A 57,671-nucleotide genomic window follows, 5' to 3' on the forward strand; every position below is an offset into this window, starting at 1 on the left:
TCGTGCTGATGGCTGCCGGTTACCAATACGGTTTGGCCAACCAGGGGGTGGAAGGGATAAGTGACCCTTGCTTCGAACGTCAGAAACCCGGCACCATGAACCCGGCTTGGACGGTGGCGGCCGGACTTGGGCGACCATCGCGACGCTCCTGCAAACGGCAAAGATGAATGCCGTCGATCCGCAAGCTTGGTTGACCCAGACGCTTGAGCGCCTTGCGAATGGATGGACCAGCAGTGAAATCGACGCGCTCATGCCATGGAACTACGCCGCCTGAACGGCCCCGGCTTGTCGCTTACCCTCCAACGCGTCGACCAGCAGATTGGTGAAAACGCCGGGGGCTCCATTGCCACCTTCATACGAATACTGCTTTTCCGACGAGGCGGTCAGAAGTGTCATCCCCTCATCGATTTCGGCAGTGCCTGTGTCGGCCTGATAATTCCCGAGGATGCCGCCGTGGCAACTGTCCAAGATGATGATCTTGTTCTTCGCTTTTGACTTCCGGGCAAAATTCACGACGTCTACGAGTGGGACGCCATCGCTTCCGTCTTGGCAATCGCTAGAACAGAGATAGCCACCAGCACTGTCAATGAGGCCGTGGCCAGCGAAATAGAGTAGGGCGATATCGGGATCGTCATCGAATAATGCCTCGATCGATGACCGAAGCTCCCGACGTGATGCCGAGGCGTATTGGTCTTCACCCAACAGCAATTTTGGTGTTTGAAAATTGATATCGTTGTTGGCGTGCCGACCTAAAACTCCGGCAACTGATCGGGCGTCGTTTACGCACCCCTGCAGCGGGGTAAAGACATCGTAATGGTCGATGCGACGATCAATGCTTTCCTTCGTTCCATGATCTCACAGACCATCGATGAAGGCGCTGATGTTGTCGTCGCTCCACGCGACTGTTGTTATCCCAGCAATGGTCGAGCTATCAGCCGAATATGCCCAGATACCCCGAAGTGGCTTCTGCTCTTCCTTGGCGCACTGGATTTCCCATTTCTGGCCGCTCGACTGGGCCGAATTTTTGCTCACGAGAACAATCACGCCGTGGGACCTCTTGATCCGAGCGCGCACGCGGTCCTTCCAATCCTTGTCGTATGGTTCTTTGACAGACATATCGATAAACTCAAAAGGTGCTCGGGGGTGCAAACTCTGCCCCTTGAGGAAGTCGCGCTGACGCTCATCTTCGATCGCAAACGCAATGAACAGTACCTTCTTCTCAGCCATGAGACCGTCTCCCTCATTCAAAGTTTCTATATTTAGTTGTACTCACTGCCGCTGGTTTTTCCAACCAAATTCCTGTTGCCCCGATTTATGTCCCTCTCGATCTCGAGAAACTCACATCGCTTCCTGCTCGAACAACCTTGGAGTCGAAGATATTTCGCGGAAGCCCAATGGCCGAAGGAGTCCGGCAAAGTCGGCCCCAAAATCAAACCTAAAGCGGGAATATTGGCAGAAGGCCGTGTCTTCATCTAAATTCGAAATGACTCCCCCACAGTGGCCAAGTGTAAAGACCGGACCTGTGCCGTGCTGTTAAATCCGAATTCAAAGCGATCCTTAAGAACCCGCTAAATGAATGATTGCTTGCTCGAAGAACAAAAAGCTGGCTGGGAATGGATGCCGTAGCTAAACCGCTGGGATCAATGGCGAACTTTAAGCCTGCTGTGGCACCTGCTGCATGCCGAGCCTGGGCATTGGCCGATTTCTCTCAGCGCCTCCATGGAGACTTTGGATAGTCGATTTGCGTTTGCGTTGGCTTCCATTTCCGATCCACCCACACGAGCCTGGACAATCGCTTTAGAGATGACGGAGATTCCTACGGCGGAATCTGATTAGCCGGCCGCTCCTAGGGTTGGATAGAGCTACGTCATTCTCCAGGCAGGAGCGTTGCTTCGATCATTTGTGAGCCTTGGGTCGCGACCATCCGCATTTGCAGCATCGCCGTGACAAGGAGACTGAGCTTGTCCCAATAGATGCCGGGCGGCGTCTCAACAAAATGACGACCAACAACGAAATTTGCGTCCTTCTGGTTGCGCGACCCCAATTCGAGTGATTTGCTGCGCAAACACCTCAGAATCGACGTTTGACGAACGCGGATACGATGACTGAAACAAGTTTGATCTTTGATGACGGCGTTAGAGACAGGGCTCGTACCCATGTCTTCATAATTGGGGTGGGTCGTTACGAGTTCGGAGCGGGGCCGAGCGAAAGCGACATCGCGGGTGGCCTTGCTCAATTGACCTCGCCACCAATCTCGGCTCGCGCAGTTGCCGATTGGTTCCAGAACGAATTCCGCAACTCCGCATGCCCTCTCGGAACCGTGACCATTCTCCTCTCAGAGGCAGTTAAAGCTCCGGTCGCAAGGCAGGATGGTAGCCTCGTGGACGTGCCGGAGGCGACGCTCGCGAACATCAAGGCTGCGATGCTCTTATGGCATCCAATCATTCAGTGTCATCCAGACAATATGATCGTCTTCTATTTTTGCGGACACGGCATTTCACTAGGTCAGAAAGCGGCACTTCTTCTCAATGATTTCGGCCACCCCGCCACTCCATATGACGCCGCCATCGAGCTTGATGAATTGACGGGCACGTTGAAAAACGCCATTGCTGTAAAGCAGCTGTTTCTTATCGACTGCTGCCGGTCGAAGGCCGATAACATCTATTCGAACGAAACGCGCGTCGGCTCACGGGTGCTGTCGATGGTTTCGAACGGCAACCACAACGGGGTTCGCCGTCGTCAGTGCGTAATCTTTCCGACGATTGACGGCGAACAAGCGTTCGGTGTCTCGGGCCAGGTCAGCGTTTTTACGACATGCTTCCTGGACGCCGTGCGGTTTGCGGCGTTTGACGACAAAACAGGGCGGTGGGTCAGCACAAGCCTGCTGATTTTGAATGCGATCGACGAGTTAGTGACCTATCGCCTTCCTACCGAAAAGCGCAATAAGGCGGTCCCTACCTCCTTGGACGCGATGGGGTTTGAGTTCAACGAGATTGAGGCTCCCACCAGGACCCGCTCGATTGTAACAATCGACGATCGTGCAACGTGGTCAGAGGCCCGGTTGACGGCGATTGACGTAGGCGGAACAAACAAGCCAGGTCAGACCTTCGATGTGCCGAATAATCATACCTATCGTTGCTGTACGATGGAGCTAGAGTTTGGCGAGTGGGAATTTTCGGGGAAACTTGCGGTTGAGCCTCCCAGCCTTTCGGTCATGAGGCGTTATTTGACGAGGCCGATGATATTCGTCAGGCTTGGAGTTCAATGATGACAGAGCTGATCCTCACCGTTGAGAGCACCCAGCTGGGCGGCGTCGCCCCATCGGGAGCAATCGTTACACTCACTGCGCTCGATTCAGTGCCCGACCAGGTGGACCCCCGCTGGGCCAAGACAGCCGTTGTCGATATCACCTTGAAGGGCCGACCTTCACCCCATCGCTTCGAGATCCCGGTCGACGGATGGTACGGGATCTCAGTTCGATATCCCGGCGGTGTGGAGCAGCGCGATCAACAGATTGTCGGCTCTACGAAGCTCGAGATTGTCGTGGGAGAGCCAAACCGTTTGGCCGGCCCGGATTTAGTGCCCGAATCTACATTCAGAAGCACCCGCTACACGGCATCTAATGGCCGTGGGCGTGGGCCGACGCGTGTCAGCAGAACCTCATCATCTTATTTTCTCCCTCTTCTCAAGCCAACATTTAGGGCTATGGACGACCCTGCGGTGTTGCTCCCGACCCGAGTCGCCAGAAACGAAGTCGTTCGCAGCGTATCTGAAGAAACGTCTCAGATTTTGCTCCCGGATTATTCAGATCTGTTAGCTGTTTATCAATCTCTCCGCGGAGGCAATGACGAAACCAATAGATATCAGCGATGGCTGCTGTCGCTCGGTGATGCGTCAGCAGAGATGATTTCCGTGCCCTGGGCATGGGAAGGGTTGAGTCGCGAGGATCGTTCAGCGTCCATCCTGTTGCGACAAGAAGCCGTCCGAGAAAAGGGGACGTCGCGAACGAGACTCGAGGTCCGCGACCCGAAATGGGCGGGACTTCTTCGGTACGTTTCTTTGGGGCGGATCGACGATGCGGCATTGGTGGCCGCCCAAATCCTGAATAACTACGCCATCGCGCAGCATTACGATGAATGGGAGGAAATCCCGGCGTTGGCGTTACAAGGAAAGGTAAAAGGCCCACTTGTTGCCACTCTGGGCGCAATAATTCTGGTTTCTACAGCGGAATATACATCTGCGCGACGTTGGGACGCGTGGCTTGAGAACCTAGCTAACTGGTTCCCGGGCATACCTGACGGCGCAGCAGTGCTGGGATATCGTTCGCTGCAGCGCGGTGATTTCGAAGGCGCAGCAAGGTGGTTGAAAATTTCGGTAGAGAGGGGACTTCCGTTCTTCTCGGCAACCTTTAGACTGCTATCTGTTGCATTCTCTCAACTAGAAGACGATGACTCTATTCGAGTGATCTCGAAGGCCGTTTCCTCCGTAGATCCCACACAGCCTTTCACCGTTCTTCGGCTTCGATAGGAAGTACAACATGGTTTTTCGGCTTACAATGTTTCCCGCCTTGGACGGAGACTGCCTTTTCTTAACTTGGGGTGAGGGAGGCGGACAAAAACATCTGATCATGGACCTTGGACGCGCGGGCACTTGGAAAAAGGTACGTCCAACGCTCGCCTCTATTGGCGAGGTAGAGCTTTTTGCCATCTCCCATGTCGACGCCGATCACATTGCCGGTGCCATTCCGATGTTGAAAGACGCCACTCCAGCGTTCACGCCTAAGCGGGTCTGGTTTAATGCGTTTCAGCAACTAGAAGGTGCCAACGCTCGCCTCGGCGATCTGGAGGAATTCGGTGCAAGACAAGGGGAGAAGCTTTCCCGCGGCATCGAAAATTTCAAATGGCCCCGGAATGCTGAGTTCGCCAGCAAAATCGTCTCAATCGATAGCCCAGAGGCAAAAGACTGGATTGAATTCGACGGCGGACTGAAGATTTTTTTGATTTCGCCTGATGATCAGTCGCTAGCAGATTTCATCGAGCAGTGGGAAGACGAGCTTGCGAAGGCCAAGATAAGGGTGTTTGATCCGGACGATGACGAAGATCCGGTGGGACCGCTTTTCGAACCCTTTGCGGGCTTGCCGGATGTCACGGCTTTAGCCAAAGCTCAATTTTCTCCGGACACCGCACCTGCTAATCGGACTTCGATTGCGTTCATCGCCGAATTTGGCGGCAAGCGGATCCTGTTCGCGGGCGACTCACACTCGGATGTGCTGGAAAGACGCATCGCCCCGTTGGCCGCAAAGGAAGGGGGGCGTTTGAAGGTCGACCTTTTGAAGGTCGCCCATCACGGCTCCAAAGCAAATACCTCTCCGAAATTTTTCAGCATGATTGACTGCCAGAGGTTCGCGTTCTCGACGGATGGATCGCGCGAACATGGTCACCCCAACTTGGAAACAGTGGCGCGCATCCTCTTCAACGATCCTGAACGGCCGAAACATTTGTATTTCAACTATGAACGGCCTACGTCTTCGATGTGGAAAAGCTCACTATTGGCGGGGAAATGGGGCTATACCGCTCACTTTCCGCAGGGAGACATAGCTGACGGCACGCTCCTCATCGACCTTTAGACGGCGCGACAAGCACGCGGTCATCCCTATAGCGGTCGCACGCTTGGCTAAAAGAACTGTTGTTTTCAGCAAAAACTCTAGCCAGAATTGTAATGGATTTGTTTGGCCGCTACACGGCCACTTTCGAAAGTGAATGCCTCCAGGCCGACCTGAATCGCTGATGACTGCAGCTGGTCAGTGTCGTACGGGGGGAGGCAGAAGATAAGACGATGGCTGATTCAAAGCGAGATACGAGATATGGGCAACCAACGGTGTTTGTACCAGACAGCAGCTGGCTATATCTCGTCGAGGTTATTCAGAGCCGCTTTCCAAATACGCTGATCTCTTTAACCTTTCAATTTGAGCGGGGCCAAGGAAAGCTCGAAGCGGAAGTCGGCTCGGAAAAAGCGAAGGCCGCGCTCGATCAGCTTTTCCGGGAGCACCCATTTGTCGTCTCGCTCGAGTCGTCAATCATCGTCGCCGCCCCTTTTCGATCTGCCCATCAATCGGATCCTACGGACGCTGCCTTCGAGTCGTTTGGGATAAATGCCTCGTCGGCGGGTACCGTTACCGTTGAGCGATTTCCAAGCATCGAAGTCACAGGTGATTTGAAGGTTGGGCAAGCGGTCGTTGCCGTCGTTCGACTAAACGAGGAGGTCGATAGGCTCACGGATGGCGACGCGTCGAGCATCGAGGACGTCCCCGCCGATTGGAGAGTGATCGAAGTCGAGGTTGCGCTTGATGCGGAGCACCTGGAATTCGAAGAAGACGACATGCGCGAAAAGATCGTCATCAGGCGGGATCAGAAATGTAAGCCTGCTTATTTTTATGGGCACGTCGCGGCGAGCGCTGCAAACGCAAAAGGCATACAGATTAACGCTCATTTCTTCTATGAGGGTCGGAAATGTGGCTTTGCGAAACACGTTGTTTCGATTGTGGAAAGCGCTCCCGAAACGGAGCCAGGCGGGAGTAATAGTGAAAGTTCGGCGGCTGCGCTGGGAGCAGTATCCACCCAGCCGGGTCATGGAACGTCGTCGTCACCGGCTAGGTTCAGGGCCGGATTGGACCCTTCGGACTTGGTCATCTCGATAGATAAAGATGATTTTGGGCCTGAGGGGCGGTATCGCTGGTTGAGTTACTCCGGAGCTGTCGGTGGCACGCAAAGAAGGAGGGAGATAGGGTCCATCGATCTAGGCACGTCCGGGCACAATTATGCGCTAGATTTGCTAAGTCGCTCGCGCAATCTCTCGACGGGGGCCCATGCCAGAGCAATCAGAGGTATTGGACAACAGATTTGGGAAGCCGCGCCGCGGCAGTTCAAAGAACACTACCTGTCACTCGTATCAAGTCACGGTGCAAATTTTCCAATCCAGCTTTTCTCTGACGAGGTCAATGTACCTTGGGAAATGATGTGGCCCTCAGATCCTTCGAGTGACCAGGATTTCGATCACCTGTTCATGGGTCATCCTATCGCTCGGTGGCCAGGCTCGTCGAGTCCGATTACCAACTCATTCAAAACTGGAATGATTGCGAGTTTCGTGCCGACTTACGTCAGTCGCCCTCTACCGGCGGCGCAAGCCGAGGGGCTTTGGCTTAAGACTGAGCTTGGCGCGGTCGCACACGAGGCCTCCTACGACCGATTTCTAGATTTTCTCGAGAACCCGCCTGCAAATAGGCACGTACAGATCGTACACTTCGCTGGACATGGTTCTTCCGCCGCTCCCGATAGCCCGGCCAGCATTGAGATGGACGCTCTCAAATCGATTACGGTTGACGAGGTTCGGCAGGGAGCAATCAAGCTCGGAAAGCGAGACCACTCGCTCTTTATCCTGAACGCGTGTGAAGTCGGAACTAGCACGAATGAATTGGGTTTGGCGGACGGCTGGGCTATGGCGCTGATTGGTAATAAGTTTGGAGGCGTGCTCGCGCCGCTTTGGCCAATCGACGACAAAGACTCGAGCCTGATGATCCAAAAAACGCTCGGATGCTTTCTGAAGAGCGGTGAGACTCTCGCTGAATCGCTTCGGCAAGCCAGGGTGTCAGCGAGAACACTTTCTCCGACGCCGTTTTGCTACGTACTCTACGGAGACGTTATGGCGAGAGCCGAAAGTGCGACCGCCTCTACGTCGTGATGGTTGCGATAGGACTCTCAACAAGTGCGGCGACCGGTGCCGCAGCCTTGATGGCTCGATAGATATTGGTGTTTCCTTCGGGGACCTTGATGGAAACGATCAGTGAAAACCGGACGCTTCTCTGATATCGACCACTCTGACGAATATCGCTCCACCACCCTTTTATCGGTGCGACAGAAATCCCCTGCCTGTCAGCCAAACGGTAAGCAGGTCCCCTCCATATATCCTGGATCAAGTTCCCTGCTGTGGCCAGACGTCTCCCCGTAATCCAGCCGTCATCAGCGCCGCTTGCTGTCTCGTCGTCTTCACCGAGCTGGTTGAGACGTAGCTGGGCTCGTGCGTCAGTCTCGCCAAACCGACGCACATCGAATTTGAGACGGTGCGACTGATATCGGTCGTAACGGTTGCGGGCGATTGCATGAGGATCGGGTTCGACGAAGTACGATAAAGTGCATTTCATTTCCACTTCCGTCTGGTTAAGTCGGCGAAGGTCCGCAGTTGGCCAAGGCGGGATAAAGTATTTCATCTCCTTCAGTTTAACGTTGTTACCGTCTCCGAGTTCGTATGGCTGAAGCTCATCCTCGATGATCATAGTGGTTGCGTTTTCAGTGCTCGCAAACAGTCGCTGTTCGTTCGGTACACCCCATCCATATCGTCCGAGTAGTGCGCTCCAAGAGTCAGTCGTAGAGCCGGATTGCTCCAGTATCGTGCGCTGCCGCAGCATGGCAGGTGTCCATTCTGAGCTGTGCACGATCAGACCGCGGACGGTTTCGGGTCTAAGTTTCGGATAACGCGCCATAACCTTCGCCGCCAAGCCCGCCGCGGCAGCCGTTGCGGCGCTTGTTTGGCCTGTCATAGCCAGTGGATTCGAAGGTACCGACCGGGACGTCGTCAGAACAAGGTTCCGGGGCGACACCTTTGAAAAAACCCCACCAGCGTCAATCTCGAAATTTCCACCCTCCATAACGATGTCCGGTTTCTTGACGACCCGAGTTTCCCACTCTTGTGAGGTTCTCGACGTCGGCGAAAGATCCCCAACGGGTGCGACCAGGGAAGCGCGTCCATTTCCCATCATGGTCATGGCACCTACTGACAGGGCGTTGAGAGCTTGGGCAGGCGATTGCACGCCGTATTGTCGATTTCTTTCGATATAATCGGCGATTTGATATGGCTCATCTTCGGAATGGTCGACGTTGCCGACAGCCACGCAGAAGAGGCGTCCTCGCCTACCGTCCTTGTAAGCCAGCAGGTCTAGCGCAGCGGATGTTGAAGATGGACGGCCGTCCGATGGCTCGTCAGGCGCGGTTTGAGCGAGACAGAAAACGCGAGGAGCCTTACTACCCTCAGCCAGAGCGACAGCTTTCTGGATCGCCTCATGTGCAGGAAGATCAATGCCACCGAGCGGTGCTGCAACTACAACAGACTCCAGCGACGTCTCTAAATTTATTTGAGATCTGCCATTAGGATCGATCTTGTCGAGGTCGCCGAAAAGTGCAACCCCCGCCATTTTCGTGCCATGGCCAGCATGGTCGGTGACGGACCAGTCGTCGCTGACGCTGTAGCACCGAGCGCGGGGCAAAGAGCTTGATAAGAGAATGTTGCTAGAGTTCACGCCAGTGTCCAGGATAGTGACGCGTGGCGCTCCAGCTTTCGCCGGAACGACCTTGGCAGCGAGTGCACCTGCTATCGACCGATCCCGGTTATGACTGACTTCCACATAGTCGGACAGAAATGATGAGGCACCTCGCAACTCGACGACAGCCCCGCTTATCCTTACTAGTTCTTGCATATCCTCTGGCGTTGCACGAATGTTACGGACGGCCGTTTCAACGAAGCGCGTGGCGCTATCCTCAATCTCGATCTCAAAATGCTCAGCAGTCTTGTGTAAGGCATCCTCATATTCGAGCCGGGTCCAAACCTCCCACTCCGTTTCGCCCCTCTTTCGCGGGAAACGCTCTGCACTGTCGGTCCAAAAGTCGCGTAGTGTTGCGGGCCGGATCGATGCTGCGCTCTCAAAGAGCTTGAAATTACGTGGTCTGTTGCCCGCACCGTCGTCGTCGAACAAGTTTTCAAATTCGTCGTCGTCGTTCGACCAATTCTGATACTTCTCAATTGCTCCAAGTAGAGACTTGGCACTGCTGCGCGAGATAAAAAAGCTTGCGGTTTCTGATCGAATAGGTTCGTTTTCGGGAAACGAACCGGCTGATGATTGGAAATTAAGGAGCCTCAAGCCTCTGGTCGTGGAACGAGCGCCAGGACTTACAAAGAGCGGCATCTCTGCCCGGCTGTCCATGGCAATGACCATGCCACGCTGTTTTTCGTCTATCTTCAGTCGAGCTTGCTCTCTCGTCAGCTCTGGAAGGCGCGAGACGGCTTGCTGAAGATCTCCGCGGAGTTTTTGTCCATGAGCCTGCCTGTCAGGCACTCGCTCAGGCTCCTTAGAACTCCCGCCTCCGTATGCTCGGAATTCTTCAGAAGCGACACCAAGATTTCGGAGATGTAAGTGGGGGTATAAGGCCATGACAACCATCGATTCTCTATACAACAAAGAGATGCGACAGCAGTGTTCATGTCAACTCAAAGTGCGTCGTTATGCAGAGCTTTCCGGTCGCGCAATGCTCGTTTCAAGATCTCAGAGTTCATGTCTCCGTTATGATCCAAAACTGAGTCGCGCGCCGCGTCGTCTGCCACGGATACTAGGTCCGCTTGGCTCAATCCGATCATCTCACTTTCAAGCAGTTCCCACTCGACGACGGACAGGTCAAACTGACCTAAGTGGTTGGTGATTACCTGGCGTCCTTCATCAGGAGTGGGCTTCAAATAGGAGAAAGCTGCGTGGAAGCGCCTGAAGATGGCTGGGTCTAACAGTGTCCGATGATTGGTCGCGGCGATGATGACGCTTCCGGATTTATCGTCTTCCAGAAACTGGAGAAACGAGTTGAGCATACGCCTTGCTTCACCAATATCATTGTCGGCATCTCGGCGAGAAGCGAGTGCGTCGACTTCATCGAAAAAGTAGACGCCTCGGGTGGTGCGCATGGCGTCGAATACCAAGCGCATCTTTGCGGCGGTCTCGCCCATGAATTTCGTGATGACACCGTCGAGAAGGATCGTGAACAACGGTAGGCCAAGATCCCCCGCTATCGCGGCAGCCGTCATACCTTTACCAGTGCCAGGCGGCCCTGAAAAAAGGAACTTACGACGGGGGGAAAGACCCTTTGCGTCAAGTAAGTGGCGAGCCTTGTGTTCTCGGACAACGCCGTGGATACGTCGGCCGAGATCAGCATTGAGAACGAGGTCCGAAAGCTTGGTCTCTGGATAGATAGCCCGTACCAAGCCAGCAAGTTCGCCCCGGGGGGATATCATGGGAACCGGCTCTAAACGCCGCTTTTCAAGGCTATCGCGGCGAATGTTCTCGACCATCCCCCGGATCTCGCCAGCAACTTTTATTTTTCCAGATTTACCTGCGTCATCTGCAATGTTCTCTGCTATCGCCAGAAACCGCTCGCTGTCTCCTGCGATGTGACTCTGTATCATTTCGATCACATGCTTTGCAGCGGTCATGGTTTTCTCCTAGCGGCTTTCACCTGCACCCCATCTAAGGCAAATTCAAGTGCCGCTTTGATCTGCGTCGCCGAGTTCAAGAAATCTTGCAATAAACGCAACGCTACATCATGGTCGCCTTGTACGCGCTCAGGCGTTGGTTTCCGAATAAATGAGTACGCCGCTCTCATCATTACTGGTGAGAACGCACCGGCACGCATTGAGCGGCTCAGTGAAGACGGATGTACCCCCATCATCTTCGCTGCCTCAGCGGCTGAAATGTTGAGTTCGTTTCGTCGCTGTTCGATGGCCTCACACAGTGAGGCCACTGGCAATCTTTTTGGTCTACCTCTCATATTGCATAAATTGCATAAATTAGAAAAAATGCAACTGGTTTTGTGAGGCGGTGGCCGGATCTTCAGGGGTCCTAGCGGCTGCCGCCTGTGGGCTACGAAAAGGGAAATCTATCAGCCGCTTCGCCCATCTAACCAACAGTACAGCGGTTCGTATCCTTTCAAGGCGCACAACAACTTCTGCCGCTCCCGTAGCATAAGATGGTTTTCGAGTTCTACGGTAATAAATGAAGCGGCTATTTTCATGGAGGTGCCTCAATGCCGTTTAGCGACCCCTCAGCCGCTTTGGAAGCCTGAAAACCTGCCTTGCGCCATCAATGCGGCGGGCGCTTCGCTTTGGTCATGAGAAGTTGGCAAATATCGTTTTGCCATGGACGAGCAGGCATTCAAACTCTGGGGGCTTGTCAAAGTGGCTAGGTAAAATTCGAGGACATTTCAGGTCATATCCACCCGGCCGACAGCAGATAAGTTGTCTATCAGACGGCCTGAGAGCATGCTGATTTCGACGCTGGGACGTCAAGGCGATGCCGAAGCCATGCGACAAAGCAGAGGCCATCAGAAAGCCCAGGGCGCAGTTTGCACCGCCACCCTGTGACCTTCTACGTGCGACCCACATCCCATGCTTCAGCCAGCGGAAGCTGCATAATTGTTGATCGCTACCGTCCAGGCGTTGGGTCCGGAGACAATGGGTACACCGGCAAGTGATCCCGCCAAGCCAATTATTTTCGCATGCTGAAACCTTTGAGAACGGTGCGCTCGGCTCTCTTCCGTCCCTGATAGCTGACGCATATCGGGAGAAGAATTATGACCAGACCTCGCCATTCATACCGCCAGTTTGCGTCTCGCCTAAGAGGTAAAGAGCCGCTTACCGGCACTTTCATCAAAACGCCGACAGGGCATGCGACTGAGATCCTTGGCCTTCTCGGGTTTGATTTCGTAGTTTTCGATATGGAACACGCGGGGATCGGCGTCGGGGCTCTCGACCAGATGCTCGTTTCGGCGCGCGCGGCGGAGGTGGCCTCGATTGTCCGCATTGCCGAGGCTAGCTCGTCAAAAATTTTGACGGCGCTTGACCTCGGCGCGAATGGCATTCTTGTGCCTCATATCCGCACGGCCGAAGAGGCTTCAAGGATCGTCGCCGCATGCCGCTACACGGGTGGAGTACGCGGTTTTGCCAACACGACGAGGGCGGGCGACTACGGCTTGGTGGGCTACGAAGCTCATATGAGCCAACAGGATAACGAGGTCGTCTGTCTTGCGATGATCGAAGACTTGGAGGCCATCGGGGTCATCGATGACATCGTTTCTGTTCACGGGCTTGACGGCATTTTCATCGGACGCGGAGATCTCACTGCTGCGCTCGGCGGGAAGGCTATCGACGATCCCACTACAACAGATGTGGTGATCACCATCGCCCATGCGGCCAAGCGACGGGGTATGCCCGTCATCACGATTTGCCTGGACGGAGCCGACGCGGGGTCCATGACCGACCTCGGCGTAACCGCAGTCATGATCAGCTCGGATCAGGGCTTCCTGATCAAAGGCGCACGCGCCGCCCTCGATTCACTTGATGCTTTCATGAAAGGATAGCCGATGTACATCGATACAGACCGGATCAACCTGACCCAGCAGTTGCACTGCTTGCTGGTGGATTACTGGCACGATGTCGATACCAACTGGGGAGAAAACGCTCCCGACTATTACACCCAGGAAGGCCTTTTCGAGGGGCCGGCCGCATCGTATGTCGGCCGTGATAAAATTCGGGCTTTCTACGCCTGGAGGAAGACTCGCGGCGCCCGAACCGTCGTGCACTCCGTACAAAATTTCCAAGCTTTTTTTGATGGCGGCCCCGACAAGGCGAATTGCCACTGGATCCTCATGCTCTACGCAGCCGATGGAAAGCCGGTGCTGCCGACGCACCCGCCCATTCAAATCGCCTATATGACCGACCAGCTGGTGAAGACGGAAGAGGGCTGGAAAGTCACCTATCGGAAGTTCGACATATGGTTTGAAGGCGGCACGCCTGCGACCAATCCGGTTCTCGACGACAAGTGACGCTTTCCTCTACAGAGTGACTGCGTATTCCCGGCGTACCGAGGCGTCCAGGCGCGGGCGGTGGCTGATGAATTCAAGCGCATGTTCGATATTGAGCCGCGTTTCCATCAGAGGGTCAAGGATAGATCGCTTGACCTCTCTTTTGGACACCGACGCGGTGAAAAAACTGACGGACATTACCGCCGCAACCCCACCGTCTTCCAGAATAGGCACACCGAACGTCGTCATCCGTGCCGGCTCCGTACGCGGATCCCGAACCGCGTATCCGAGCGCTCGAACCCGCTCGAGATGCTTGCGGAAAACTGTTTCCTCGGTTGGACCAAATGCGTCTCCCAGCCGGCTGCGCATGAGCTCGATGTGACCCTCGCGTTCATCGTCGCCGCAGAAGGCCATATAGGCCCGGCCCATCGCCGATTTAAACAGGTCCGGCCGCATGCCCAAAACCGTGTTGGTGTGAACAACCGGGCTGATCGTTCCGGTCCAGTATAGGATTTCGATCGCGTCGCCATCGATCATTCCAAGTCCTATGGGCCATTTGATCTGCCTTGTCAGTCCGATCGACAGAGGCCGGGCGATCTCGATAACCCGCGATATGCCGCTGTAACCGGCGGATAGGTCGGCGACGTTTTGGGTGACGCGGTATCCACCGCACATGTTGTCGCGCACGACGTAACCTTCATGCATGAGGGTCTCAAGCAGCCGGACGATCGTCGGCCTCGGTATTCCCGTCTCCCCATGAATTGCGTTCACAGTGGCAATCGACCTGGAATTCACGACCTTGAGAACATGCAGAGCGCGGCAGACCGCATTGACCGGCGGATATGATCGATCGAGCGGATTAGTATGACCGCGTCTCGAATTCGTTCGGCAATGTGTGACAGTCGATGAACTGCGGGAAATGATGTCGGCAAGCTCTTCTATCTCGGCATGGGTGGCAATGACATCCATAGTTTTTCCTCCCCGCAGCTATTCCCGTCGCGCCTCAAATGCGGGATTGAAGCGATCCTCTTGGCGATCTTACAACTCTGTCCCATCCAAAGAGAAATGAGAAGAGCCCCGGCTGGATCAATTTCGATAGCAGAAATCCGGCGGGAAGCGGGTGTCTCCAGGATTGCCGCCCCATCATGATCGACAATGGTGAAGACTACCAGAAACCAATGTTTGCCAAGAGCATGGAGAAAAACCGAAATGACCGGTATCTCACGAAGAGCAGCCTCAAAGTTTGTGTTCCCGAACGAAGCGCCGCAGGTTGTCAGCGAAGACGGACGAGCCAGAACCTGGATTGTTCGCGGTGGAAATTTCGCCATCTGCGTTTCGGAAGTAGGGGAAGGCGCGGCACTGCCGCGAAGTGACAATCCCGAGGAGTACATGGTCATCCTCCCGCCTCAATCGGCATCGGTCACCATCGTGGCCGGTGGCGAAGCGATCAAGGCCGAACCGGATTCCTTGACCATCGTGCCACCGGGCGCAAGCCAGATCACTGCCCGCAGTTCAGGCAAAATCGTCCGGATTTTCTCCAAGGCCGCGACGGACATCATGGCGCTGGCGGCAAACGGCAGTGTCTATGCCGATGGAGCGCCGGAGCTGGCGCCTGTCGATCTCTGGCCGGAACCGAACGGTGGTTACAGGCTCCGGCATTATCCTCTGGCCCAACACCTCGATCCGAACGGCGACCGGATCCAGCCGCGATGCTTCCGGTCCACTAACATGATGGTTAACCTGTTCGGCAGCTTCTTCACACGCCGGGAAACGAATTCGCTCAGCCCGCATTGGCACGATGATTTCGAGCAGGCCTCGCTCTGCCTTGACGGCCGCTGGGTCCACCACATCCGATACAACTGGGGTGCAGATCTTGCGGGCTGGATACCTGACGATCATTCGGAGATCGATACTCCCTCGGTCATCATCATCCCGGCATGGGCTATCCATACCAGCCGTGATGTCGGGGAAGATGGGCCGGAAAGCTCGCTTTTCGACATCTTTTGCCCGCCTCGAATGGATTTTGCCTCAAAACCGGGTTTTGTTCTGAACGAGGCCGATTATCCGCTTCCCGTGCTGGAAAGCGAGCAGCGCACCAAGACGGGTGGTACGCTGCTCGGTTGGCAGAAGGCAAATTAGTCGGCCAGCGACCGATGGTTTAGAAGCTGACGCGATCGGCACCCTTGAGGGCGAGTATTTCGCGCGCTTCATCGGGGGATGCCACTTCGAAACCGATCGATTCCACCAACTGCCGGGCAAGGCGGACCTGCTCGGCATTCGACCTCGCCAACCGGCCCGGCCCGATCCAAAGCGAGTCTTCCAGTCCGACCCTGAGATTGCCTCCCAAGAGGATGGACTGGAGGGCGATCGCCATCTGGTGGCGGCCGGCGCCCAGCACGGACCAGCGATAGCTGTCGCCGAACAGCCTGTCGGCAGTCCGCTTCATATGCATCACGTCCTCCGGATGCGCTCCAATTCCCCCAAGCAGGCCGAAAACGCTCTGGATAAAGAACGGTGGCTTTACCAGGCCGCGATCGACGAAATGTGCGCAGGTATAGAGATGCCCGATATCGTAACATTCGATCTCGAACCGCGTGCCGTTCTCAGCGCATGTTGTGAGTATTCTTTCTATATCCGCGAAGGTGTTCTTGAAAACGCGGTCGCGTGATCCTTCCAGATAAGGTCTTTCCCAGTCATGCGCCAACGCGTTGAAGCGCGCCAGCATTGGATAAAGTCCGAAGTTCATCGAGCCCATATTCAAGGAGGCGACTTCCGGCTTGAAGGTCGCGACCGGTAGCAGGCGTTGCTCGATCGTCATCGTCGAGGACCCGCCGGTGGTGATGTTGAGCACGGCACCCGACCTTTGCTTGATGACCGGAAGAATTTGAGAAAACAGTTCCGCCGATTGATCCGGCTCGCCGGTTGCCGGATTTCTGGCATGAAGGTGGATGATTGCCGCTCCCGCATCGGCGGCCTCGATGGCGGCGTCGGCTATCTCCTGGGGAGTAACCGGCAGATGGGGTGACATCGACGGTGTGTGGATTGAGCCGGTGACGGCGCAGGTAATGATGACCTTGCGTTGTTTGTTCATTCGACAGCCTCTGGAATCACGTTCCGCATCAAGTATCTTGGCGCAACGAGATGAGAGGCCAAACGCTTGATCGTTTCGCGCGCTAACCATATGAATTTCGGGTGCCGAAACAGGCTCGATATCTTGTCGAGCGAAGCTCCACGCCGTTGCGGATGGGGTCAAGCAGCTCACGTTAGAGCTTCCCGGAGTGTCTTTCGAACAGTAGCTTAATTTCGAAGGCCGAAATCCAATAAGTGGCGGATTGGTGAATTTCGGACAACGGCTACGATTGTCATGACAAATCATCGGTAGGGCGCTTTTTGCGACCTCACCTTATCAATTGAGACAAGAGGCTCCATGACGGAAGTTGTTATCGTAACGGGCGCCAGCAGCGGCATTGGGGCGTCGACAGCCCGGCTGCTAGGTGCCGCGAAAGCCAATGTCGTTGTTAATTACAACACGTCAAAAAAACTGGCCGACGAGGTCGTTGCCGAGGTCAAGGCCCTTGGGGGCAATGCGATCGCGGTCGGCGCCAATATGGGTTTGGAAGCGGATATCGTACGGTTGTTTGAGGAAACCGACAAGGCATTCGGCCCCCTGACGGGTCTCGTCAACAATGCCGGCGTAAACGGACCACGACACCGTTCGGCGGACAACTACGACTTCCAGGAAGCGATGGACATTTTCGCGGTCAACACGGTCGGCGTGCTCATCGCCTGCCGGGAAGCAGTCAAACGTATGTCGACCAAGCATGGCGGCAAGGGTGGCAGCATCGTGAATATCTCGTCCATTGGAGCCCTGACGGGCTCGCCAGGCCGCTTCATCCACTACGCCGGCTCCAAGGCTGCCGTCGATACGATGACCAAGGGACTTGCAGTGGAGGTCGCGCGCGATGGTATCAGGATCAATGCTCTCAGGCCGGGCATGATTGACACTCCCATTCACGCCAAGGCCGGGCAAGCCGACCGGGTGAAGGAATTCGCTGCCAACAATCCCTTGGGGCGTGCCGGTTTGCCCGAGGAAGTCGCCGAGGCGATCGTCTGGCTGCTTTCGCAAAAGGCCTCGCTGGTCACGGGCGCCATCTTGGATGTCATGGGCGCACAGCGCTAGGTTGCGTATCGTCACGCGGCGGCGGCATTTCAATCGACTGCAGCGGGACTTGTTTCGTCTGCGGGAACGCTGCGGAAACCGTCGAAAACCCGTTGGATACAGGCCAACTGCGGCTCGGCTGCGGAAATTGAGGAAATCTAAGTGACATTGTTCGGAACTTTGCGCACCTCGCGCAATCTCGTCATCGGTATCGGCCAGCGCCATGCCCTTGCTGGTTACGCTGCGGCCCTTGGCCGTAGAGCTCTTGTCGTTACCGATGAACGACTTGGCGCCGACCCGGAATTCATCCGCCTTGTCGACTCGCTGAAACAGGCCGGTCTCGGTACGAAGGTTTTTGACGGCACGATCGCCGAACTTCCGGTGGAATGCATCGCCAAGGCTGTCGAGGCGGGGAGGGCGGTCGGCGCCGATCTCGTGATCGGCATCGGCGGCGGGAGCTGCCTGGATGCCGCGAAAGTGGCCGCGCTCCTTCTGAGCCATGGCGGCAAGGCATCAGACTATTACGGTGAGTTCAAGGTTCCCGCGCCGGTCCTGCCGCTCATTCTGATGCCGACCACGTCCGGCACCGGCTCGGAAGTCACTCCTGTCGCCGTCGTCACCGATCCCGACCGGGCGGTGAAGATCGGCATCGCAAGCCCGCATATCATCAGCCATACTGCGATCTGCGATCCGGAACTCACCTGGTCGTGCCCGCCCGGCCTGACCGCCGTTTCCGGTGCCGATGCGCTGACGCATGCGATCGAGGCCTTCACGACGCTTCGACGCCACCCGACGGGTGAGATCGTCCACGAACATGTCTTCCTCGGCAAGAACGCATTGAGCGATAACTATGCGCTGCTGGCAATTTCTCACATCGTTTCCGGCTTGAAGCGTGCCTATGACGACGGCAGCGATATTGAAGCTCGCGAACGGCTGATGCTCGGCGCCACCGCTGCTGGCCTCGCTTTCGGGACGGCCGGAACTGCTGCCGCCCATGCGGTGCAATATCCGATCGGCGCGATGACCCATACACCGCACGGCGCCGGCGTCGCCGTGATGATGCCCTATGTGATGGAGTTCAACCGCGCCCATTGCGAGCCGGAACTCGTTGAAATCGGGCATGCGATGGGCCTCGATCTTAAGGGCATGACGAGCTTCGAGCAGGCAAGCGCCACGATCGACGCGGTCGATGCGCTTTTTGCCTCGGTCGGTATCCCGAAGACGATTGCCGATCTGGGTGTCGTTGCCTCGCAACTGCCGCTAGTCGCCGAACAGGCGATGGGCAGTGCGCGCCTCATCAAGAACAACCCGCGCCCGATCGAACTCGACACTATGGCGATCTTGGTCAATGCCGCCTTTTCAGGCGATCGGGCGAGCCTGCGTGCCGCCTCCACCACCCGCTGACGAACGGAAGACCAGCCAGATGACTATTATGCAGAAGATCACCTCCGCCCTCAGCTTCAACATCAATTCAGTCCCGACCGATCTCTTCATCGGTGGCAAATGGCGCAACGGCTCCACCGGCAAGCGCATCAACGTACTTGATCCCTCGACAGGCACGCCGATTGTCGCGGTCGCGGATGCGAGCATAGACGATGCGATGGAGGCGGTGAACGCCGCCCACAAGGCCGCCCCGGCCTGGGCCGCGACCCCGCCGCGCAAACGTTCCGAAATCCTGCGCCGCTGTTTCGAATTGATGATAGAGCATAAGGATATGCTCGCCGAACTGATCAGCCTCGAAAACGGCAAGGCGCTGAGCGACGCTCAGGGCGAGGTAGCCTATGCCGCCGAATTCTTCCGCTGGTTTTCGGAAGAGGCCGTTCGATTGAACGGCGAGATCTATACGGCGCCGTCGGGCGCCAACAGGATCGTTGTCCAGCATCAGCCGATCGGCATCGCGGTTCTGGTGACCCCCTGGAACTTTCCGGCCGCGATGGCGACGCGCAAGATCGGCCCGGCACTTGCCGCCGGCTGCACCTGCGTGCTGAAGCCCGCCACCGAAACACCGCTGACTGCCTACGCGCTCGCTGCCCTATATGCCGAGGCCGGCGTTCCGGATGGTGTGATCAACGTCATCACCACCAGCCGCTCAGGCGTTGTCGTCAGCGCCATGCTGCATGATCCGCGGGTGCGCAAACTGTCCTTCACCGGCTCGACCGAGGTCGGCCGCAAGCTGTTGCACGAGGCGGCCGATACGATCATTTCCTGCTCAATGGAGCTCGGCGGCAACGCCCCGTTCATCGTGTTCGACGATGCCGATCTGGATGCGGCGATTGAAGGCGCCATGGTCGCCAAGATGCGCAACGGCGGCGAGGCCTGCACCGCCGCCAACCGTTTCTACGTCCAAACAGGTATCGCCGCCGCCTTCTCGAGGAAACTTGCTGAACGGATGGGCGCGATGAAGGTTGGCCCAGGTTATGACAAGGCGACCCAATGCGGCCCGCTGATCAACCAGAGCGCCGTCGACCGCATCACCGGCCTGGTCGACGACGCGGTCAGCCGTGGCGCAAATGTGTTGACGGGCGGCCAGCCTCTGCAGCAGGACGGGTTTTATTTCCCGCCAACGGTGATCAGCAACGTCGCGAAGGATGCGACGATAACCGGCGAGGAAATCTTCGGGCCGATCGCCGCCCTCTCGACCTTCGAAACGGAGGACGAGGTCATCCAGGCTGCCAATGACACCGAATACGGCCTGATCGCTTATGTCTATTCGAAGGACCTTGCTCGGGGCCTCCGCGTCTCCGAGCGCTTGGAAAGCGGTATGATCGGTCTCAATCGCGGTCTCGCATCGGATCCGGCGGCTCCGTTCGGCGGCGTCAAGCAAAGCGGGCTCGGCCGGGAAGGAGCCCATCACGGCATTTTGGAGTTCTGCGAGACCAAGTACATCGCTGTCACCTGGTGATCCAACCGGGTCACAGCGCGCCGTTTCGGCATTCGGGGTTCAGCGGTTCCTGCATGCGGCTATCTACCTGAGACGTAGAGCTAAAGCCCTTTCGCGGCCGTGATCGATTTCACTGTCCGAAACTCGCCAGGACCCCAATATGTTATATCCGCACTTCTTTTAATCTAATGTCGGCTGTGGGCGGTGGGAGCTATCGCCTTCAGCCGAAGACAAAACAAGCAATGTGCTTGTTGGCACGCAATTTTCGGGAGGGATTGCACATGAACAGACAAAAGATCAAGAACGGCCTCGGTTGGTTGTCCATGGCGGCAATCGCGGCAGTCGCGGCCTCTACCTTAGGACCGGCGAGTGTCGGCGCACAGAACTATCCGAACAAGCCGATCAACGCGATCGTGCCGTTTGCGGCCGGTGGCGGAGCGGATACGCAGACACGCATCTGGAGCGACGCCATGGCGTCGATCCTCGGGCAGCGCATCGTCATCGAAAACGTTCCGGCTGCAGCCGGCGTGCCCGGAACCAAGCAGGGAATCGCCGCCGACCCCGACGGTTACTCCGTTGTCATGGGGGTGGCCTCAACGATTGCGATCAATCCTGTTACCAACAAGGCCGCGAACTATAATGCCCTGGAGGATCTGAAGGCGGTCGCGATCCTCGGCTACACCCCCTATGTGATGGTCGTCGCCAATAACCTTAATATCAAGACGTTTCCGGAACTGTTGAATTATGCGAAGGCCAATTCAGACAAGGTGACATACGCGAGCTGGACGAGCGTTGGAGATTTCGCGCGCAAGGGTCTTGAGCTCCGTGCCGGCCTCACGATGACGTCGGTTCCCTATAAAGGCGGTCCCGATGCGATCAATGACATCATTGCCGGGCGGGTCTCGGCGACCATTCTCGATATTGGCACGGCGATGCCGTTCATCAAGGCAGGCAGTGTGACGCCGATTGCCATGACCGGTCCCGACAAGTCTCCTGCACTTCCGAATGTGCAATCGATCACCGAAGCCGGTGTGAAGAACTACTTCATCGATTCCTGGACTGCACTGTTTGTTCCGAAAGATACGCCTCAAGCGATCGTCGAGACGCTGAATTCCAAGACGCGCCAGGCTTTGAGCACCAAGAACGTCAAGGATCGCTATGCCGAACTGGCGATCCAGCAGCTCGATTACGATGCCGGTGAGACGAAGGCGTTCATGGAACGGCAGGTCAAAGGCTGGAAGACCCTGATCGAAGACACCAAGAACGTGAAATAATCGGTCCGCCTGGCCCCTGATGAATGCGCCCGTCACGATCGGTAGGTCCTGACGGGCCGATATTCTGCCAACGCGTCTCACGGAGACAACGGTGATAATTGATCCATCAGAGCAGCAACTGTCCCATGCCGTGCCGCGCTATGCGCGTGTCGATGTGATCGGCGGAGTATTGCTGATGATGTTCGCCTTCCTGATCTGGTACGGGGCGATCGAGCTCGAGTTCGGCACCATCGCCGATATCAAGTCTGGCGCGCTTCCAAAGATACTGTCTGTCGCCCTGGTTCTTGCCGGAATTGGCGTCTTTCTCGAAGGGTTGTTTCAGTCTCCGGAAAGCAGTGAACGCCTGGAAATCGCCGTACGGCCCGCCGCGCTGATCATCTTTTCTATAGGGGTATTCGGCTTCTTCATCCGCGGCGGCAAGTTCGGGTTGGTGTCTACGCCGCAATTCGGCTTGCTGGTCGTCGGTCCTCTGACCATCTTCATCGCTGGCTGCGCCGCGGATAGATTGCGCCTGAAAAGCTTGCTGATACTGGCTTTCGGCCTGACGTCGGCACTGCTTCTGATATTCGTGGACGTTCTTTCCGTGAACATTCCCGTTTATCCAAAAGCAGTCGGCGATTTGCTGAACTCGCATCTTGGAGAATATCTCGCGCTACGTGCCGGCTACATCGCCTACGCGATTGCCGCGCTCGGCCTATACGTCATCCTCTACATGTTGCCGGAGCGGAACCGTGGCTGACCTCTTCCATAATCTGTATCTCGGCTTTTCCGTCATCCTGTCGTTCGAAAACGTGCTGCTGTGCTTTGTCGGGTGTTTTGTCGGCACGCTGATCGGGGTGTTGCCGGGTATCGGGCCGCTTGCGACGATCGCGATCCTGATGCCGATTACCTATAATACCGAGCCGGTCGGTGCGCTCATCATGCTAGCGGGCATCTATTACGGCTCACAATACGGCGGCTCTACGACAGCGATCCTTGTGAACATGCCGGGCGAATCCTCCTCGATCGTCACCGCGCTCGATGGCCATGCGATGGCCCGGCAGGGAAAAGCCGGTAAAGCACTTGGCATCGCGGCCATCGGTTCATTCGCCGCCGGGACTCTTGCGACGCTCGTCATCGCGGCCACCGCCATTCCGCTTTCCGAGTTGGCGCTCAGCCTGACGGCCGGCAACTATTTTGCACTCATGCTGTTGGGGCTAAGCCTTGCCATCGTTCTTGCCGGCGGCTCGTTGCTCAAGGCGATCAGCATGCTCATCATCGGCGTGGTAATGGCATTGGTGGGCGCGGACCAAGTCACCGGCGAGCCTCGACTGACCTTTGGGACCGACCTCCTCTACAACGGGTTTGACATCGCCATCGTCTCCATGGGTCTGTTCGGCATTGCCGAAATCTTTCGCAATCTCGAAGCACGCGAGCAGCAGCCGGTCATCGGCAATGTCATCGGAAATTTGCTTCCGAACCGCCAGGACATGCGCGATGCCTCAGGCGCCATCGCCCGGGGATCCGTGCTTGGAGCGCTGATCGGCATCATTCCCGGAAATGGTGCAACGCTCTCGACATTTGCGTCCTACGCACTGGAAAAACGGATCTCACGCCATCCCGAACGGTTCGGAAAAGGCGCGATCCAAGGCGTTGCAGGCCCCGAATCCGCCAACAATGCCGCAGCCCAGACAACCTTTGTCCCCTTGCTCACGCTCGGACTTCCCTCAACGGCAACGATGGCGCTCGTCGGAGGCGCCATGACGCTGCACGGTGTTATTCCCGGCCCGCAGGTCATTGCCAAGCATCCCGATCTCTTCTGGGGCGTCATAACCTCGATGTGGGTCGGCAATCTCATGCTAGTGATCATCAACCTGCCATTGATCGGCATCTGGGTGAAGTTTCTCAAGGTGCCGTATCATCTGCTGTTCCCGATGATCGTGCTGTTCTGCTGTGTCGGCATCTACTCGGTCAATGCCCGGCCATCCGACGTGCTGCAGGTCGCTGTGTTTGGCGTCGTCGGTTACTTGCTCTCGAAACTCAGATTTGAGGCAGCGCCCTTGCTGCTCGGGTTGGTACTCGGCGGAATGCTGGAAGATAACCTGCATAGAGGTCTGATACTCAGCCACGGCTCGGTCGCCACATTCGTAGGCGAGCCGCTCACGCTCGCGATCTTGACTGTCACCGTATTGGTCCTGGGCTCGGCACTGCTTCCGGCAATCAGAAGAAGGCGTGCTTATCTAGCGGAGGACGAGTAAGTCTAACTTGTGCCGGTGGCGTAACGGCCTCCAGCTGAGCAGTGGTGGACGCTGGTGGTCGGGTAGATGTCGCCCCCTACACGAGGAGACATAGGGGAGCGCCGGTTCGATTCCGGTCGAGACCGCCTGCTCTCGCTGAGCGCGTCCTTGAATAATTCGAAAGCCATCGTCACCTTCTGTTGTTTGGTAGTTAAACGTGAGAATGCGGCCGCTTCTCTGGGAGCGGGAAAAAGCTGGGGGTTAGGCTGCGAGGTCGAGCTTTGCCTGTTCGAGACGGCCGTCCGCGACGGCGGCTCGCACTTGAAGAACCCAATCTTCACCCCCCTGTAGACGATCAGCGCTTGGCCTGCCCGGCGCTGGCCGGGGTTGCAGAGGGTAGGCCAAGTGCGGGTGATGGGTATCTTCGGCTTTAGCTTTGAGACCCGTTTTTGAAACGCCAGGACTCGTTGCCGGTTTCCACGATCTCGCAGTGGTGGGTCAAACGGTCGAGGAGAGCCGTCGTCATCTTCGCATTGCCGAACACCGACGGCCATTCGCCGAAGGCGAGGTTCGTGGTGACGATGATCGAAGTGCGCTCGTAGAGCCTGCGGATCAGATGGAACAGGAGCTGACCACCGGCCTGTGCGAACGGCAGATAGCCGAGTTTATCGAGGATGATGAAGTCGATGCGTGTAAGGTAATCCGCCTTCCGCCCTTGCTTGCCGTTTCGCGTTTCCGTTTCCAGCCGATTGACCAGATCGACGACATTGAAGAAGCGGCCGCGCGTGCTGTTGCGGATGAGCGCGCGGGCAATCGCGATGGCCAGATGGCTCTTGCCTGTTCCCGTGCCGCCGACGAGAAAGACGTTGCGCTGGGGACACGAATAACAACGCAACAGTCTTCCTTTACGCGCCTAGCGCGGCGTTGCCGGCTTCTTGACCGGAGCCAAGGCAAGGCCCTCACCGATATCGGGGATGGTCGCCTCTTCATATGAAATTCGATCCCGGCTGCACGATCTGCGAACACGATCTGCGACTTTCTCAGCCGTTCTGTCATGACTTGCGGCGGCCTGCCAATGCAGGGCTGCCAGCCCCGCGATGTGGGGGCATGCCATGCTGGTGCCGTCCATGGCCTCCAATGCATCTTTCCTGGTCTTTGTGACCTTCCCGGCCGAAACGATACCGACGCCCGGACCGACCAGCGTCGGATTGGTGTTTGAAAACGGCGCGACCGTCAGCCCGTCGTCCGCCTCCATGACGGCGCCGACCGAAATCACGCCGATGGCGGCGGACGGGCTCGACCGTTGGATCACATACGGCTTTGCCGCGTCACGGCCGCTTTCATTGCCGGCTGCCGCAACGACGACGGCGGAGCGGCCAATCGATTGCTGGCGCCTGTTCATCTCCAGCAGCGCATCGAACAGGCGAATATTGTCCATGAAGGTTTCAAGCGCTTGAGAGGTCGCCGCTTCCGCTGCGTACCCTTTTTCGACCAGCCACTCGCGATAGCGCGGAAAATCGAAGCCGAGCGACATCGAGATCACGTTTGCACCGCTCGAAAGCGCCCACTGAAACCCCTCCAGCAAGGCCGCGGTACCGGCGGAGCCTCCGATCACCTTTCCAATCAACGCCTTCCGAATTCCCGGCGCGACACCGATCCTCACGCCATTGACTTTTCTGCCGAAGATCGTCGCCGCGCAATGGGTCCCATGGCCATCCGTGTCACCGTTGCCGGTCCCGGTGAAATCCTGCTCGACGATTTCGAGCTCTGGATCGTTGAATGCGGCATGTTCCCTGTTGATCCCGGTATCGAGGACGGCCACGATAACGCCCGAGCCGTCATAGCCCGGGTTGGGTCCACAGACGGCTTCGACACCCCATGACCGACCTGCCAGCACCGCTGCCTCGATCTGCTGGCGGCTGGCGGCTTTGCTTGCCTTGCGTGGCGCAATCAGCTTGAGAGGCATCGCCCTGCCATAGGCTTGGATTGCCTCATCCCGCTCGGCGTTGCGCAACGCGTCGGGACTGGCATCGACGACCTCGAGTTCCATGGTCTGCGCCTTTAGGCGCGCTGTCCCGGCAGCCGGCTTCGGACCCGGCCCGCCGCGGAAGGTTTCCGTAGCTGCGACCGACTTCAGAATGAGCAATTTTTCCATCGCGAGATCCCCTATTTGCCCTATCCTTTTACAATCTAGGCGTTATTGTCAAACCGGTTTTCGCTCCAATTTTGCGAGAGGTGCATGAAGATTCTCTATGTGGCATCCCAGGCGCCGGAGGCGGAGTCACTCGCTGTTGCCGGCGAGATCATGGACCTGCAGCAGAGCCTGTCAGAATCCTCCAGTGACGTCCTCAAGACCGTTTTCCTCCCGGATATCACGATTGAGGAGCTTCCGATCGCGCTCTCGAAGCACAAGCCAGATATTCTTCACATTGCCGTCCACGGCTCCACGGCCGGATTGTGGTTTGCCAAGGAGGCCTTCAATGGCGGATCGCGCGAACTCGTCAAACTTTCCGGCGAGGCGCTGGCAACCTTCCTTGAGCCGGATAGTCCTCCGAGGCTCATCTTCCTCAATGCCTGTGAGAGTTCCAATGTCGCGAAAGCGCTTGCTGAGCGGGGGTTCCTCGCGATCGGGACCACAGCCCCGATCACCAATCAGGCGGCAATTGCGGCGACGCGGCTGCTCTATGACCGAATCTTGAACGGGCGCCATATCTCCGAAGCCTTCCATGCTATGGACGGCCTTGTTTCATGTCTCCAGACGCAGAAAATCAAGCTTAACCTGGCTGTGCCGAAGAACGACACGGCAGACAGGCCACTTTTTCGAAGGCCAACGTTGGTTGCGCGCCTTGCCGACAAGATCAAGATCAAGGATGGACGCGCGCTTCCCTGCTACATCGGCTTGGCCGGTGTGCCCCCGGATACGATCCAGGTCGTCTTTTTCACGAACGACAACAGCTTCCTCCTGACAGATAGGGAAAACAGTCTGGAAGAGCAGCTCAGCGAAATAATCCAGGATACGCCGCGGGGAGGGGAGATCTGGACGGAGACAACCTGGATGCCCATCGGCAATTTTCGCTTGGCAGCTTGTGGCATCACAGCCGACGGTCGGACATTCTCGACGAGCGGGATGTTGGTGGATAGCCTCTGTGACTATTTGAGAATGAAACCGGCGTCGCCAGCTTACAAGAATGCCTTGGAACGCGCCCGCATTATCCTCCTTAAGAACGAGAATGATGCCGATCTTTCCGGCTACAAAGGTTTGAAAGAAGACTAAGCCGAAAGGTCGTCATCCCGCACGATCCGGCGCTCTACAAAAAGCGCCACAAGATCGAAAACATGTTCGGCAGGCTCAAGGACTGGCGCAGAATTCACACCCGATACGATCGCTGCGCTCACACCTTCTTTTCAACCATATGCATCGCAGCAGTCGTCATCTTCTGGCTTTGATTTAACGAGTCCTAGATATGTGAGGTGCTCGAGGAACGCGGCTCGGTCACCTGCGCTCAGTGCATCGAACCGGAGCTGGATACGGATTTCTGCCCTGGCTCCGCTTCCATCTGCCGGCTGATGAAAATCGGCCTCCCCGACGCGAAAAATACTCTTGCCCGCGTGTCCCAAGGACTAGCCGCATGGCATCAATAATCGCGGTTTTAGATCGTCCAAGACACAAAAGCTCGAACGGTCGGGGGTATCGCACCTTGCCTCGACTGGGTGGGCAAGAGGGAGTTTACTGTCATCTCTAGGCTCAGATGGGGTATTCGGCTTGAGCCCATCTTCGAGGATTTTGGACGGGAGGTGCTTCCATCATAGCTAGTGAGGCTGAGATCGTTGACGACCCAACCGTCACTGTTGTAGTGGCAGCGCACGATACAACCTACCGATCTAGTAACGCATAAGTTGGGGGTGGCTGAAACATAATGAAGCGCAGATATGCGATTTTGGAAGTCCCGAAGAGCTATCGTTCGTCGTCTGGATGGGCAAGGCCGGAGAAGCAGTGGGGTATCTCCGACCTCAATATTCATGAGGCTGAACTGTCGTCCAGCGAACTTCGCGATATCGATCGGGATCCGAACGTAAAAGATTACGGGTTGATCATGCCTGTCCGCATGATTCGACCGACTGCCCGCTCAATCGAAAGGGGATCAGAGGCAAGTGAATCCTGGGGGATTGCGGCGGTAGGGGCAAGTGAATCCCCATTAGACGGATCTGGAGTAAACGTTGCCGTTCTCGACACTGGCATTGATCGTAGCCACCCGGCTTTCAACGATGTTCAAATCGTTGAAGAAGATTTCAGTGGAACCGGCAATGGAGATGCCGACGGTCACGGCACACATTGTGCTGGGACGATCTTTGGCAGGGACGTTGACGGGGTCCGGATCGGCATCGCGCGCAACGTCAACAAGGCTCTGATTGGCAAGATTTTCAGTGACAATGGTGAGAGCGACAGCCTCGCTATCTTCAAATCAATGCGATGGGCCACGGATCATGGCGCGCACATTATTTCCATGTCGATTGGTTTTGATTTTCCAGGCCTTGTCGCCAAACTGGTCGAGGACGACTACCCTATCAAGCTGGCAACATCGATCGCTCTTGAGCATTTCAAGGACAGTCTTCGCATGTTTGATACCATTATGGGATCGATTGAGGCAACTGGACCGTCCGCGCGTGGTCCTCTCGTGATTGCGGCGGCTGGGAATGACAGCATGAGGGATCAGGATCCACGCTTTCGCTTGTCGGCATCGCTACCGTCATCGGCGAGCGGAGTAATCTCGGTGGCAGCACTTCGCAAAGCTGCTGGGGGGCTAGAGATCGCAGAGTTCTCAAATGGACGGGCTGTAATATGTGCCCCCGGAGGCGATATTCTTTCTGCTGCTCGAGATGGTGGTTTGGCGACGATGAGCGGTACGAGCATGGCTTGCCCACACGTCGCCGGCGTTGCCTCGCTTTGGTGGCAGAAAGTCGGGTCGTCCCATATCAGGGCAAACCGTGAATCGATTAAGGCGCGATTGTTGACGTCAGCAGAGATCGGCCTGTTGGCGGCTTTCGACACCGAAGATTCCGAGGTCGGCCTTGTAAAGTCACCAGCGTAGGTTGATTGCCGAGAGGACTTAGCGTAACTTGATTGGGGATACACGGCGTCCTCAGTGGTTTGCTTTGTCTTTTTCGGTATAATGACGCATGATCTCGCACAAAGTCCAAGCACAGCAGACATCATTTCGCGCAGCTGGATGCTTTTGTGTCCTGGGCGACGAGGTGCTTGTCATGCAGAGGCAGAAGCGAAAGCCTTTCGCGTTGCATTGGGCAATCCCCACGGGAAAAATCGAACCGCAAGAAACCCCTGCGGAGTGCATGGCCAGAGAACTCGACGAAGAGATCGGGCTGAAGGTCAGCGCAGATCAACTTATCCATCTAAGCAACTTCATAGTGACCACGGATACGACCACCTTTGAATACATATCGTTCGTATTGTATCTGGATAGAAAGCCTGATTTGATCAAGAAGCCCGATGAAGTTCGGCATTTGGAATGGGTTGCCAAGACGCGCATATTGAAGCGCCGGGTCGTCCCCTATTTTTACAACACTGTTGGAGACCTCCTCGAGTGGGATCAGCATCGTGATCTCCAAACACGGTTGTTTCCAGAGAATGAGAAGCGCCGTGCGAAGTACCGACGACTTGGAAGACGAAGTGAAGAACGAGTATGCGGGTCGGCTGGTCGAAGAGTCGACGCAAGGGACTTACGGGCTGGTTCTGGGCGGGACCTCTTCGGGGAAGTCAACAGCGATCACGTCGCTGATTGAAAGGCACCCGGGCCTGACCAGGGCGTACGACGGAGCCCTTCTTCAGCTACCTCGGTTCCAGCGCTACTTCGAGCGGTTGTTCAAGGCAGGCGATTCAAGAGCCTATTTGCCATTTGAGATTGAAGCTCTTCTTATCCGGCACTTGCAGAATGAGAAGCTCGGTGAGGCCACTATCGCCGACCAAGGCATTCATTCCATATGGGCGTATGCACGGGCTGTCCGAGAGGGCGGCGAAATGGATGATGATTCGTATCAAACGATGTTTGCGCTTTATCTTTTTTTACGTCGTCAGATGCATCTCCCGAAATTCGTACTTCACTTTAGATGTGATACCGCCGTTGCGCGCAAGCGTCTTGAGCTGCGGGGCCGAGCACATGAGAAATCGTATTCGCGAGATTTCCTAGATCGGCTTGACCAGGCATACTCGGTCGTCTGTCGCGATTTCCCGGCAGATATATCTGTAATGACGATCGATACCACACATGCGACGCCTACCGAGGTCGCCGATCGTTTGGAGAAGATCGCTCTTTCGCAGCTGTGATCAATTTCTAGATCAGGTGGAATAGGACGCATGCGTATCGACGTGCACGCTTCTAATAGGCCTGGCCTGTTTTTTACCGGGGGTAATCTTCCCACCCAGCTCGCTTACGATCTCACACCCACGCAGGTGACTGACAGCTTTGTGGTCTCGCTCTTGCGATCGCCACGGCTGCTCCTGGCTGGTTCCTTCTACTTTGAGTCGGCTTCAACGCGGCGGCTTGTGTCTGAGTTTCCACGAATATGGCACATGGATGCGGGATATTGCGTGTTTTTTCATAGCGCTAATTACCCCTCATTTTCCGACCATGGCAGCGGCAAAATATCGAAGAGCCCCTCAAGCTTCAGCCCCTACGCCAACGCGACGGTCGTGACGCAGCACGGACGGGTTCTTGATGGACTGGGAATTGCCGCCATCCGCGATGACATTGATATTAGTCTTAGTATCACGGAAGCTTGGAAAACCTCCTGCCTATCTGATGATCCGGATAGCATAAAGAGCCATCTTGATGCTGCATGCGGACCTCGGGCAAGGAATGCGATCACTGCATGCGCCGCATTAGCTGATGATCGCAAATTTGACTTTATCTGGCAGTCGATTGAGCCGACGATTATCGCCAATCCCGACCTCGCTGCCTCCCAGTCATGGTTGCGACGGAAGCTGGCGGATCTTTACACTACGATCATGTCGCTAACGCTCGGGGCAGTCGAAAGTTCACCCTCGTTGGCCGTCGATTCAAAGATGGTTTCACCGCGCAGTATAGCAAACCTTGGCGTGTTTGCGGAGGTTTTACGGGCTTGTTCGATTGAGCCGGGACAGTTGCGTGACGAGGGTATGCTTTTGCGAACCATGCAGCTCGAAGAGCTGAAACTCTTGCAACGCGTAGATGATCTGATCGTCGAATGCGCGGTTGAGGCAAATATCTTGGCTTCCGATTATTGGAGCGCCATCAAGATCACAGAACAACGCGGCACCGAAGGCGGATTGCGGCACTCGCAACTCAGACCAATCCTGAAGACGGCTCTTGCCGGCTTCGGAGTGACGGCGGCTGACGGTTTTATCAAATCGGTTCTGGCTCTCGAGAAGGTCTACGATGGAAAGTTACTTCATTCACTACGGCGAAGTTTCGAGGCGCTATTAATTGGACACCCAACAACTAAGCTCCCGTCATCGGGTACTCTCGGTCGTGCACACAAGGATAAGCTGGTTTTCGCATCAGCGTCTCCGCCGATCCGAAATACCCCCATGCTGCCGCTCGATGATGAACAGCGCAGCATAGCTGAAGCCGTAAGAACACTGCGAGATTTGAGCAAACTTGACCTTGTTTCACTTCCTGCAGCTCGCTTCGACGATCTGAAGAAGGCACTTATCGAACATCGCCCTCGCTTCCTCCATATTTCTGCCCACGGTTCGAGCATGGGATCCCTGATGCTGTCCGGCCAGGGCAGGGGCGTGGAACTTTCGGCACCAAATTTGGCAAAATTGCTGAGAGCGACATGTCTTCCGGAATGTCTTTTTCTAAACGCTTGCTACTCTGCGGCGGCAATCTCGAGCTTAGGAGAAGACATCAAGTACGCCATTTTGATGAGCGACCGGATTGATGATGAAGCGGCGCGCACGTTCTCCTCGAAATTCTACGAAACGGTTTCGGTGGGACTTGATCCACAACAAGCCTTTGAATTGGCGCTGTTAAGTTGCCAGGTTGAACAACCAGCGGGTCCTCATGACATTCCGCAGCTCTTTGTCCAAGGCGTATTGGTGTCGCCCGAGACTGAATTTACGCCGTGAGGTTCGGTCTATAGGTCACGCCACATTCGGCAGCATCGATCTCGTCGGTCGTGAGGCCGGAGTTTGGTGAGATAGAAGTTTAAGCACGTAGAGGGTCTTGAGTTGAGCGGCGCTTCGATAGCCGGACGACATCGCATTGCCTCCAAATCGCGTCCCCATAAGCGAAACAACAAAGTGCTGCAAATTCCGGGGCCTCATCGCCAAGCGCCTCAAGCTCGGCTTGCAGAGCCGGGATTGCCGCTCCAGGGTCGCAAGCAACCCATAGCGCATACCAGCGGGGACGATTGCCAGCTTTCAAACGCCTCCGCGGTGCCGATTTCAAAGGCTGTATCGAAGGTGCTGTCGAGCTTCTCGATCCGGATGAAGAAAGCCTTCTTGCCTTTTTCAGCAAGCTTGCGCGCCTGATCGCGAGCTTCAAAGGTTTTTCCGGCACCAGGCTCTGCCAGAATGAGGACGCGGTAGAGGTTCTCGAAAGCACGCCAATGCTGGGCAGTGCCGCCGGCGACCGGGCTGAGAAACTCCCAATCCCCGCGCTGTGGTGCTGCGGGAAAGAACCGCCTGACGAGGATGACTGTCTGATCCTTCATTTGCCTGACCCCGCATTGGCTGGATAGAGGTTTGGAAACCACCGCTCGGCCGTGTCCGCCGAGAAGGCGAGGCGAAGCGGCGCCCTATGCGAGGTCGCGGAAAGCATTCCGCGCTCGACGAGCGCCGATGTGACGTTACGCGCCGCCCTCTCCTCGTAGCCGGTTATCATTTGAATTTTCGAGCGCTCCACCTCGCCAGCCAGAACAGCCTCGCGAAGGACCTGGAAACAGCCACGGGGGAGCTTCTTGGCGCGGATTTCTTCCTCGATGTGGATTTCGATGCGCATGAGCAGCTTGTCGGTCTCGATTAGGCCGCTCATAAACCGGATCTGGTCGATCGCCTGATCAAGGAAGAAGTCACAGAAGGCGACCAGCCCCCAATGGGTGAGATTGCCCCTCCCGTCGCGATCGCCGGCACGCGGACCGTCGGCAGCCATGAGAAGCGCCTTATATTTCGTTTCCTGTCGCGCGAGACCGCGGGCAACCGACCAGAGACTCGTCCCAACGCCAAGGCGCTTCAAGAGCGCGTGGGACATCAAACGCGCTACACGGCCGTTGCCATCGAGGAAAGGATGGATCCAGAGAAACCGATGATGGACGGCACCCACAGATTGGAGCTGCTGCGACCGGGTTAATGGTGGATGTTGATATGCCTTATCGAACCGGACCATGAAACGCGGCAAATCTATTGGTTCGGGCGGCAGATGGCGTCCAACTTGGACGTCCCGGTTTCGCCACTCTCCAGGAATGATTGGCACACGTTCTCCAGTCGTGCGATTGGAAACCCATAGCATCTCCGGGGGAAGGCGCGAGCAGAACTCCTCATGGAGCCAAGATGCATAGGCGGCGGAAGCCGGCCATACGTCTGGATCGTCGCCGATATCGATCAATTTCTGGACATGGATATGGGCGACCGCTTCCTGCTGAAGCTCTCGCCGCTCAGGCTCCTCCGAGAAATCGTTCGCGAGTGCTCGATCGATGTCGCGTGGGTGCGTGTCGTGCCCTTCAATAAGATTCGAATAATAACAGTTCATGGAACGTACGAGGTCACCAATCGAACCAGCCAAAATCGGGTGAACACGACCAGCCAGCTGATTGGCCTCGCCGACCAGCGTTAAAACTTTATCTCCAAGGGCGCCCTTGTCGTCCGAGGGCACCATCGGTTCCATAAATGCAATATCCATACCGCCTTTAATGCCGGTTTCTCTGCCGCTTGTAAAGCAATCAAAATCAACACTGTACGGGTGTGACGATGAACATATTTTGCCGGTTCCTATGCCGGTTCCTATGCCGGTTCCTATGCCGGTTCCTATGCCGGTTCATTACGATATAAACGGAGTCTGAATTTTTCGATACTGTCCGGGGTTACCCGGTAAAAGCCTCGACCGGTTATGAGCCCAATAGAAACCCAAATTTCAAACTAATTTGTAAGACCGAGGCAGGTGGTTAGACGCTGTAAGCTTTGCATTTTGGTGCAATCGGCTCACGATCTCTTGACTAGGGAACATACAAATGAAGCACGGATATAAGAACTAGACGCCTGAATTCTCGTGTCTTTTTCCCGTCAGCATGTTCCGCAACAGACACCGATTATGTCCCCGCCTTGCCCTCAGTGCGAGCGCTGACCGTTTCTCCTCCCGGAAAAGATTGACGATCCGTCGGCACTACGTGCCACTTTTTTAAGCCGAGCTTTCCAAAAGGTCGGTCAAATGTCAGGCGATTTTCGCGATTCTCCCTACAAACCTCATTGAGCTACGTGTGCGATAACTCATCAAGAAACCCTCGGCCCAACATTGGCTTTACTTCGTTCCGACCCGTTCTTGTCGCCGTTTTGTGTACCGGTCGCTAGATTGGCGGCGGCACGGGGGGACCGGCAAGGCCTTTTGAGCCCGAGTTTCATTCGTAGCTAAAACGTCCGCTAAAGCGTTGTCATTGTATGCCATAATATCTCGACGATTTGGGCCGGCCGATGGAGTGTATCCATCAAAGCGTTGTCGAGGTACATATATGGCAAGTGCTTCAGGGGGAAGATCAATGAAAGGCAGGTTGCTCCGGCTTCTTTCCTTTCGTGCAACCACTTCGGAAGGTCCGCCGATCAATTTTCATAAAGATGCCGCTCCGAAATTCCCCGAGTATGGGTTGGAGACACCAAGATTCCATTCGCCGGAAGCCGTTGTTGTTGGGGAGCTTCCGTCTGGGGCGTCCGCCAGCCCAAGTCCCCCTAGTTTGACCTCTACCAATTTCGTAGGCTCTGCGACCCCTTCTACTTCGCTTCCCAGCAATACCGGAAACCTCGACCTCTCGGCAATTTTGGAGGCCACGTTGAAGTTAAGCAGGGAAGCTCCGGTGGGCGATGTGCAGATTAAGGCTGCCCAGAAATTCACAGAAGCTGCGAAAGCACTTATAGCCGCCTACGATCACGAGAAAAGTGTCGGTATCGACTCGACGCGAAATGGCATCCCTCAGCCAATATTAGCCCGCCATCCCCCCATACAAAATGTTTCGGAGCTGGCAAATAATGAAGTCAAGCCAAATCTGGAGTTAGCAACGACAAGCCAGCGACAACGTCTGGAACTTCCTGTAGGTCAGAAAGTCGTTCTTCGTTCGGAGCTTGAGGCTGGACAGGGCAATTCCGCTACAGCGCGGGTGGGGACAAACCAACAGCAAATATCTGAACTCTCGGCGTCTAGCGGCCCATTCCCAGAGCCGCTTAGAATAAAAAAGGTTAGCCCTTCCTCGCTCGGCGTTCATGAACTTGACGCAGTCCCAGTTTCACGGCCCTCTTTCGGCTCCCTTGTCCGCAGGTCATCAAGGCCTCCGGCCGAAAGGTTAGCGGATCGTGATCGCGACGTTCACGACCGCTGAACCGTCCTTGCCCTAAACTCGTTGTCCACTGCCTCACTTCGGAAGGCAGAGTTTGCCAGCTTCAATCAGGGATGGTTATAAGTCATATGATGACCGTTTTGAAAGCGAATGTTCAAAACTTAAATTGAGCATGACACGAGTTGAAGTGATCGTATCACATTAACATAATCACATTTGCATCGGCTTCATATCCGACCTCGTAGCCGACCGACCTGCGATCGTTCACGCCGAGCCTCAGAAAAACTCGACACCCGCTCGACTTGGCTCTTACGCCGGATTGAAGATCACTTCTTGCCAACGAAACTGAGCGCGGGCGTTTCGGATAAATGACACGCAGGCGTAGCACATATTCCATGTTGTTTTCAGTTGAAACGGTTATCCAGGCGATTTTTTCGGAATGGCCTATATACTGTCAGCGTGTGTTCATTGTTTAGCACGATAAAGCATTTGGATGGATTTCTATTATGTATTACGATAATTACGTTGGCGGCTTCTCCTGCGCTGAGCCTGACTGTCATTTGGGCCTAGCGGAACTCAATGCCGCCCCAGACATCACGGCTCAGCGAAAGAGCCTTTCGGAAGTTATTGCCCCGCTCTCGATGTCACAACAAATGCTGATGCTTTGTTTCATCTCCGGGCAGATAGAGCACTCGGCGTGGCAAACCCACCTTGAAGAAGATCGGATTCTAGCCGCTCATTTCTCTTTGATGTGGTCGTCCATGAGCTGAACCTCTTCACTGGCAGGTGCTAGCGCCTCATCCCGAAGGACAGCAGCCTCCCAAGGGCGGCCTATTTCTGCCGCTGCCAGGACGCCGGAGGGAGCTGCACGAGGATCAATCGCTGCCTCGCCATGAGGATCACGAAAGAAACGGCCGCCGAGTTTCTCCGAGCACGGCCGTGCTGGATACTCATAACTGAGAACGGCGGCCCACAGAGCTACGCACGGCGTCATAGATTGACCCCACAGCAATTGTTCACCTGGCGTCAGCTCACCCGCAAACCACTCGGAGCCACGCCCGATCTCGATAACGTTCCGATGTTTGCACCGGCAGTCCTGGATGTGCCGACGAAGCCTTCGATGAAGGAGCCTGAACCCGCGCGTGCATCGAGAAAGAAGCCGCCGACCGGATCAAGCTTGTGTTCTGGGATGGCAGCGGCGTGTGCCTGGTGTCCAAGCGGCTAGATTGGAGGCGTGTCCACGCGCCGCCGGAAGCACGTGTCCCGCAGAGTGCTGGATATACGGTGTCACGCTGGGCTGGCCTCGCGCGCTTCATAGACGACGGCGCGTTGGGCGAGACGGAGTGAGGTGCGCGGCGCGCCTGCGCAAAGGTACTCGATATGGGCGCCGATCGCTAAGGTGCTGGCACCGCCGGACGCTTGCGGACCGCCTCTTGGGCCAAGGTCTCCAGTTCGACGTGATCGTCGAGGAAGCCGCAGGAGCGAAGCTGGAAATTCGCGTGTTCCGCAGGAACGCCCGCTACCCAAGACATTGCGGCCGGGGCTCAAGATCATAAGCAAGCTGCAGATAGCGGTCGCCCTGGCGCAGGCTGGTTTTGTCGAAGGCCGCGTCCCCTTGCCGGCCCAAAGCCGCGCGACCAATACCGCTTGCCGTGGTCGCGGTGGGCAAGGGTCACATATGCCTGGGTTTGCTGCGCGAGCGTCTTCGTCGCCAATGTGACGGAGAGACTCGATCGCAGCTCGCGTCTCGGAGCAGACGACGCTTGCGGAAGAATCTGGTAACTATTGAAATCGAGCAGCGACGTGGTCGTCAACGCCTCCCGGCTGGTGATGACCTCGCTGCACGGGTGCGCATCGCTGCTGCCGTAGAAGAAGATGGCCGCTACGCACCTGCCCATGACGTACCGGTTTGGAAGGGATTTTTGTAGCCGGATCTTCGGCCAGAAACGTCCGCACGCACATGTTGTTCTGTCGGTCCGGATGAACAAGAGCGATGAGAACGACGCGCGGCTTAGCCGATTTGGTTCGGATCGGATGGTATCGCGAGGTTGCGGTGAAGAGTGAGGCCGGCCAACAGGCCCACTCTATGCTGATCGCGCGGTCCCGACTGGTGACGATGCGCCGAGATCTCGAAAATCAGATCCGATCGATGTTGAAAGAATGCGGTCTGATCTTCCCCCACGCCGTCGCCGGACAATCCAGCGCCGCGTCACCGAATTGACCGGAGACGGTCACGCGCTTTGGCCGGTTTTGCTACCACTGCTCTCCGTGCATGCCTATGTTTGACAAGAGCTTGATGGGTTGGACCGCCAGATCCGACAGATGGCTCGAACAGACGAAACAACAAGACGGTTGATGACCGTGCCAGGCATCGGCGTGGTAACGGCATTGAGCTTCCGCCATACCTTCGACCCGTCTCGCTTTCGAAGTGCGACGTCCGTGGGGCCTATCTGAGCCTGACGCCACGACGCAAGCAATCAGGCGAAACGGACACCGTCGGCCAAGTCTCGCGATGGGGCGATCGCCTGCTGCGAACGTATCTCTTCGAGGCCGCCAGTGTGCTACTCCATCGGACCCGGCGCTGGTGCGCATTGAAGGCTTGGGAGGCTGCAGTTGGCGAAACGCAATGGAATGAAAAAGGCGCGGGTCGCTGTTGCTCGCAAACTGGCCATCATCCTGCACTGCATATGGAATGATGGCACCCCATTCCAGTGGGGCAAGAAACCGACCTGATCCCTTATCGACCTTTACCCGAATCGCGGGGCTGAATTGTGCCTGTGATGTCCCGCCGGGACGGAGGTCGTGATGACCTCGTTGTTTCGGCTGCTGGCGGTTACGACCGCACAGCGCTCCACACGTTGCTGGCATCTGCTTCTCCTTCGTGAGCGCCACGGGCGCCGAGCAGGCATCACACGCTGATGCCTACCGAAGGGGTACTCCATCAGTTTAGTGATGTGAAAGGCTCTCAGAGATGCTCCGCGCGTCTGTATGCACCTCGCTTTCGAAGTCATCCAGTTTTTTCAACATAGCATCCACCAAAGAGATTTCCTGCTCTGGCGGCAAGGTCCCGTCACTATGCGCGTTCATCAATTCCATCCCTACCGACGAGAAAAACTCGTCAATTTGAGCTACGCTGGCGCCCTTGCTGGTCCATAGGACGAAGAGGCGGCGCGCAAGGGTGTGATGGACGACATTGCCGACAAAATGTGCCATAGTATCGTGAATTGTGGTCATGTATGTGGGTTCCATAACTGTCTTTATAATTTCATAACCTTGAACCGAGCGACTGGGAAACGAGATTGCGTTGCAATTGCAATGAGAAGTCGTCCCTCATTCAACTTCTGTATTCATTCCATTGGCTTGTTACCGGCTTTCCGAACATTCAAGTAAGCTGACCGCAACACGCGGAGATGCCGGTTCCGCCGAGGATCACCAGGATTGGCTGCACTGGGCGCCCTGAATCCTTGCAACCTTTGGCGGGCGTAGCATGCTGAATTCAACTACGATGACGACGACACATACCGTGCGTTCCATACTGTCCGCTTTACCGGGTGATCTATGTGCTGTCTCCCAAAGCAAATCGAAGAAAGGCATCGCTACGCCCGGGCATGAGATAGAGCTGATCGCGGCCCGCCTCAAGAGGGCGGAAGCGCTCTGCAAGGAAATTATGCGAAAGAGGCCGGAAATGACCGTCACCAAAGGCAGCCGCAACTTCTTCCCCATATTTTAATATGGTTATTACTTCGGGTCATCAATGAGGTACCGATTTCGCTCATGAACGGCTTACCGGGAACCCCCGCCGAACCAAGCCCTAACCCCGGAAAATTCCAGCGCCCGCTGGCCCGAAATCGGGGTGCACGTCAATCGAATGCAACGAATATCGACAAGTTCTATTTCGACCGGCCATATCACCTCGCACTGGTCGAGAAGCATGATGCTGAGGCGTTGCAGCTTCCGGCGCGGGCCCGAGGGTGTGCTTTTCCGGCGCAATCGCTCCCTGCCGATCCGGACACGGCGCCATCGTCGCCACGACCCTGAACTTCGATTGGGAAGTGTGTTCGGCCGCCGCGACCTTCAAGAACATCCCCGACGTCAAGTTCGACCAGGAAATGCTCGAGCTTGCGGGACACATTATCTCGACCAAATCTGGCCATTTCCGACCGGAGGATTGCCACGACCGCTATGACGCGGCGCTGCTCGAGCTGGTGAAGGCCGAGATGGAAAGTCGCAAGCCGCCGGAAACCCAGGGCGGAACCGAAGGGTAAGGTGATGGACCTGATGGATGTCGTGTGGCAAAGGGGCGGATGAGCGCGACAACGGCCGGAAGACCCAAGCGAGCAAGTCCACCGGTTCGAAGCAGAAGAGGCGAGTTGAGACGTCATGGCGTTGCATTTAGAGCAGGTCCTGTGATCGACGAATCGATTGTGAAGTGACGCGGCGGGGCGAAGCTGATTCAACATCCACAGCGAAGAGGTGGATGATGGCACAAGCACTGAGCGATGATCTTCGATCACGCGTATTGAAAGCGTCTGCGGCGGGCATGTCAGCACGCCAGGCCGCAGTCTGGTTCGGGGTTGGGATTTCGACGGCAATCGGGTGGATCGCAAGAGCGAGAGACGGCGAGCCGACCTCCCGGCCGCAACGCTGGAGACGACCCTTGGCCCTGGATGCACGTGAGGCGTTTGTTGTCGAGATGATTGAAGACCGTAAGGACGTGACGCTTGATGAAATGGTCGAGCGCCTGTGCGTTGAGCGACAGGTGAGCATCAGCCGGAGCGCGCTCGGTGCCGTGCTTCGAGGCCGCGGTTGGACGTGGTGGCGTACAAGAACCCGACCGTTCTCGTCTACATCATGGATCTGGAAGGCGCTCTTTGCGAGGTCGATACCGACTGTGGCAAGCTCAGACATGGATCGCTCCGTTGCTTCGGATATCTCCGCAACGGTCGCGGGAGTACGGCGGTCGCGCGCCGGTGCCGCCGTTTCCATGCCGTTTGCCTGGGAGGAACTCGGCGCTGATATCGGCCCGGCATATTTCACGGTCGACCACGCGCCTGCTCGTCTCGATGCCCCGCCGAAGGATCCCAGGGAGGGTTTCTTTGCCGCAGCTAGACCGCTGATCGCTGGCAAGTGACAGGATCTACCAGGACCCATAGCGACAAATGAAACGCTATCAATGTTGTTGGCGTGTCCCCTATTTCATATCCTCGTGAACGGATGTCGACAACGGGACGGTCATGCCAAACGAATCTTCCGAACGTTTCTTGCAACTGCCTGACGGTACATGGTCGAGAGCCAGCGAGACGACCGAAGTGTTCACCGTGACCTCCAGTCAAGGAGCATCGAGCCCGATCATTGAAATCAGACCGGGCCAACCGCATACGATTGCGACGGGCAGCTTGGCCGGTTGCAATTCCGTAGCCCTCATCGGCCGTGATGCTGAGGGCGGTTCTCTCCTACACATGAACTACTTCCCGCCGCTTTTGGAAGAAAGGCAGAAGCGGGATCTGGCATCGATATCGCATCGTTTTGCCAGCCTGTTTCAGACGAGCACGAAGGTGACTGCCCTCGTTGCCGTGCCGGGCGACTGGCAGAAGAATTCGGAAGGGCGCTATGAGATGGTTCCCAAAAATCCCGCGCGGGTTCAGGAGTTGAGCAATGCTGCTCTGAGCGGGTTTGGCGACGGGTCAGCGTCAGTTGACGTCAGAGTCCTTCCCTACAGGGATATTGCGCAACGTGGTGGTCACGACGGTTTCATTATCACCGTTCCAGCTTCGGCCGACAAACCGATCCGGTACGACCTGTACAGTCGTACCTATGGTTCGGTTGACGCATCTCACATTTCGGTCGAGCGAAGTACGAATTCGGCCGCAAATCCCAGGTGACAGGATCTACGGGGCTTCCTTTTCCAGACTCTTCTTCAGCGCATCCGTGATGTAGATGACGTTTTCCCCGGATTTCACAGGTGTTGCCTTCGATGCCAGCTTGCTGGCCTTGATCTGTTCCTGCTTCTTGCTGATCAGGGCCTTCATCCGCTTCCGTACGGGGTTCTGCACCAGCTCCTTCATCAAGCCTTTCGCTCGCTTAGCCAGGCCCGTTCAGCGGTGAGCGAGAGTAAATCACTCGTGAGATATCGTCTGAGGCAGTACATTGTGGTCTTTGCATTCTCTGTGAGGTCAGGCTGTCTGGCCGAACCGAGCCTTAAACCTGATCTTGTCGAACTCTGAACATCAGTGAACTGCGTTTACATGTTTCAAATGGAACCGAGGCGCTCTTGTGGGGCAGGACTGGCCTTATTATCTCTTCTTCTTGACGGTAGACCGCTTGGTAACCCTTTTACAAAGGTATTACCTCGTTCATGACATTGCGAATGATTTTACGCCTCATGGACAGATTCGGTTGCCCTTTTACTGAGAACGGCCAGGGGCTAAAATTATGGCTCATTTTGAAAGCACAGTACCTCAATATGTTTCAGGAAGCGCAATTGCTGGAAGCAGGTCGCCTACTCTGCGTCTGGGCGAGAATATCCTGCGGCGGCTGGCAGAACAATTGGCGCCAGGGTCCTCGGCGATATCCTCGAGCGCGAAAGCCTGGTCCCCGTCAGGTTTCAAAAGTACAGGTCCCATATCACGGCTACGTTCCCCCGGTCGGTCCAATCGCAGCACGGCATTTCCGACGCCCAGCCCCTTGCCAGGTCGTGTGACCGAAGGCTTGTTTACCCCGCTGTACAAGAACACTGGTTCTGTACTGCGGCTCGGTTCTAGCGTTTTGCGTAAAATGGCATTCACCCTAGGAAGCGATTGGCCTCGCGTTACAATCGACGACCTGTTGGCTTCCCGATTCCATGGTGAAGGCTCGATACCACGACTCCGTTCTGGCAGTTTGGCTAATCCCAGCGCGGCGTTGACGTTGGACAGCACCTTGCCGACGGTGGCCAACAAGCCCAACCCTGTCAACGGCAGCAACGCAGCACGCACTAGGCCGCCGGCAGAGAGGTCGAGTGTACGAGACCACAATGCACTTAGGGAACGTGGCTACGATGAAAGAGACAGTGATGTTTACGGCCGCTGATAGAGTGCTGTCATGTTATCCCCGATTTCATGGGCCTTCCCGCCACATAGGTTCTGCCACGATACGGTCGTCTGCCATGGTCTGCAGCAGGAAAAGCTTTTCGGGCAAGGTGCGGATGGTTTCCATCCGTAGCGCCATTTCCGGCGTCGAGACGGCATTCAGCGCCACCAGATCGGAGTCGCTGCCCGGGTCAAGCGTGCCGATGCTCCGGCCATTGACAGGGCTTCCGCATTGCCTCTCGTCATCAGGTTGAAGCTTTTAAGCGGATCGAGGCGCTCGACAAGCAGTCCGTAGCGGGCGTAGATATCCGTGTAGTTGATTGCTTCCGGGAAGAGTTCGCAGGTGTAGCGGATCTCGTCGTGATTTTCGGGAAGATGCGTCTGGATGTGGAGGTCCGGAAACTCCTGTACCAGCGCCTGCGTCGTCTCCATTTGGGCGGGCGTCGAGGCGATCGCAAAACGGGGGGATGGCGTCATGGTTACGGTCCTTGCCGTGCCAGTCGGGAATTACCTGGCGCCTCTTGTCATATCCCATTTCCGGCGCGTCGAGCAGACCTGCGGCGTGTTGCCGTCCACCATCACCTTGCCGCCGACCATGCACATGCCGCGCTTCAGGGCCTCCGCAAAGACGGCGTCGGCGGTTGCTTTGGTGCGACACCAGCCAGTCGAGATCGCCTGCTGTCGTGCCGTGGCGGAGAGGTTCGTCGTAGAACCGCGTGGCGATGCGGGCCGCGTGCTCACTTCGACGAAGCGGCATTCCTCCGGGAACGTGTAGGTGTTCAGCCATTCGAGCAGATTGGCGGCATAGGAGGCGATCCCCTGCATCTGCGGGAAGTGCATGTGCAAATCGATAAAGCCCGGCAGGATGAGATGCGGGCGGTGTTCAATCTCTTCAAGACCTTCCGGAGCCGGAGCTTTCACAACAGTATAAGCGCTGATGGCCTTGATCTTGCCGTCCGCGACCAGCAGTGCTCCATCGCACTCGTAGAGATAGCTTTCGGCGTCTGTCAGCGACAGCGGCGCCCGTACCCTGCGAGTTTTTACATATTCGCTCTTCCTGTTACAGACGAAACGCAATTGAAATTACAACCAGCTTGCATCAGGCTAATATAAACACTGCATTGATTTGGATTAAGGGTTCACAATATGCCTTTACGGCGAATATTGACGGTAGCCGCCAGGCTTGCGACCGAAGGTATAACGCAAATTCAGGAACTCACCTCTGACGGGAGGTCTCGTACCATTGACCGTGCGATAGACAGGCTCGACAAGCTCGCCCCCAAGGATCAATCGTTTGAAGCTCAGTCAGCCGTGTTGGATGACACCGAAGCTAAAGAACTTGTTGGTGCGGTCATGCGGATGGGGCAGTACTGGAACAGCGAGCAACAACAAAAAATTATTAATTTGTCGGAGAAACACTCAGGCTTAGAAACTCTCATGCGAGAGGAGATAATTGCGAAAGGCTCGGAAACAAAACCGTTTCGTAATCTCGATCAGCGTTCGCCCCGTTCATCGTCCAGCGACCGCGTTTGATTCAGATAAACCTCTGAAATCTTCCGCCCAAAGTGGATCGTAAACTGCAAGCGTTCTGAAAAGAACCTGTAGATGAGTAGCCTTCTACCATTGGCCTAAGGGTAGCGCCGTACAAGCGCTCAATTCAAGGTAGATGCCTATATAAGTTTCCGCACTCTCACGGAGCAAAGCAACCGCTCGCCGTTGCGGCATCGCCCATGGGAACGGGCCATATTGGTTGTGGTCCAGGTTTCATCGATGAACACGAGCCGCTCTGGATCGAGATCGAGTTGCTCCTCGAACCAACATTGCCGCTTTTCCAGGATGTCCGGACGGCTTTGCTCTACCACATGGCCAGTCTTTTTTTCGCGTTTGTTCGTGCCGGACAAGAAAGCGATGCAATGCCGACTTGCTGATTGCGATGCCCTGGGCAGCCAAATCATCGCGAAGTTCGAAAAGGGTGCCGTCCCTGTGTTCGCCGAGCCAGGTCATGATCAGATCGGCATGAGCTTCAGTCTTGTGCGAATTGCGGTCGCCGCCGAGTGAACCGGGTCGAACATTTCCCTGCTGGATTTGCAAGTTACGCCAACGGCTCACGCTGGCTGCGCTCACACCGAAACGCTCGGCAGCCTCTCTATGCGATGCGCCGCCGTCAACGGCGGCAAGCACACGTATGCGAAGATCAACGGAAAGGTCTCTCGACATCTCTGCCGACCTCGATCGGCAGATAGCTTGAAGCAGAAGGTGACTGATTTGAAAAGCCATCCGATTCAATCAGTCAGGGAAACGCTCTAAGCTCTCCTTCTTGACCTTTGCGATGCTCTGGGCATCCTTCTCCGCCTCGCTTTCTCTTCAGTTCCACCGAAGTTTGGCTGGCCTTTCAGATCTGCAAAGGTTTGCTTGCAGGTCGGGAAATTGCTGCATCCCCACCAAAAGCCACGGCCCTTCTTGTCCTTATGTCGCACAAGGCCGTGTCCGCAGGCCGTGCATTTGTGCTCTTCCGAGAGCTTGGGTGTTTCATGAAGTACCGGCTTGCCGGCCTTGTCATCACAGGCGTATTTGCAGCCCTCGGCAAAGCCGGCGCAGCCCCAGAAGAACGCGTCCTTGTCCTTCTTCTTGATGCGACGCAGCGGCTTGCCGCAGGCTGGGCATGGATGTGTGTCGATCTTTATACCGACGCCGTTCTGCTTAATATTGGCAACCTCACCGCTGATATGATCCACTAGCTCGTTCACGAAAGACAGGGTATCGCGCTCGCCGGTGCGAATGGCGCATTGTTGCTCGTGCCACAATGCAGTCATGTCGGGATATTTCGCCGTTTCGGGCAAGGCATCGTAGAACCCCTCTCCTGTCGGTGTGGCGAGTATGTGCTTGCCCATCTCCATCAGGTATCGCCGATCGAACAGAGTCTTGATAATGGAGTCGCGGGTGGCCGGCGTGCCGATTCCGCCATGCTCGGCGCCCCTGTCCCTATCCTTCTCGACCAGGATTTTGCGTAACCGCTCGTCACGGACGTATTTGGCAACGCGGGTGAGCTCAGACAAAAGCGTCGCCATCGTGTAGAGCGCCGGCGATTTGGTTTCCTGCCGTTCTACGTTTGCGTCCCGACAAGTTCCGGCCTGGCCCTCGGCAAGCATATGTAGGTCATGCTCAATGTGGTCGCTGTCGCCTTCCAGATCCTCGTTGCCAATATCGTTCTTGTAGAGAACTTTCCAGCCCGGCGATGTTGTTAGCTTCGACCTGATGGCGAAGCGGTGGCCGGCAGCGTCGATCAACACATCGGTCTGGTCGTAACGATGCTTGGGCCAGAACTGCGCGATATAGGCGCGCGCGATCAGCAGATAGATCTTCTGCTCTGCACCGGTCAACTTCAAAAGGTCCACCCTGTTTTCGGTCGGTACGATGGCGTGATGGGCAGAGACTTTTGATGAGTTGAAGGCCCGGCTCTTGATCTTCGGATCGGCACGTCCGATGGCGGTCTCAAGCAGCGGCGCGGTCTTCGCGATCGCCGCCAGCACGCCCGGCGCGTCGCCATGCTGTTCGTCGCTCAGATACTCGCAATCGGAACGATTGTAGGTGATGAGCCTGTACTTCTCGCGCAGCGCCTGGGTAATGTCCTTCACCTGGTCGGGCTTAAGACCGTATTTGCGCGATGCGTCGATTTGCAGCTTCAGCAGATTGTAGGGCAGCGGTGGCGACGCCTCGTTCGGTTTCGTCGCCGCCGAGACAATGTGGACTGGCTGACCACGCACGGCAGCCGCAATGCGCTCCGCTTGTTCATCATTGTTGAGCCGGCCGTCCCCATCCACCGGGTCACCCTCGGCGACCTGGTAGCGGGCGGGGAACCGGCTGCTTCCAAGCTCAAACTCGCCGTTGACGAGATAATAGTCGCATTTCTTGTGCGCCGCGTTCTCTCGACAGCGCCGCACCACGAGCCCCAAGATAGGGGTCTGCACGCGACCGACGCTCAATACGCCCTGATAGCCATTGGCACGCGCCGCCAGCGTATAGGCGCGCGTGATGTTGAAGCCGTAAAGTTGGTCACCAACGCCGCGCGCCTCGGCCGCCGCCGCCAGACCGGCAAAATTGCGATTGTCGCGCATTGCCCCGAGCTGGCGACGCACGACCTTCGTGTTGTTGTCGTTGATCAGCAGGCGCTGCACTGGCAGGCGGCAGTTAGCGTAGTCCAGGATTTCATCGACCAGAAGCTGGCCTTCGTCATCCGGGTCGCCGGCGTGTACAATACTTTTGGCCGCGTTCAGCAGGCCAAGAATGATGTTGAACTGCGCCTGGCCACTGATGGTAGGTTTCTTGCGCCAGGGAATGTGGACGATCGGTAAGTCATCCATACTCCAATGGGCATAGCGCTCGTCGTAATCCTCCGGATCGAGCAATTCCAACATGTGGCCGTAACACCAGGTGACCGTATCGGCACCGCAATCATAATATCCGTCCTTGCGGGATCCCCCGCCCAGCCCCTCAACGATGGCTCTCGCCAGATCGGGTTTTTCGGCAATGAAGAGACGCATCAAATTAGCCCTCTCAGAACTCAACGTGGCGGCGCATTGGACGGCGACCTGTTTAGGCACGTCCCACCGGTCGATTGGGCTGCACGAAATGAAACGCCGCCAACTTCCAGGGGATCTTTGACGCTCGATCCGAACGTCAATCCGATGTTGACACGAAGCTGCGTTCGGCATCTCTATCGGACTTCGGCTCATCCAATTGCGGTATTCCAGCCGGGGTACCAAGCTCAGATTTCCGCGACTAGAGCATTTCCGGCAAAAACGGAGTCGCCTCCAATGTTCTATGCTTTTGTTATTTCGCAATTCCGGACGCAAAACCGGTTCCAACTTTTGCTGGATTTGCTCCAGGTCCGATGCCGGAGTGTGAAGTATTACAGAGAAGAAATATTAAAAAAAGTTAACTACAATAGCAATGCTTGTAAAAACAAAAGCAAACATATTGCGCAAATTTCGATTGCATATGAAATATCATTATGGGTGGCCGAATGTTGAAATTACCTCAGTAATGTTTAACAGTATTCAAGTTCGACTTCGAGCTTTCGCCCAGCATTGTTTCTGGATTACCCTCTCCCCGCTCGCGCATCCTCCATGCGCGGCCACCTAATCTCCCCGGCCCAAATGTCGGGGAGATATTTTCATAGGACGCATCTTGCAAATCAAATCATTAGCGAGCGACGCGCCGACGCAGATACCTGTCGTGACGCCCGGCAGCCGGAGGTCCCAGATCACCCGTTCTGGATGGGACCGTGCCCATGTGATTGCCGGTAAGGCCCGCCAGAAGAACACCCAGGATGGTCGACGGAGACAGGAAATATTTGCCGGTCGCCATGGACATCATCGCCAATACGAAAAGACCGGCGAGGCCGAAGGCGATCAGCTTCCAGCCTCCGGAGGCGATTGAGATGACCCCCAGCAATTTCAGCACGGTGACTCTCCGCACGGATTGTACTTCACTACGGGTTAGCGTGATATTTTAACATATATATCGGATTTCCTCGGAGGACGACAATCATGGCCAGAAAAAATAGGGTAACCGATCATCCCGTATATCAAGATGATAAACTTGCTCTACGGCTCGCAGAAAAATTTCACACGCCTCTTTACATATTCGACGAGGCGACGATTAGAACAAATGCTCGCGAAATCATGTCGTCCGTCACCTACCGTCCCTTTCACCCCCGTTATGCTTGCAAAGCATTGACGATCGGGGCAATTTTGAAAATTATACACGATGAGGGTTTTTGGATCGATGCCTCTTCCATGAATGAGGTTGACCGGGCGATCTTAGCTGGCGTCAAGCCATCCGAGATCTACTACACCGGCGAAGGCGCAACACTCACGATTTATCAACGCCTCGTAGAAAGAGGGATTCTCGTCAATTGCACCTCAATTGATCAAATAAGACTCCTTGGCCAGGCGGGTGGTCATCGGTGTTCGCTTCGTCTCAATCCCGGCGAGGGCGATGGTGCAAACAACAAGACCAACACAGGCGGTCCGAGCAGTAAGCATGGCATTTACTTCACCCAGATCGATGAAGCCAAAAAAGTGGCTAATGAGCATGGCATCAAAGTAGTTGGTGTCCATTCTCACATCGGATCGGGCACCGACCTTACTCGTTGGCTGTTCATCAAAGACAAGACACTCGCGATGGCGAAAAGATTTCCCGACCTTGAGATTGTCAACTTAGGAGGCGGTTTCCCGGTTATCTACAATGATGACGTCGACGGTGGGATGCCCTTGGAGGACTGGGGAAGGGAGCTCTCCAAAGCGATGGATGAATTCTCTCGGGAAGTTGATCGGGAAATCGAGCTCCAGATTGAACCGGGCCGATATCTCGTCGCTTCCGCTGGCGTGCTGCTTGCCGAGGCTGAGGCGGTAAAGAACACGGACCCCGATGAGGGTTCATGCGGCTATAACTTCGTCATTGTCAACACGGGCTTGAACCACAATATCCGTCCCTCTCTCTATGGGGCGTATCATCCAATTCGCTTCACGCCCCGTGATGGTATCGTTCGGCCTCAGACAGAACCGTACGTTGTCGCGGGTTACCTTTGCGAATCCGGTGATGTCTTCACTGTGGATAAATCCGGTGTCCTTGTCCCCAGAGAGCTTCCAGAGGTGAAAGTCGGCGACGTGATGGTCATGGGTGGAGTTGGGGCTTACTCGCACTCGATGAAGAGTGAATACAACTCGATGAACCTCCCCGCGTCCGTGTTGATAGAAGCAAGCGGACACGCACGCGTCATCGAGCGTCGGGGCACTCTTCATGACCTCATGCGTCGCGAAGTAGAAGCCTACGACGATACAGAGTCATAATTTGCCACTTAAAACTCACCTTCTCTCCGTCACAATATCCTACATGATGAAAGCGCGTTGCCACCGAGCGCTCTGTGCCTCCATCACCGCAGACGTCCTTGCAGCCTCATCGTTGAGCTCTTTCCCTGCGCGATTAGGGGGCCGACGGAAGCAATGCGCGTCTGCCGCCAAGCGTCCACCGAGCTTGGTGAAAGCTTCAACCCTGTCAGATTTAGACCTTACGGCCATATGGCCTTGGTTCCATATTTTTTCTCACCCCAAAGTCCCGGCGCTATGTCTGATTGACCTGCAGCCTCACGCGTTTGCGACCCGGTTTCTCAGGGTGCCAACAGTGCCTATTTCAACTTCAACGAGGTCGCCCTCCCGCATATAGATAGGCGGCTCACGGCGGTCACCGACTCCGCCCGGCGTGCCGGTAACGATCACGTCGCCCGGCGAGAGAAGGGTGAATGTCGAGCAATAGGCGATCAGTTTCTCGATCGGAAAGATGAGATTTGCCAAATGCGAATCCTGCATCAAGGTACCATTTAGCCGAAGCTGGATCGGCAACAAGCGGTAATCACCTACCTCGTCTGGCGTGACCAAAGCCGGGCCAAACCCACCGGTGCCGGGGAAATTCTTGCCCGGGGTGAACTGACTGGTGTGCCGCTGCCAGTCGCGCACCGACCCATCGTTATAACAGGCGTAACCAGCGATAAATTCCATCGCAATTTCCTCGGAAATATTGCGGCCGTGCCTGCCAATGACAATCGCAAGCTCCGCTTCATAGTCAAAGCGCTCGGAAAAAGAGGGCTTGAGCATGGGTTGATCGTGACCGACTTGTGAATCCGCAAAACGGGTAAAGATCGTCGGATATTCGGAGTCGGGCCGGTTCGTTTCCTTGCGGTGATCGTCGTAATTGAGGCCCACACAGATAATCTTATCCGGATCGGGAATCACGGGGTGCAGTTTCAGATCGTGGAGCGGCAGCTGCGGTGCTTGCCCAAGATGATCATGCGCCTGGCCCAGCAATCCTTTCGAAAGCGCTTGCTTAAGGGTCGTCACCTGAGGCGCCAGGCGACCCGTTAGGTCAAAAACAATCTGGTCGGACAGAAAGCCGAATCCGTCTTGCCCGTGGTACTCGAAGCTCACAAATTTCATGCCGATCTCACATTGCGATGGAGTTGATGGTTTGAGAACATTAGGTGCCGCGGCCTCAAGCCTCTTCGACAAATGCGGCGCTGCGTCCCCGCCGGATTTGCGGAAGGAGGACAATCACACAGATGATCGCAGCGGCGCCGAGCATGACGACCGATAGAGGGCTTTGATAGAAAATCGCCACATCGCCATTCGAAAGAAGCAGCGCCCGACGGAAATGCTCCTCCATAAGTGGACCGAGAATAAACCCCAGAAGAAGAGGCGCCGCCTCGGCGCGCATTCGCCAGAACAAGCATCCCAGCAGAGTGAAGCCCGCTGCGAAATAGATCGGCAGAACCCGGTTTCCGATACTGTAGAGACCGACGCAACACACCGTCAGGATGATCGGGAACAGGATCCAGTAGTTTACGCGGATGAGCCGCACCCAGAGAGGAATGAGGGGCAGGTTCAGCACGATCAGGATTGCATTGCCGATCCACATAGAGGCAATCAGGCCCCAGAAAATATCCGGGTTGGAAACCATCACGAACGGACCAGGCGCAATATTATGCACCATAAGGGCGCCAATCATCAGCGCCATCACCCCGTTGCTGGGTATGCCAAGCGTCAGCATCGGAATGAAGGAGGTCTGCGCTCCCGCGTTGTTGGCGGCTTCCGGGCCTGCTAAGCCCGCCACTGCGCCATGGCCAAACTCTTCGGGGTGTCGTGACAGGCGCTTTTCCATGGCATAGGATGCGAAAGAGGAAATCATCGCACCACCACCAGGCAGAAGCCCGAGAACCGAGCCAATCATCGTGCCTCGCAAAATGGGAAACGCTGCCTGCTTTGCCTCCTTTCGGCTCATCCAGAGATTGCCAAGCGTCGGAGCGGTTACCTCGCGGGCGGTATTGTTGCGGATATTCGTGACGATGTCGGTGAATGCGAACAACCCCATCGCGACAGCAACGAATTCGATCCCCTCCGTCAGCGAAAAGGAGCCGAAGGTAAAGCGGTAGGTGCCGCTGTTTACGTCAGCCCCGACAAGTCCCAGGATCAGACCTGTCAGCACCATTGCAACGCCTTTGATGAAAGACCCGTGCGCCAGCAGTGTCGCGGCAGTCAGTCCAAGTACCATCATGGCGAAATATTCGACAGGTCCGAACAGAAAGGCCACCTCGGCAAGGATGGGGGAAAAACCCGCAATCAAAAGGGTTGCGACTGTGCCGGCAAAGAAGGACCCGATCGCGGCTATCGCAAGGGCAGCGCCGGCGCGTCCCTTGCGCGCCATCTGATGTCCGTCCAGACATGATACGATCGCCGATGATTCACCCGGCAGATTGACGAGGATAGCCGTCGTCGAGCCGCCATATTGGGCGCCGTAATAGATACCCGCGATCATGATCAGACCGGTGACGGGCTCGAGAGAATAGGTGAGCGGCAGAAGCATTGCGATCGTGGCAAGCGGCCCGAGACCCGGCAATATGCCGATCGCTGTTCCAACCAGCACACCGACAAAGCAGAAGGTGAGGTTATTGAGCGAAAGCGCAGCGTCGAAACCGATGCCAAGATTGTTGAACAGGTCCATTGGATCAAACCGCAAACATGGGCAAAGATATGCCGAGGAAGTACACGAAGACGACGTAGCAGAAGATCAGCAGCCCGGCGCTGAGCGCCGCAGCCCGTTTCCATGTGAAATGTTCGGACGCTCTCAAAGCAATCACAACCTGCGCGGTGACAGCAATGGCCAGCCCCGCCGTTAGAACCAGGAATGCGAAGACGAGCAGCGAGGCGGTGATCAAGATCAATGGCCAAAGCGGCAAATTTCTAGCGATTTCGCCATTCCCCAGCAGGCCCTTGACGAAGATGACAAGGCCGATGAATGAGAGCAGAATGCCGAGCATGAACGGGAAGAGGCCCGGGCCCATCGCGGCGATCGTCCCCATCTGGTATTGTAGCGACAAGCTGGCCGTTAGCCCGCCGAAAAGGGTGAAGAACAGACCTGCCTCTAGATCGGCTTTCCCGTTGGACGTCGAAAACACCTGACTAACCTCCCGGTGTCGTGATGATCTGCCTCGTCTGACCCGGCGTTTGCGGATCAGCCGAGATGGCATTGGGGGTTTACTCGGGCTTCAGCCCGATGCTCTCGATGATGGACTTGCTCTTTTCCATCTCTTTGGCGAGATAGGTCTTTGCCTGCGCCGAGGTGCTGGCGACCGATGTGATGTTTTGGGCCGCCAGCCGGTCCTTGACGTCCTGCTGGGCGAAGATTGCCTTGAGCTCAGCATTGAGCTTTTCGGTTACGACGGGAGGTGTTCCGGCGGGTGCAATTAGCGCAAGCCAGTTCAGGTATTCGAAGCCTGGAACAGCGTCTGCGATGGGCGGGATCTTTTCAGTGCCCAAGGGCTCGGTACCCGTGTGAGCGAAAGCTTTCATCTTTCCGCTTTCCACAAACGGGCGTACCGTCTCATACCCGGAAAACACCATGTCGACAAAGCCACCCGCCACGTTGTTGAGACTTTCACCCGCTCCTTTGAACGGGATGTCGCGGATCTGGATGCCGGCGCTTTTGTTGAGAAGCCCAAGAGCCAGCTGCGCGCCCGCGCCTCGGCCCGATGTCCCGGCCGTTAGCTTGCCGGGATTGGCCTTTGCGTAGGCGATAAGCTCCTGCATGGTCTTGAACGGCAGATTGGCACGAACTCCCAAAACAAAAGGATAGGCAGTCAGGATCGACACCGGCACGAAGGTTTCGGTCTTGTATGGCAGTTTGGAATACAGAAACGGGTTGTTGGCAATGGCGGCCGTGACGACCAGCAATGTCTGGCCATCCGGCGGCGCCTGGGCGAGCAGCGCGGTGCCGATGACGGAATTACTACCGGCGTGGTTTTCCTTGACGATCGGTTGCCCTAATTTTTGAGAGAGCTTGTCCGAGAATGCAGCCGCAACGGCGTCGGTGCCGCCGCCAGGAGCATAGGGTATGATAAGCTTGATCGGTTTGGTCGGATAAGGCGCGTCCTGGGCAGCTACATTTTCAATTGCCAGACCCGAGAAAGCGGCCATGGTCGCAACGAGCGCCAAAGTTCGGATAACCTGTCCCATTCGTCTCCTCCTTGAATGATCTATTATTCTGTGAGCCGACAGCAGCAAGACCTCGTCACCTCCCGACGCAGTCCCGTGCTGAAAAATTGGCTTGGCGGTTAAGCTTGCCGAGGCCCGAAAGAAAGAGTAGCGGATGAAGACAACGTTGTCTATGCTATTTTGACGGTCCCGGTGGCTTGGTGTAGAGACGCTTCACGGCTTGTGGTTGCGACGCTGTTCAAGTGCGTGACCAGTAGCATCGATAGAGACGAGAATGACTATGGACCAGCGAGACGTAAAGAACCCGACACTGGTTGATGTGGCAAAGAAAGCTGGCGTTTCTCTCAGCACCGCAGCGCGCGTCTTGCGCAATTCCGATTATGCCGTTGATGCCAGGCTCAAGGAAAAGGTGAACGTAGCCGCCAAAGCCGTGGGATATGTCCCCAATCTCGTGGCCCGGCGATTGCGTGGAGGCAGGCAAGGTGTGGTCGGACTGGTGATTGGAGACATGCTCGATGCTCACTATGGCATGATCGCTGAAAGCGTGACGAAGCGAGCGGAGACCGCCCACTCCACCTTTGCCATCGTCTGCAACATGCAACGCGATCCGTTGCTGGAGATCAAATACCTGCGCAAGCTTCTCGAATACCGCGTCGACGGCATCATCATTGCGGGCGGCGGCTTTGATCAGTGGACCCATCACGGGGAACTCGTGGAGACGGTCGACGAGTTAAAGCGCTCGGGTACGGTCGTCGTCTCGCTCATGCCAAGGAACATACAAGTACCTGTCTTTGCAGCAGATAGTGAGGCGATCGGAATCTCCAAGGCAAAGTTCATCGTCGAGAACGGGCACAAGAAAATCGGCATCCTGCTTGGCCCGGCGCGCAACGATATGACGAAGCAGCGCATGCAGGCAATGACGAGCTATCTGTCGGGTCACATGGTGGATTATGCAATTGCCAATATCGATTCCACCCCTGAAGCCGGTGCACGGGGCGCAGCCGAAATGCTGTTACGAAACCCCGATTTTACGGCGCTGATCTGTGGCTCCGATGCGATCGCATTTGGAGCAATCAGTCATCTTCGATCAGAGGGAATTGAAATCCCCGCGCGGATCTCTGTCATGGGCCTCGGCAATACGCGGCTAGCGACGCTGTCCACGCCGCGGCTGACAACGGTTGAAATGAATTTCCACCACGCAGGCGAAGCAGCACTGGACTTCATCATGTCGGACAATGCGTCATCGTCCCAGTCGAGCGGGGAAGTCATTGGTCATTCGATCGTCGTCGGAGAAACCTTCGCATCTCTTTAGTATGGCGGCTATGCCGATACGCCAGATGTGTTTTACGGTCTCAGCGCTATCGCAATAATCGCGGCATTGACAGCTCATATTTCTCCGGTTAGTGAAAAGACAACGTTGTCTACGGCGGTATTCCCGAAATGGCCTCGAATATGAATAGGGCGTCGCTTATGGGCGTGCTGCCATCTCCACAAGTCATCGCCGTCGCCGGTGCTTCAGACCTCGAAGGTGGCAACTATTATGGCGCCCGGGTGCTCGCCAATCTTGTCGAAGGTGGCGCGCGTGCGACCGTTTATCCAGTCAACCCGCGACTGGCCGGCACGACCCTGCTGGGTCTTCCAGTTTACGGGTCACTTTCGGACCTGCCGTCGACGCCCGACATGGTGTTTGTGGTGACGCCGATAAAGTTCGTCATTCCCACGCTAGAGGAGGCAGCCAAGCTCGGCGTGCACAGTTGTGTCGTGGTGACGGCGGAAAGCGGCAACGAGAACGAGCGTCTGATATTCCGCACACGGATTTCGCAACTCGCCAAGGTTTCCCGAATGCGGATTATCGGCCCGAATTCGATGGGTGTTTTGAACGGCAATCTCAGCCTGAATGGAAGCTTTGCGTCGGGAACACGTGGCGGGCGCGTTCCTGCGGGCGGGATCGCTTGCCTTTCACAGAGCGGGGCGACGATCTCAGCCATGTTGCAGTGGTTCGGCGAGACATCGGTCGGCTTTTCTTGGCTGGTCAGCACCGGCGATGAAAGCGCGACCGGCATAGAAGAGCTAATGCAGGCCATGGTGGACGATCCGAGCGTGCATTCGATTATGCTGTTTTTAGAAGGCATCGGAGATGGTGCCGCGTTCCGGCGCGCGGCGCTGTCGGCGCGGCTGGCTGGAAAACCCGTGACGATGCTACAGGTGGGCAGATCCGTCAAAGGGCGTGCGGCCGTCCAATCCCATACCGGTCGCGTGGCAGGCACGCGAGAGGTGTTTGCTGCAATCGCGCAGGAAACCGGCATCACCGAAACGGACAGTTTCGTCGAGTTCTTCAGTGTCGGTCGCACCCTGGCGCAACGGGCGCGGCGTCGCGATCAACTGCCGCGCAACCGGCGTGCGGCGGTCATCACAGTATCGGGCGGTGCTGCGTCGCTAAGCGCCGATCATATTGAGGTTATCGGCTGGGATCTGGCGCAATTTTCGCCAGCCATGGTCGCAGCTTTGGCTGAATCGACCGGGCAGGCCGGTATTCATAATCCGGCGGATATCGGCGGGGTCTGGCGCAACCCGGATAAGGTGAGGCGGGCGATAAATACCATTGCTCAGGACGCCAGCATCGACACGATCTTTCTGTCGCTGGGCGCCGGCGGCATCTTTGCGGAGGCGGTCGCGCGCGCGGTCGTGGCGGCTGCCGGGGAAGTTGCGCAGGACGTATTCGTCGCATGGGTTGGAATTTCCGCAGAAGTACAGGCGATCTTCGATAAAGCCGGCATTCCCGCATTCGGCGATTTTCCGCTGGCGGCCCGCGCTGCCGAGGCTTGTGCCAAGTTTTCGCGGAGCCATGCGGATAAGGCTGGAGCGGTGGAGTTGATAAGCCTTCTGGATGGAGCGCCGGTCAACGCATCGGCCGTTCCAGCGGATGGGCCCCAATCCATCTGGACTGTTACGCAAGCTTTGGCAGACCTGAGGCTGGCCGGACTTCCATGTGCGGCATTCGACGTCGTTTCGAAGTTTGATGCCGCCGAAATCGGCGCCCGTGCCGAACAGATTGGCTTTCCGGTTGCCCTCAAGCTCAGTTCGCCGGATATGAACCACAAATCTGATGACGGTGGTGTCGTCATCCGACTTGGGGACCGGGCGGCGGTCGAGGCTGCTGCCGAGACGTTCGAGGAAATCGCTGGCCGAAAGAGGCTCACCGCAACGTCTGTGCTGGTCCAGAAGATGTCGCAGGGTGTGGAAATCCTGGTCGGGATCAAGCGGGACCCGTCGTTCGGGCTGGTGCTTGTCGTTGGTCTCGGCGGCACGCTGGCGGAACTGCATGCGGAGGTCGCAGCCGTCGTTCTGCCGACAACACCGCCCATGCTGCGCAGGCTTTTGTCGCGAAACGCTCGTTTGAACATGCTCCTCGACGGCTATCGCGGCCAGCCCGCTGCCGACCGGGACGCGCTGGTTGCATTTCTGGCGGCTTTCGCCGACTGGGCGCTCGGCAAAGGGGAGGCACTGACGGAAGTTGATCTCAATCCGGTGATGGTCTCGGGCGGGCTTGTATCGATCGTCGATGCGCGCGCCGTGTGGAACTAGCCAATATCGACGACACGGGGAGGAAGTTTGTGGTGGGCAGGAAGAACGAGGCGCGCATAATCGGGGTGGGCAATACCGAATACCGCAAGAAGATCGATCGTCCTGCCGAAGTGCTGGCGATTGAGGCCGTGCTGGCGGCAGCTGCCGATGCCGGGATCGATGCCCGACAAATTGACGGGATCATACCCTATCCCGGCCATGTGGGCGATGACGTTATCCAAGCGGAGCTTTCGCTCAATCCG

The 57,671-nt window shown here is 56.4% G+C and carries 46 protein-coding genes and 12 pseudogenes (1 of these 58 running past the window's edge); 33 read left to right on the plus strand and 25 right to left on the minus strand.

What is annotated here, in order from left to right:
* Nucleotides 1-103 precede the first annotated feature (103 nt).
* Nucleotides 104-274, plus strand: a pseudogene (locus tag MOV63_RS13850) (transposase domain-containing protein); the annotation flags it as partial.
* Here MOV63_RS13850 and MOV63_RS13855 read toward each other — a convergent pair.
* The 3 genes from MOV63_RS13855 to MOV63_RS13865 all read right to left on the minus strand — a co-directional run bounded on the left by MOV63_RS13855 (nt 262) and on the right by MOV63_RS13865 (nt 2,236).
* The gene (locus MOV63_RS13855) at nt 262-834 is read right to left on the minus strand and encodes a caspase family protein (RefSeq protein ID WP_309500828.1); all 573 of its coding nucleotides are present in this window, start codon (nt 832-834) and stop codon (nt 262-264) included. The pseudogene MOV63_RS13850 and the gene MOV63_RS13855 sit on opposite strands and share 13 nt — an antisense overlap.
* A 21-nt stretch (nt 835-855) precedes the next feature.
* Complete coding sequence (locus tag MOV63_RS13860; protein ID WP_247034284.1) at nt 856-1,227, minus strand: TIR domain-containing protein; 372 nt, start codon at nt 1,225-1,227, stop codon at nt 856-858.
* Between the two features lie 640 nt (nt 1,228-1,867).
* Nucleotides 1,868-2,236 (minus strand): hypothetical protein, encoded by a 369-nt coding sequence (locus MOV63_RS13865; RefSeq protein WP_247034285.1) that lies wholly within the window; start codon nt 2,234-2,236, stop codon nt 1,868-1,870.
* Between the two features lie 144 nt (nt 2,237-2,380).
* On the opposite strand from MOV63_RS13865, the gene MOV63_RS13870 reads away from it, so the two are divergent.
* The 4 genes from MOV63_RS13870 (at nt 2,381) to MOV63_RS13885 (ending at nt 7,737) form a co-directional block, all read left to right on the plus strand.
* Nucleotides 2,381-3,268 (plus strand): caspase family protein, encoded by an 888-nt coding sequence (locus MOV63_RS13870; protein WP_247034287.1) that lies wholly within the window; start codon nt 2,381-2,383, stop codon nt 3,266-3,268.
* A complete protein-coding gene (locus MOV63_RS13875) occupies nt 3,268-4,527 on the plus strand; it encodes a hypothetical protein (RefSeq protein WP_247034289.1) in 1,260 nt (419 codons plus the stop codon). The genes MOV63_RS13870 and MOV63_RS13875 overlap by 1 nt, the downstream gene beginning before the upstream one ends.
* A gap of 10 nt (nt 4,528-4,537) precedes the next feature.
* Complete coding sequence (locus tag MOV63_RS13880; RefSeq protein ID WP_247034291.1) at nt 4,538-5,626, plus strand: ComEC/Rec2 family competence protein; 1,089 nt, start codon at nt 4,538-4,540, stop codon at nt 5,624-5,626.
* A 209-nt stretch (nt 5,627-5,835) separates the two neighbouring features.
* Nucleotides 5,836-7,737 (plus strand): CHAT domain-containing protein, encoded by a 1,902-nt coding sequence (locus MOV63_RS13885; RefSeq protein ID WP_247034293.1) that lies wholly within the window; start codon nt 5,836-5,838, stop codon nt 7,735-7,737.
* On the opposite strand, the gene MOV63_RS13890 is transcribed toward MOV63_RS13885, so the two are convergent.
* The 3 genes from MOV63_RS13890 to MOV63_RS13900 form a co-directional block, all read right to left on the minus strand.
* A complete protein-coding gene (locus MOV63_RS13890; RefSeq protein WP_247034295.1) occupies nt 7,727-10,162 on the minus strand; it encodes a S8 family peptidase in 2,436 nt (811 codons plus the stop codon). The genes MOV63_RS13885 and MOV63_RS13890 overlap by 11 nt on opposite strands.
* Nucleotides 10,163-10,314: 152 nt before the next feature.
* Entirely contained in the window at nt 10,315-11,301 is a 987-nt protein-coding gene (locus tag MOV63_RS13895; RefSeq protein WP_247034297.1) for an AAA family ATPase, read from the minus strand.
* Nucleotides 11,298-11,609, minus strand: a complete 312-nt coding sequence (locus MOV63_RS13900) for a helix-turn-helix transcriptional regulator (protein ID WP_247034299.1) — start codon at nt 11,607-11,609, stop codon at nt 11,298-11,300. The genes MOV63_RS13895 and MOV63_RS13900 overlap by 4 nt, the downstream gene beginning before the upstream one ends.
* A gap of 828 nt (nt 11,610-12,437) precedes the next feature.
* Here MOV63_RS13900 and MOV63_RS13905 point away from each other — a divergent pair.
* Together MOV63_RS13905 and MOV63_RS13910 are read left to right on the plus strand one after the other, a co-directional pair.
* A complete protein-coding gene (locus MOV63_RS13905) occupies nt 12,438-13,223 on the plus strand; it encodes an HpcH/HpaI aldolase/citrate lyase family protein (protein ID WP_247034300.1) in 786 nt (261 codons plus the stop codon).
* 3 nt (nt 13,224-13,226) lie between these two features.
* Nucleotides 13,227-13,688, plus strand: coding sequence for a nuclear transport factor 2 family protein (locus MOV63_RS13910; RefSeq protein WP_247034301.1), 462 nt, complete (start codon nt 13,227-13,229; stop codon nt 13,686-13,688).
* A 9-nt stretch (nt 13,689-13,697) separates the two neighbouring features.
* Here the strand turns inward: MOV63_RS13910 and MOV63_RS32800 are convergent, their stop codons facing one another.
* A complete protein-coding gene (locus tag MOV63_RS32800) occupies nt 13,698-14,354 on the minus strand; it encodes an IclR family transcriptional regulator C-terminal domain-containing protein (protein WP_247034302.1) in 657 nt (218 codons plus the stop codon).
* A 3-nt stretch (nt 14,355-14,357) separates the two neighbouring features.
* Nucleotides 14,358-14,636 (minus strand): annotated as a pseudogene (locus tag MOV63_RS32965) (helix-turn-helix domain-containing protein); the annotation flags it as partial.
* 186 nt (nt 14,637-14,822) lie between these two features.
* On the opposite strand from MOV63_RS32965, the gene MOV63_RS13920 reads away from it, so the two are divergent.
* The gene (locus MOV63_RS13920; RefSeq protein ID WP_247034303.1) at nt 14,823-15,806 is read left to right on the plus strand and encodes a hypothetical protein; all 984 of its coding nucleotides are present in this window, start codon (nt 14,823-14,825) and stop codon (nt 15,804-15,806) included.
* Between the two features lie 19 nt (nt 15,807-15,825).
* Here the strand turns inward: MOV63_RS13920 and MOV63_RS13925 are convergent, their stop codons facing one another.
* Nucleotides 15,826-16,758, minus strand: coding sequence for a 3-keto-5-aminohexanoate cleavage protein (locus MOV63_RS13925; protein ID WP_247034304.1), 933 nt, complete (start codon nt 16,756-16,758; stop codon nt 15,826-15,828).
* A 336-nt stretch (nt 16,759-17,094) separates the two neighbouring features.
* Between MOV63_RS13925 and MOV63_RS13930 the strand changes: the two genes are divergently transcribed.
* From MOV63_RS13930 to MOV63_RS13955, 6 genes are all read left to right on the plus strand, one after another.
* Nucleotides 17,095-17,847, plus strand: coding sequence for an SDR family oxidoreductase (locus tag MOV63_RS13930; RefSeq protein ID WP_247034305.1), 753 nt, complete (start codon nt 17,095-17,097; stop codon nt 17,845-17,847).
* 141 nt (nt 17,848-17,988) lie between these two features.
* Nucleotides 17,989-19,230: an iron-containing alcohol dehydrogenase gene (locus MOV63_RS13935; protein ID WP_247034306.1), complete on the plus strand. Its 1,242-nt coding sequence runs from the start codon at nt 17,989-17,991 to the stop codon at nt 19,228-19,230.
* Nucleotides 19,231-19,249: 19 nt separating this feature from the next.
* A complete protein-coding gene (locus MOV63_RS13940; RefSeq protein WP_405029334.1) occupies nt 19,250-20,728 on the plus strand; it encodes an NAD-dependent succinate-semialdehyde dehydrogenase in 1,479 nt (492 codons plus the stop codon).
* Nucleotides 20,729-20,988: 260 nt separating this feature from the next.
* Nucleotides 20,989-21,981, plus strand: coding sequence for a tripartite tricarboxylate transporter substrate binding protein (locus tag MOV63_RS13945; protein WP_247034307.1), 993 nt, complete (start codon nt 20,989-20,991; stop codon nt 21,979-21,981).
* A gap of 91 nt (nt 21,982-22,072) precedes the next feature.
* On the plus strand, nt 22,073-22,720 hold the full coding sequence (locus tag MOV63_RS13950; protein WP_247034309.1) for a tripartite tricarboxylate transporter TctB family protein: 648 nt from the start codon (nt 22,073-22,075) through the stop codon (nt 22,718-22,720).
* Entirely contained in the window at nt 22,713-24,218 is a 1,506-nt protein-coding gene (locus MOV63_RS13955; RefSeq protein WP_247034366.1) for a tripartite tricarboxylate transporter permease, read from the plus strand. Before MOV63_RS13950 ends, MOV63_RS13955 begins: the two co-directional genes overlap by 8 nt.
* Nucleotides 24,219-24,627: 409 nt before the next feature.
* Here the strand turns inward: MOV63_RS13955 and MOV63_RS13960 are convergent.
* A pseudogene (locus MOV63_RS13960) lies at nt 24,628-25,071 on the minus strand (ATP-binding protein); the annotation flags it as partial.
* 39 nt (nt 25,072-25,110) lie between these two features.
* Nucleotides 25,111-26,352 carry a S8 family serine peptidase gene (locus MOV63_RS13965; protein ID WP_247034311.1) on the minus strand — a complete coding sequence of 414 codons (1,242 nt, stop codon included), beginning with the start codon at nt 26,350-26,352 and terminating at the stop codon, nt 25,111-25,113.
* Between the two features lie 84 nt (nt 26,353-26,436).
* On the opposite strand from MOV63_RS13965, the gene MOV63_RS13970 reads away from it, so the two are divergent.
* The 4 genes and pseudogenes from MOV63_RS13970 to MOV63_RS32970 form a co-directional block, all read left to right on the plus strand.
* On the plus strand, nt 26,437-27,471 hold the full coding sequence (locus tag MOV63_RS13970) for a CHAT domain-containing protein (RefSeq protein ID WP_247034313.1): 1,035 nt from the start codon (nt 26,437-26,439) through the stop codon (nt 27,469-27,471).
* A pseudogene (locus MOV63_RS13975) lies at nt 27,465-27,644 on the plus strand (transposase); the annotation flags it as partial. The gene MOV63_RS13970 and the pseudogene MOV63_RS13975, both read left to right, overlap by 7 nt.
* 470 nt (nt 27,645-28,114) lie before the next feature.
* Nucleotides 28,115-29,287 carry a S8 family serine peptidase gene (locus MOV63_RS13980; protein WP_247034314.1) on the plus strand — a complete coding sequence of 391 codons (1,173 nt, stop codon included), beginning with the start codon at nt 28,115-28,117 and terminating at the stop codon, nt 29,285-29,287.
* 172 nt (nt 29,288-29,459) lie between these two features.
* Nucleotides 29,460-29,690 (plus strand): annotated as a pseudogene (locus MOV63_RS32970) (NUDIX hydrolase); the annotation flags it as partial.
* Here MOV63_RS32970 and MOV63_RS13985 read toward each other — a convergent pair.
* Nucleotides 29,607-29,810 (minus strand): hypothetical protein, encoded by a 204-nt coding sequence (locus MOV63_RS13985; protein ID WP_247034315.1) that lies wholly within the window; start codon nt 29,808-29,810, stop codon nt 29,607-29,609. The pseudogene MOV63_RS32970 and the gene MOV63_RS13985 overlap by 84 nt on opposite strands.
* Before the next feature lie 43 nt (nt 29,811-29,853).
* Between MOV63_RS13985 and MOV63_RS13990 the strand changes: the two genes are divergently transcribed.
* Complete coding sequence (locus MOV63_RS13990; protein ID WP_247034316.1) at nt 29,854-30,537, plus strand: deoxynucleoside kinase; 684 nt, start codon at nt 29,854-29,856, stop codon at nt 30,535-30,537.
* Between the two features lie 30 nt (nt 30,538-30,567).
* On the plus strand, nt 30,568-32,322 hold the full coding sequence (locus MOV63_RS13995; RefSeq protein WP_247034317.1) for a CHAT domain-containing protein: 1,755 nt from the start codon (nt 30,568-30,570) through the stop codon (nt 32,320-32,322).
* 209 nt (nt 32,323-32,531) lie between these two features.
* Here the strand turns inward: MOV63_RS13995 and MOV63_RS14000 are convergent, their stop codons facing one another.
* Nucleotides 32,532-32,951: a hypothetical protein gene (locus MOV63_RS14000; RefSeq protein WP_247034318.1), complete on the minus strand. Its 420-nt coding sequence runs from the start codon at nt 32,949-32,951 to the stop codon at nt 32,532-32,534.
* Nucleotides 32,906-34,093 (minus strand): Fic family protein, encoded by a 1,188-nt coding sequence (locus MOV63_RS14005; RefSeq protein ID WP_247034319.1) that lies wholly within the window; start codon nt 34,091-34,093, stop codon nt 32,906-32,908. Before MOV63_RS14005 ends, MOV63_RS14000 begins: the two co-directional genes overlap by 46 nt.
* Nucleotides 34,094-36,238: 2,145 nt before the next feature.
* Here MOV63_RS14005 and MOV63_RS14010 point away from each other — a divergent pair.
* From MOV63_RS14010 to MOV63_RS14015, 3 genes and pseudogenes are all read left to right on the plus strand, one after another.
* Nucleotides 36,239-36,502 carry a hypothetical protein gene (locus tag MOV63_RS14010; RefSeq protein ID WP_247034321.1) on the plus strand — a complete coding sequence of 88 codons (264 nt, stop codon included), beginning with the start codon at nt 36,239-36,241 and terminating at the stop codon, nt 36,500-36,502.
* 400 nt (nt 36,503-36,902) lie between these two features.
* Nucleotides 36,903-37,079, plus strand: a complete 177-nt coding sequence (locus MOV63_RS32975; RefSeq protein ID WP_405029335.1) for a hypothetical protein — start codon at nt 36,903-36,905, stop codon at nt 37,077-37,079.
* 1,109 nt (nt 37,080-38,188) lie between these two features.
* Nucleotides 38,189-38,254: pseudogene (locus tag MOV63_RS14015) on the plus strand (hypothetical protein); the annotation flags it as partial.
* A 424-nt stretch (nt 38,255-38,678) separates the two neighbouring features.
* Here the strand turns inward: MOV63_RS14015 and MOV63_RS14020 are convergent.
* Complete coding sequence (locus tag MOV63_RS14020) at nt 38,679-38,966, minus strand: hypothetical protein (RefSeq protein WP_247034323.1); 288 nt, start codon at nt 38,964-38,966, stop codon at nt 38,679-38,681.
* Nucleotides 38,967-39,219: 253 nt separating this feature from the next.
* Between MOV63_RS14020 and MOV63_RS14025 the strand changes: the two genes are divergently transcribed.
* The 3 genes and pseudogenes from MOV63_RS14025 to MOV63_RS14035 form a co-directional block, all read left to right on the plus strand.
* Nucleotides 39,220-39,462, plus strand: a complete 243-nt coding sequence (locus tag MOV63_RS14025; RefSeq protein ID WP_247034325.1) for a hypothetical protein — start codon at nt 39,220-39,222, stop codon at nt 39,460-39,462.
* Nucleotides 39,463-39,608: 146 nt separating this feature from the next.
* Nucleotides 39,609-40,028 (plus strand): annotated as a pseudogene (locus MOV63_RS14030) (Ku protein); the annotation flags it as partial.
* Between the two features lie 184 nt (nt 40,029-40,212).
* A pseudogene (locus tag MOV63_RS14035) lies at nt 40,213-40,548 on the plus strand (IS630 family transposase); the annotation flags it as partial.
* On the opposite strand, the pseudogene MOV63_RS14040 reads toward MOV63_RS14035, so the two are convergent.
* Nucleotides 40,539-40,640: pseudogene (locus MOV63_RS14040) on the minus strand (IS110 family transposase); the annotation flags it as partial. The pseudogenes MOV63_RS14035 and MOV63_RS14040 overlap by 10 nt on opposite strands.
* A gap of 21 nt (nt 40,641-40,661) precedes the next feature.
* Between MOV63_RS14040 and MOV63_RS14045 the strand changes: the two are divergent.
* Nucleotides 40,662-40,863: pseudogene (locus MOV63_RS14045) on the plus strand (hypothetical protein); the annotation flags it as partial.
* Nucleotides 40,864-40,966: 103 nt separating this feature from the next.
* Nucleotides 40,967-41,614: a hypothetical protein gene (locus MOV63_RS14050; RefSeq protein ID WP_247034328.1), complete on the plus strand. Its 648-nt coding sequence runs from the start codon at nt 40,967-40,969 to the stop codon at nt 41,612-41,614.
* Nucleotides 41,615-41,620: 6 nt separating this feature from the next.
* Here MOV63_RS14050 and MOV63_RS14055 read toward each other — a convergent pair whose 3' ends face one another.
* Both MOV63_RS14055 and MOV63_RS32980 read right to left on the minus strand, forming a co-directional pair.
* Nucleotides 41,621-41,797 carry a hypothetical protein gene (locus MOV63_RS14055; RefSeq protein ID WP_247034329.1) on the minus strand — a complete coding sequence of 59 codons (177 nt, stop codon included), beginning with the start codon at nt 41,795-41,797 and terminating at the stop codon, nt 41,621-41,623.
* A gap of 1,013 nt (nt 41,798-42,810) precedes the next feature.
* Nucleotides 42,811-43,876: pseudogene (locus tag MOV63_RS32980) on the minus strand (amidohydrolase family protein).
* An 87-nt stretch (nt 43,877-43,963) separates the two neighbouring features.
* Between MOV63_RS32980 and MOV63_RS14075 the strand changes: the two are divergent.
* On the plus strand, nt 43,964-44,332 hold the full coding sequence (locus MOV63_RS14075) for a hypothetical protein (protein ID WP_247034333.1): 369 nt from the start codon (nt 43,964-43,966) through the stop codon (nt 44,330-44,332).
* 170 nt (nt 44,333-44,502) lie between these two features.
* Here the strand turns inward: MOV63_RS14075 and MOV63_RS14080 are convergent.
* The 3 genes and pseudogenes from MOV63_RS14080 to MOV63_RS14090 form a co-directional block, all read right to left on the minus strand.
* Nucleotides 44,503-45,016, minus strand: a pseudogene (locus tag MOV63_RS14080) (helix-turn-helix domain-containing protein); the annotation flags it as partial.
* 86 nt (nt 45,017-45,102) lie between these two features.
* On the minus strand, nt 45,103-47,340 hold the full coding sequence (locus tag MOV63_RS14085) for a DNA topoisomerase 3 (protein ID WP_247034335.1): 2,238 nt from the start codon (nt 47,338-47,340) through the stop codon (nt 45,103-45,105).
* A 661-nt stretch (nt 47,341-48,001) separates the two neighbouring features.
* Nucleotides 48,002-48,262: a hypothetical protein gene (locus MOV63_RS14090; RefSeq protein ID WP_247034337.1), complete on the minus strand. Its 261-nt coding sequence runs from the start codon at nt 48,260-48,262 to the stop codon at nt 48,002-48,004.
* 86 nt (nt 48,263-48,348) lie between these two features.
* On the opposite strand from MOV63_RS14090, the gene lysA reads away from it, so the two are divergent.
* Nucleotides 48,349-49,653 carry a diaminopimelate decarboxylase gene (lysA, locus tag MOV63_RS14095; protein WP_247034339.1) on the plus strand — a complete coding sequence of 435 codons (1,305 nt, stop codon included), beginning with the start codon at nt 48,349-48,351 and terminating at the stop codon, nt 49,651-49,653.
* 294 nt (nt 49,654-49,947) lie between these two features.
* Here the strand turns inward: lysA and MOV63_RS14100 are convergent, their stop codons facing one another.
* The 4 genes from MOV63_RS14100 to MOV63_RS14115 all read right to left on the minus strand — a co-directional run bounded on the left by MOV63_RS14100 (nt 49,948) and on the right by MOV63_RS14115 (nt 53,865).
* Entirely contained in the window at nt 49,948-50,793 is an 846-nt protein-coding gene (locus MOV63_RS14100) for a fumarylacetoacetate hydrolase family protein (RefSeq protein ID WP_247034341.1), read from the minus strand.
* Nucleotides 50,794-50,848: 55 nt separating this feature from the next.
* Nucleotides 50,849-52,354: a tripartite tricarboxylate transporter permease gene (locus MOV63_RS14105; protein WP_247034342.1), complete on the minus strand. Its 1,506-nt coding sequence runs from the start codon at nt 52,352-52,354 to the stop codon at nt 50,849-50,851.
* A gap of 4 nt (nt 52,355-52,358) precedes the next feature.
* A complete protein-coding gene (locus tag MOV63_RS14110) occupies nt 52,359-52,808 on the minus strand; it encodes a tripartite tricarboxylate transporter TctB family protein (RefSeq protein WP_247034345.1) in 450 nt (149 codons plus the stop codon).
* 79 nt (nt 52,809-52,887) lie between these two features.
* Nucleotides 52,888-53,865 (minus strand): tripartite tricarboxylate transporter substrate binding protein, encoded by a 978-nt coding sequence (locus MOV63_RS14115; protein WP_247034347.1) that lies wholly within the window; start codon nt 53,863-53,865, stop codon nt 52,888-52,890.
* 253 nt (nt 53,866-54,118) lie between these two features.
* Between MOV63_RS14115 and MOV63_RS14120 the strand changes: the two genes are divergently transcribed.
* From MOV63_RS14120 to MOV63_RS14130, 3 genes are all read left to right on the plus strand, one after another.
* Nucleotides 54,119-55,156, plus strand: a complete 1,038-nt coding sequence (locus MOV63_RS14120) for a LacI family DNA-binding transcriptional regulator (RefSeq protein WP_247034349.1) — start codon at nt 54,119-54,121, stop codon at nt 55,154-55,156.
* Nucleotides 55,157-55,314: 158 nt separating this feature from the next.
* Nucleotides 55,315-57,429, plus strand: coding sequence for an acetate--CoA ligase family protein (locus MOV63_RS14125; protein WP_247034351.1), 2,115 nt, complete (start codon nt 55,315-55,317; stop codon nt 57,427-57,429).
* Nucleotides 57,420-57,671, plus strand: partial view of a thiolase family protein gene (locus MOV63_RS14130; RefSeq protein WP_247034353.1) — the 5' portion only. It continues 930 nt past the right edge of the window; 252 of the gene's 1,182 nt are visible here — the first part of the coding sequence; it begins with the start codon at nt 57,420-57,422; its stop codon lies off the right edge, out of view. The genes MOV63_RS14125 and MOV63_RS14130 overlap by 10 nt, the downstream gene beginning before the upstream one ends.

The sequence above is a fragment of the Neorhizobium sp. SHOUNA12A genome (assembly GCF_023006505.1).
In the GTDB taxonomy this organism is placed as follows: domain Bacteria; phylum Pseudomonadota; class Alphaproteobacteria; order Rhizobiales; family Rhizobiaceae; genus Neorhizobium.

Bases quoted from the DNA above. Each gene is read 5' to 3' on its own strand.
- MOV63_RS13860 (WP_247034284.1), bottom strand. From the start codon at position 1,227: ATGGCTGAGAAGAAGGTACTGTTCATTGCGTTTGCGATCGAAGATGAG.
- MOV63_RS13875 (WP_247034289.1), top strand. From the start codon at position 3,268: ATGACAGAGCTGATCCTCACCGTTGAGAGCACCCAGCTGGGCGGCGTC.
- MOV63_RS13880 (WP_247034291.1), top strand. From the start codon at position 4,538: ATGGTTTTTCGGCTTACAATGTTTCCCGCCTTGGACGGAGACTGCCTT.
- MOV63_RS13885 (WP_247034293.1), top strand. From the start codon at position 5,836: ATGGCTGATTCAAAGCGAGATACGAGATATGGGCAACCAACGGTGTTT.
- MOV63_RS13895 (WP_247034297.1), bottom strand. From the start codon at position 11,301: ATGACCGCTGCAAAGCATGTGATCGAAATGATACAGAGTCACATCGCA.
- MOV63_RS13905 (WP_247034300.1), top strand. From the start codon at position 12,438: ATGACCAGACCTCGCCATTCATACCGCCAGTTTGCGTCTCGCCTAAGA.
- MOV63_RS13910 (WP_247034301.1), top strand. From the start codon at position 13,227: ATGTACATCGATACAGACCGGATCAACCTGACCCAGCAGTTGCACTGC.
- MOV63_RS13920 (WP_247034303.1), top strand. From the start codon at position 14,823: ATGGTGAAGACTACCAGAAACCAATGTTTGCCAAGAGCATGGAGAAAA.
- MOV63_RS13925 (WP_247034304.1), bottom strand. From the start codon at position 16,758: ATGAACAAACAACGCAAGGTCATCATTACCTGCGCCGTCACCGGCTCA.
- MOV63_RS13930 (WP_247034305.1), top strand. From the start codon at position 17,095: ATGACGGAAGTTGTTATCGTAACGGGCGCCAGCAGCGGCATTGGGGCG.
- MOV63_RS13940 (WP_405029334.1), top strand. From the start codon at position 19,250: ATGACTATTATGCAGAAGATCACCTCCGCCCTCAGCTTCAACATCAAT.
- MOV63_RS13945 (WP_247034307.1), top strand. From the start codon at position 20,989: ATGAACAGACAAAAGATCAAGAACGGCCTCGGTTGGTTGTCCATGGCG.
- MOV63_RS13965 (WP_247034311.1), bottom strand. From the start codon at position 26,352: ATGGAAAAATTGCTCATTCTGAAGTCGGTCGCAGCTACGGAAACCTTC.
- MOV63_RS13970 (WP_247034313.1), top strand. From the start codon at position 26,437: ATGAAGATTCTCTATGTGGCATCCCAGGCGCCGGAGGCGGAGTCACTC.
- MOV63_RS13980 (WP_247034314.1), top strand. From the start codon at position 28,115: ATGAAGCGCAGATATGCGATTTTGGAAGTCCCGAAGAGCTATCGTTCG.
- MOV63_RS13985 (WP_247034315.1), bottom strand. From the start codon at position 29,810: ATGCTGATCCCACTCGAGGAGGTCTCCAACAGTGTTGTAAAAATAGGG.
- MOV63_RS13995 (WP_247034317.1), top strand. From the start codon at position 30,568: ATGCGTATCGACGTGCACGCTTCTAATAGGCCTGGCCTGTTTTTTACC.
- MOV63_RS14005 (WP_247034319.1), bottom strand. From the start codon at position 34,093: ATGGATATTGCATTTATGGAACCGATGGTGCCCTCGGACGACAAGGGC.
- MOV63_RS14010 (WP_247034321.1), top strand. From the start codon at position 36,239: ATGTATTACGATAATTACGTTGGCGGCTTCTCCTGCGCTGAGCCTGAC.
- MOV63_RS14020 (WP_247034323.1), bottom strand. From the start codon at position 38,966: ATGACCACAATTCACGATACTATGGCACATTTTGTCGGCAATGTCGTC.
- MOV63_RS14025 (WP_247034325.1), top strand. From the start codon at position 39,220: ATGCTGAATTCAACTACGATGACGACGACACATACCGTGCGTTCCATA.
- MOV63_RS14050 (WP_247034328.1), top strand. From the start codon at position 40,967: ATGCCAAACGAATCTTCCGAACGTTTCTTGCAACTGCCTGACGGTACA.
- MOV63_RS14055 (WP_247034329.1), bottom strand. From the start codon at position 41,797: ATGAAGGAGCTGGTGCAGAACCCCGTACGGAAGCGGATGAAGGCCCTG.
- MOV63_RS14085 (WP_247034335.1), bottom strand. From the start codon at position 47,340: ATGCGTCTCTTCATTGCCGAAAAACCCGATCTGGCGAGAGCCATCGTT.
- lysA (WP_247034339.1), top strand. From the start codon at position 48,349: ATGGCCAGAAAAAATAGGGTAACCGATCATCCCGTATATCAAGATGAT.
- MOV63_RS14100 (WP_247034341.1), bottom strand. From the start codon at position 50,793: ATGAAATTTGTGAGCTTCGAGTACCACGGGCAAGACGGATTCGGCTTT.
- MOV63_RS14105 (WP_247034342.1), bottom strand. From the start codon at position 52,354: ATGGACCTGTTCAACAATCTTGGCATCGGTTTCGACGCTGCGCTTTCG.
- MOV63_RS14115 (WP_247034347.1), bottom strand. From the start codon at position 53,865: ATGGGACAGGTTATCCGAACTTTGGCGCTCGTTGCGACCATGGCCGCT.
- MOV63_RS14120 (WP_247034349.1), top strand. From the start codon at position 54,119: ATGACTATGGACCAGCGAGACGTAAAGAACCCGACACTGGTTGATGTG.
- MOV63_RS14125 (WP_247034351.1), top strand. From the start codon at position 55,315: ATGGGCGTGCTGCCATCTCCACAAGTCATCGCCGTCGCCGGTGCTTCA.